The sequence below is a fragment of the Sanguibacter sp. Z1732 genome (genome assembly GCF_051020515.1).
Classification (GTDB): Bacteria; Actinomycetota; Actinomycetes; order Actinomycetales; family Beutenbergiaceae; genus CALKWS01.
In genome coordinates, this window is sequence record NZ_CP194857.1 from 112181 (window position 1) to 167457 (window position 55277).

General features: G+C 69.6%; 56 protein-coding genes, 2 tRNA genes and 6 pseudogenes (2 of these 64 running past the window's edge). 25 read left to right on the forward strand and 39 right to left on the reverse strand.

Annotated elements, in window-relative coordinates; translation table 11 throughout:
* The 5 genes and pseudogenes from ACRRRO_RS00795 to ACRRRO_RS00815 all read left to right on the forward strand — a co-directional run.
* Nucleotides 1-1067: the 3' portion of a tyrosine-type recombinase/integrase gene (locus tag ACRRRO_RS00795; protein ID WP_434080717.1), read on the forward strand. It extends 208 nt beyond the left edge of the window; only the last 1067 of its 1275 coding nucleotides appear in the window; its start codon lies beyond the left edge, outside the window; the stop codon is at nt 1065-1067.
* On the forward strand, nt 1064-2020 hold the full coding sequence (locus tag ACRRRO_RS00800) for a tyrosine-type recombinase/integrase (protein WP_424798259.1): 957 nt from the start codon (nt 1064-1066) through the stop codon (nt 2018-2020). Before ACRRRO_RS00795 ends, ACRRRO_RS00800 begins: the two co-directional genes overlap by 4 nt.
* Nucleotides 2017-2412, forward strand: coding sequence for a phage integrase SAM-like domain-containing protein (locus ACRRRO_RS00805; RefSeq protein ID WP_434080908.1), 396 nt, complete (start codon nt 2017-2019; stop codon nt 2410-2412). The genes ACRRRO_RS00800 and ACRRRO_RS00805 overlap by 4 nt, the downstream gene beginning before the upstream one ends.
* Nucleotides 2373-3005, forward strand: a complete 633-nt coding sequence (locus ACRRRO_RS00810; RefSeq protein WP_434080909.1) for a tyrosine-type recombinase/integrase — start codon at nt 2373-2375, stop codon at nt 3003-3005. The genes ACRRRO_RS00805 and ACRRRO_RS00810 overlap by 40 nt, the downstream gene beginning before the upstream one ends.
* A gap of 83 nt (nt 3006-3088) precedes the next feature.
* A pseudogene (locus ACRRRO_RS00815) lies at nt 3089-4066 on the forward strand (IS1634 family transposase); the annotation flags it as partial.
* 258 nt (nt 4067-4324) lie between these two features.
* Here the strand turns inward: ACRRRO_RS00815 and ACRRRO_RS00820 are convergent.
* Nucleotides 4325-4397: transfer RNA gene (locus ACRRRO_RS00820), tRNA-Lys, on the reverse strand.
* Between the two features lie 147 nt (nt 4398-4544).
* Here ACRRRO_RS00820 and bcp point away from each other — a divergent pair.
* Both bcp and ACRRRO_RS00830 read left to right on the forward strand, forming a co-directional pair.
* Nucleotides 4545-5021 (forward strand): thioredoxin-dependent thiol peroxidase, encoded by a 477-nt coding sequence (gene bcp / locus ACRRRO_RS00825; RefSeq protein ID WP_424797484.1) that lies wholly within the window; start codon nt 4545-4547, stop codon nt 5019-5021.
* A 29-nt stretch (nt 5022-5050) separates the two neighbouring features.
* Nucleotides 5051-5132, forward strand: a tRNA-Leu gene (locus ACRRRO_RS00830).
* Here the strand turns inward: ACRRRO_RS00830 and ACRRRO_RS00835 are convergent.
* Together ACRRRO_RS00835 and ACRRRO_RS00840 are read right to left on the reverse strand one after the other, a co-directional pair.
* Nucleotides 5084-6268, reverse strand: coding sequence for an MFS transporter (locus tag ACRRRO_RS00835; protein ID WP_434081618.1), 1185 nt, complete (start codon nt 6266-6268; stop codon nt 5084-5086). The genes ACRRRO_RS00830 and ACRRRO_RS00835 overlap by 49 nt on opposite strands.
* Entirely contained in the window at nt 6265-6390 is a 126-nt protein-coding gene (locus ACRRRO_RS00840; protein WP_434080910.1) for a hypothetical protein, read from the reverse strand. Before ACRRRO_RS00840 ends, ACRRRO_RS00835 begins: the two co-directional genes overlap by 4 nt.
* A gap of 57 nt (nt 6391-6447) precedes the next feature.
* On the opposite strand from ACRRRO_RS00840, the gene ACRRRO_RS00845 reads away from it, so the two are divergent.
* Entirely contained in the window at nt 6448-6822 is a 375-nt protein-coding gene (locus tag ACRRRO_RS00845; protein ID WP_424797485.1) for a MerR family transcriptional regulator, read from the forward strand.
* Nucleotides 6823-6866: 44 nt separating this feature from the next.
* On the opposite strand, the gene ACRRRO_RS00850 is transcribed toward ACRRRO_RS00845, so the two are convergent.
* Nucleotides 6867-8084, reverse strand: coding sequence for a hypothetical protein (locus tag ACRRRO_RS00850; protein WP_424797486.1), 1218 nt, complete (start codon nt 8082-8084; stop codon nt 6867-6869).
* A 185-nt stretch (nt 8085-8269) separates the two neighbouring features.
* Between ACRRRO_RS00850 and ACRRRO_RS00855 the strand changes: the two genes are divergently transcribed.
* A complete protein-coding gene (locus ACRRRO_RS00855; RefSeq protein WP_424797487.1) occupies nt 8270-8707 on the forward strand; it encodes a fluoride efflux transporter FluC in 438 nt (145 codons plus the stop codon).
* Entirely contained in the window at nt 8704-9069 is a 366-nt protein-coding gene (locus ACRRRO_RS00860; protein ID WP_424797488.1) for a fluoride efflux transporter FluC, read from the forward strand. Before ACRRRO_RS00855 ends, ACRRRO_RS00860 begins: the two co-directional genes overlap by 4 nt.
* Nucleotides 9070-9189: 120 nt before the next feature.
* On the opposite strand, the gene ACRRRO_RS00865 is transcribed toward ACRRRO_RS00860, so the two are convergent.
* The gene (locus tag ACRRRO_RS00865) at nt 9190-10335 is read right to left on the reverse strand and encodes a cytochrome P450 (protein ID WP_424797489.1); all 1146 of its coding nucleotides are present in this window, start codon (nt 10333-10335) and stop codon (nt 9190-9192) included.
* 342 nt (nt 10336-10677) lie between these two features.
* Between ACRRRO_RS00865 and ACRRRO_RS00870 the strand changes: the two genes are divergently transcribed.
* Nucleotides 10678-12102, forward strand: coding sequence for a DEAD/DEAH box helicase (locus tag ACRRRO_RS00870; protein ID WP_424797490.1), 1425 nt, complete (start codon nt 10678-10680; stop codon nt 12100-12102).
* A gap of 153 nt (nt 12103-12255) precedes the next feature.
* A complete protein-coding gene (locus tag ACRRRO_RS00875) occupies nt 12256-13776 on the forward strand; it encodes an FAD-dependent oxidoreductase (RefSeq protein WP_424797491.1) in 1521 nt (506 codons plus the stop codon).
* A gap of 43 nt (nt 13777-13819) precedes the next feature.
* Here ACRRRO_RS00875 and ACRRRO_RS00880 read toward each other — a convergent pair whose 3' ends face one another.
* Nucleotides 13820-14716, reverse strand: a complete 897-nt coding sequence (locus tag ACRRRO_RS00880) for an SDR family oxidoreductase (RefSeq protein ID WP_424797492.1) — start codon at nt 14714-14716, stop codon at nt 13820-13822.
* 66 nt (nt 14717-14782) lie between these two features.
* Complete coding sequence (locus tag ACRRRO_RS00885) at nt 14783-15976, reverse strand: zinc-dependent alcohol dehydrogenase (RefSeq protein WP_424797493.1); 1194 nt, start codon at nt 15974-15976, stop codon at nt 14783-14785.
* A gap of 189 nt (nt 15977-16165) precedes the next feature.
* On the opposite strand from ACRRRO_RS00885, the gene ACRRRO_RS00890 reads away from it, so the two are divergent.
* Nucleotides 16166-16399: a hypothetical protein gene (locus ACRRRO_RS00890; RefSeq protein WP_424788230.1), complete on the forward strand. Its 234-nt coding sequence runs from the start codon at nt 16166-16168 to the stop codon at nt 16397-16399.
* Between the two features lie 98 nt (nt 16400-16497).
* Here the strand turns inward: ACRRRO_RS00890 and ACRRRO_RS00895 are convergent, their stop codons facing one another.
* The 6 genes and pseudogenes from ACRRRO_RS00895 to ACRRRO_RS00920 all read right to left on the reverse strand — a co-directional run bounded on the left by ACRRRO_RS00895 (nt 16498) and on the right by ACRRRO_RS00920 (nt 20422).
* Nucleotides 16498-17211 (reverse strand): zinc-dependent alcohol dehydrogenase, encoded by a 714-nt coding sequence (locus tag ACRRRO_RS00895; protein WP_434080911.1) that lies wholly within the window; start codon nt 17209-17211, stop codon nt 16498-16500.
* 148 nt (nt 17212-17359) lie between these two features.
* A pseudogene (locus ACRRRO_RS00900) lies at nt 17360-17689 on the reverse strand (alcohol dehydrogenase catalytic domain-containing protein); the annotation flags it as partial.
* Nucleotides 17619-17810, reverse strand: a complete 192-nt coding sequence (locus ACRRRO_RS00905; protein WP_434080912.1) for a hypothetical protein — start codon at nt 17808-17810, stop codon at nt 17619-17621. The pseudogene ACRRRO_RS00900 and the gene ACRRRO_RS00905, both read right to left, overlap by 71 nt.
* Nucleotides 17810-19243 carry an NAD-dependent epimerase/dehydratase family protein gene (locus ACRRRO_RS00910; protein WP_434080913.1) on the reverse strand — a complete coding sequence of 478 codons (1434 nt, stop codon included), beginning with the start codon at nt 19241-19243 and terminating at the stop codon, nt 17810-17812. The genes ACRRRO_RS00905 and ACRRRO_RS00910 overlap by 1 nt, the downstream gene beginning before the upstream one ends.
* A gap of 43 nt (nt 19244-19286) precedes the next feature.
* Nucleotides 19287-19598 (reverse strand): AzlD domain-containing protein, encoded by a 312-nt coding sequence (locus ACRRRO_RS00915; RefSeq protein ID WP_424788233.1) that lies wholly within the window; start codon nt 19596-19598, stop codon nt 19287-19289.
* Entirely contained in the window at nt 19595-20422 is an 828-nt protein-coding gene (locus ACRRRO_RS00920; protein WP_424797496.1) for an AzlC family ABC transporter permease, read from the reverse strand. The genes ACRRRO_RS00915 and ACRRRO_RS00920 overlap by 4 nt, the downstream gene beginning before the upstream one ends.
* Before the next feature lie 117 nt (nt 20423-20539).
* On the opposite strand from ACRRRO_RS00920, the gene ACRRRO_RS00925 reads away from it, so the two are divergent.
* Entirely contained in the window at nt 20540-21079 is a 540-nt protein-coding gene (locus tag ACRRRO_RS00925) for an NUDIX hydrolase family protein (RefSeq protein ID WP_424797497.1), read from the forward strand.
* 42 nt (nt 21080-21121) lie between these two features.
* Here the strand turns inward: ACRRRO_RS00925 and rdgB are convergent, their stop codons facing one another.
* Together rdgB and rph are read right to left on the reverse strand one after the other, a co-directional pair.
* On the reverse strand, nt 21122-21706 hold the full coding sequence (gene rdgB, locus ACRRRO_RS00930; protein WP_424797594.1) for an RdgB/HAM1 family non-canonical purine NTP pyrophosphatase: 585 nt from the start codon (nt 21704-21706) through the stop codon (nt 21122-21124).
* A gap of 17 nt (nt 21707-21723) precedes the next feature.
* Complete coding sequence (gene rph / locus ACRRRO_RS00935) at nt 21724-22494, reverse strand: ribonuclease PH (protein ID WP_424797498.1); 771 nt, start codon at nt 22492-22494, stop codon at nt 21724-21726.
* 71 nt (nt 22495-22565) lie between these two features.
* Between rph and ACRRRO_RS00940 the strand changes: the two genes are divergently transcribed.
* A complete protein-coding gene (locus ACRRRO_RS00940) occupies nt 22566-23636 on the forward strand; it encodes an alcohol dehydrogenase catalytic domain-containing protein (RefSeq protein ID WP_424797499.1) in 1071 nt (356 codons plus the stop codon).
* Nucleotides 23637-23750: 114 nt separating this feature from the next.
* Here the strand turns inward: ACRRRO_RS00940 and ACRRRO_RS00945 are convergent, their stop codons facing one another.
* The 5 genes from ACRRRO_RS00945 to clpS all read right to left on the reverse strand — a co-directional run bounded on the left by ACRRRO_RS00945 (nt 23751) and on the right by clpS (nt 29433).
* A complete protein-coding gene (locus tag ACRRRO_RS00945; protein ID WP_434081619.1) occupies nt 23751-26381 on the reverse strand; it encodes a phosphoenolpyruvate carboxylase in 2631 nt (876 codons plus the stop codon).
* Between the two features lie 276 nt (nt 26382-26657).
* Complete coding sequence (locus ACRRRO_RS00950) at nt 26658-27431, reverse strand: MBL fold metallo-hydrolase (RefSeq protein WP_424797500.1); 774 nt, start codon at nt 27429-27431, stop codon at nt 26658-26660.
* On the reverse strand, nt 27428-28327 hold the full coding sequence (gene murI, locus ACRRRO_RS00955; protein WP_424797501.1) for a glutamate racemase: 900 nt from the start codon (nt 28325-28327) through the stop codon (nt 27428-27430). The genes ACRRRO_RS00950 and murI overlap by 4 nt, the downstream gene beginning before the upstream one ends.
* Before the next feature lie 39 nt (nt 28328-28366).
* A complete protein-coding gene (locus ACRRRO_RS00960; RefSeq protein ID WP_424797502.1) occupies nt 28367-29140 on the reverse strand; it encodes a DUF2017 domain-containing protein in 774 nt (257 codons plus the stop codon).
* Complete coding sequence (gene clpS, locus ACRRRO_RS00965) at nt 29140-29433, reverse strand: ATP-dependent Clp protease adapter ClpS (protein WP_424797503.1); 294 nt, start codon at nt 29431-29433, stop codon at nt 29140-29142. Before clpS ends, ACRRRO_RS00960 begins: the two co-directional genes overlap by 1 nt.
* Nucleotides 29434-29547: 114 nt before the next feature.
* Here clpS and ACRRRO_RS00970 point away from each other — a divergent pair.
* From ACRRRO_RS00970 to ACRRRO_RS00980, 3 genes and pseudogenes are all read left to right on the forward strand, one after another.
* A pseudogene (locus ACRRRO_RS00970) lies at nt 29548-30875 on the forward strand (nicotinate phosphoribosyltransferase).
* A gap of 129 nt (nt 30876-31004) precedes the next feature.
* Nucleotides 31005-31475: an FUSC family protein gene (locus tag ACRRRO_RS00975; RefSeq protein ID WP_434080914.1), complete on the forward strand. Its 471-nt coding sequence runs from the start codon at nt 31005-31007 to the stop codon at nt 31473-31475.
* On the forward strand, nt 31358-32137 hold the full coding sequence (locus ACRRRO_RS00980) for a hypothetical protein (protein WP_434080915.1): 780 nt from the start codon (nt 31358-31360) through the stop codon (nt 32135-32137). The genes ACRRRO_RS00975 and ACRRRO_RS00980 overlap by 118 nt, the downstream gene beginning before the upstream one ends.
* Nucleotides 32138-32179: 42 nt before the next feature.
* Here ACRRRO_RS00980 and ACRRRO_RS00985 read toward each other — a convergent pair.
* From ACRRRO_RS00985 to ACRRRO_RS01070, 18 genes and pseudogenes are all read right to left on the reverse strand, one after another.
* Nucleotides 32180-33945: pseudogene (locus tag ACRRRO_RS00985) on the reverse strand (DEAD/DEAH box helicase).
* Between the two features lie 77 nt (nt 33946-34022).
* Nucleotides 34023-34373 carry a DUF3039 domain-containing protein gene (locus ACRRRO_RS00990; protein ID WP_424791661.1) on the reverse strand — a complete coding sequence of 117 codons (351 nt, stop codon included), beginning with the start codon at nt 34371-34373 and terminating at the stop codon, nt 34023-34025.
* Between the two features lie 132 nt (nt 34374-34505).
* Nucleotides 34506-34763, reverse strand: a complete 258-nt coding sequence (locus ACRRRO_RS00995; RefSeq protein ID WP_434080916.1) for a winged helix-turn-helix domain-containing protein — start codon at nt 34761-34763, stop codon at nt 34506-34508.
* Nucleotides 34690-35277 carry a hypothetical protein gene (locus ACRRRO_RS01000; protein ID WP_434081628.1) on the reverse strand — a complete coding sequence of 196 codons (588 nt, stop codon included), beginning with the start codon at nt 35275-35277 and terminating at the stop codon, nt 34690-34692. The genes ACRRRO_RS00995 and ACRRRO_RS01000 overlap by 74 nt, the downstream gene beginning before the upstream one ends.
* Complete coding sequence (pstA, locus tag ACRRRO_RS01005; protein ID WP_424788247.1) at nt 35277-36206, reverse strand: phosphate ABC transporter permease PstA; 930 nt, start codon at nt 36204-36206, stop codon at nt 35277-35279. Before pstA ends, ACRRRO_RS01000 begins: the two co-directional genes overlap by 1 nt.
* Nucleotides 36203-37195: a phosphate ABC transporter permease subunit PstC gene (pstC, locus tag ACRRRO_RS01010; protein WP_424797508.1), complete on the reverse strand. Its 993-nt coding sequence runs from the start codon at nt 37193-37195 to the stop codon at nt 36203-36205. Before pstC ends, pstA begins: the two co-directional genes overlap by 4 nt.
* Before the next feature lie 90 nt (nt 37196-37285).
* A complete protein-coding gene (locus ACRRRO_RS01015) occupies nt 37286-37657 on the reverse strand; it encodes a hypothetical protein (RefSeq protein ID WP_434080917.1) in 372 nt (123 codons plus the stop codon).
* A complete protein-coding gene (locus tag ACRRRO_RS01020) occupies nt 37654-38448 on the reverse strand; it encodes a phosphate ABC transporter substrate-binding protein PstS (RefSeq protein WP_434080918.1) in 795 nt (264 codons plus the stop codon). The genes ACRRRO_RS01015 and ACRRRO_RS01020 overlap by 4 nt, the downstream gene beginning before the upstream one ends.
* 55 nt (nt 38449-38503) lie before the next feature.
* Entirely contained in the window at nt 38504-39265 is a 762-nt protein-coding gene (pstB, locus tag ACRRRO_RS01025; RefSeq protein WP_434081620.1) for a phosphate ABC transporter ATP-binding protein PstB, read from the reverse strand.
* Between the two features lie 277 nt (nt 39266-39542).
* A complete protein-coding gene (locus tag ACRRRO_RS01030) occupies nt 39543-40463 on the reverse strand; it encodes a three-helix bundle dimerization domain-containing protein (protein ID WP_424797511.1) in 921 nt (306 codons plus the stop codon).
* Nucleotides 40464-40485: 22 nt separating this feature from the next.
* Nucleotides 40486-40830, reverse strand: coding sequence for an ArsR/SmtB family transcription factor (locus ACRRRO_RS01035; RefSeq protein ID WP_434080919.1), 345 nt, complete (start codon nt 40828-40830; stop codon nt 40486-40488).
* Nucleotides 40831-40896: 66 nt separating this feature from the next.
* On the reverse strand, nt 40897-41619 hold the full coding sequence (locus ACRRRO_RS01040; RefSeq protein WP_424797513.1) for an arsenate reductase ArsC: 723 nt from the start codon (nt 41617-41619) through the stop codon (nt 40897-40899).
* Nucleotides 41616-42034, reverse strand: a pseudogene (locus ACRRRO_RS01045) (arsenate reductase ArsC). The gene ACRRRO_RS01040 and the pseudogene ACRRRO_RS01045 overlap by 4 nt, the downstream one beginning before the upstream one ends.
* A 14-nt stretch (nt 42035-42048) precedes the next feature.
* A complete protein-coding gene (locus ACRRRO_RS01050) occupies nt 42049-42417 on the reverse strand; it encodes a low molecular weight phosphatase family protein (protein WP_434080920.1) in 369 nt (122 codons plus the stop codon).
* A gap of 173 nt (nt 42418-42590) precedes the next feature.
* Nucleotides 42591-42722 (reverse strand): annotated as a pseudogene (locus ACRRRO_RS01055) (ArsR family transcriptional regulator); the annotation flags it as partial.
* Between the two features lie 93 nt (nt 42723-42815).
* A complete protein-coding gene (locus ACRRRO_RS01060; RefSeq protein ID WP_424797516.1) occupies nt 42816-44315 on the reverse strand; it encodes an arsenic transporter in 1500 nt (499 codons plus the stop codon).
* Between the two features lie 258 nt (nt 44316-44573).
* A complete protein-coding gene (locus ACRRRO_RS01065) occupies nt 44574-44855 on the reverse strand; it encodes an HU family DNA-binding protein (protein WP_424788257.1) in 282 nt (93 codons plus the stop codon).
* 166 nt (nt 44856-45021) lie between these two features.
* On the reverse strand, nt 45022-47052 hold the full coding sequence (locus ACRRRO_RS01070) for a cytochrome c oxidase assembly protein (RefSeq protein WP_424797517.1): 2031 nt from the start codon (nt 47050-47052) through the stop codon (nt 45022-45024).
* 424 nt (nt 47053-47476) lie between these two features.
* Here ACRRRO_RS01070 and ACRRRO_RS01075 point away from each other — a divergent pair, with 424 nt between their 5' ends.
* Together ACRRRO_RS01075 and ACRRRO_RS01080 are read left to right on the forward strand one after the other, a co-directional pair.
* On the forward strand, nt 47477-48619 hold the full coding sequence (locus ACRRRO_RS01075; RefSeq protein WP_424797518.1) for an acyl-CoA dehydrogenase family protein: 1143 nt from the start codon (nt 47477-47479) through the stop codon (nt 48617-48619).
* A gap of 218 nt (nt 48620-48837) precedes the next feature.
* Nucleotides 48838-49467: an ATP-binding cassette domain-containing protein gene (locus ACRRRO_RS01080; protein ID WP_434080921.1), complete on the forward strand. Its 630-nt coding sequence runs from the start codon at nt 48838-48840 to the stop codon at nt 49465-49467.
* Between the two features lie 2 nt (nt 49468-49469).
* On the opposite strand, the gene ACRRRO_RS01085 is transcribed toward ACRRRO_RS01080, so the two are convergent.
* A complete protein-coding gene (locus ACRRRO_RS01085; protein ID WP_424797520.1) occupies nt 49470-50057 on the reverse strand; it encodes a TetR/AcrR family transcriptional regulator in 588 nt (195 codons plus the stop codon).
* A 196-nt stretch (nt 50058-50253) separates the two neighbouring features.
* Between ACRRRO_RS01085 and ACRRRO_RS01090 the strand changes: the two genes are divergently transcribed.
* From ACRRRO_RS01090 to ACRRRO_RS01110, 5 genes are all read left to right on the forward strand, one after another.
* Nucleotides 50254-51396 carry a serine hydrolase domain-containing protein gene (locus ACRRRO_RS01090; RefSeq protein ID WP_434080922.1) on the forward strand — a complete coding sequence of 381 codons (1143 nt, stop codon included), beginning with the start codon at nt 50254-50256 and terminating at the stop codon, nt 51394-51396.
* Nucleotides 51393-51674, forward strand: a complete 282-nt coding sequence (locus ACRRRO_RS01095) for a hypothetical protein (protein WP_434080923.1) — start codon at nt 51393-51395, stop codon at nt 51672-51674. The genes ACRRRO_RS01090 and ACRRRO_RS01095 overlap by 4 nt, the downstream gene beginning before the upstream one ends.
* Nucleotides 51675-51869: 195 nt before the next feature.
* Complete coding sequence (locus ACRRRO_RS01100) at nt 51870-53483, forward strand: ABC transporter substrate-binding protein (RefSeq protein ID WP_434080924.1); 1614 nt, start codon at nt 51870-51872, stop codon at nt 53481-53483.
* Between the two features lie 4 nt (nt 53484-53487).
* Nucleotides 53488-54486: an ABC transporter permease gene (locus ACRRRO_RS01105; protein WP_424797523.1), complete on the forward strand. Its 999-nt coding sequence runs from the start codon at nt 53488-53490 to the stop codon at nt 54484-54486.
* On the forward strand, nt 54483-55277 hold the 5' portion of the coding sequence (locus tag ACRRRO_RS01110) for an ABC transporter permease (RefSeq protein WP_424797524.1). The gene runs 63 nt beyond the window's last position; the window shows 795 of its 858 coding nt (coding positions 1-795); the start codon lies at nt 54483-54485; its stop codon lies off the right edge, out of view. Before ACRRRO_RS01105 ends, ACRRRO_RS01110 begins: the two co-directional genes overlap by 4 nt.

A 55277-nucleotide genomic window follows, 5' to 3' on the forward strand; every position in this document is an offset into this window, starting at 1 on the left:
TTGATGTGCTTGAGGCGTTCCAGGCCAAGTATGCCCCCGGTGTCCCGGGACATGTGATCGTCAAGGTGAGGTCCCCGGCCGTGCGCCGGTTCCTCGTCGAGTGTGGGTACCTGCCCGGTGAGGAGTTGGTACGTAAGCGAGTTCGTGGCCCGAGCGCGAGGGAGGCGCCGCCGTTGGGGTCAGCCGCTGTGGGCGAGTTGGATGCGTGGGGCCGTTGGCAGCGCGAGGCTCGCGGGATCAGCCAGGCATGTATCCATCATCGTCGGGGCTGGGTTGGCGCACTGGTCGACTCACTGCCCGTTGCCGATGAAGTGATCAACTGGAGCGCGTGTGACGTCACGGTCGTGAACGCGTTCATCGTCGACCGTGCGGAAGGCCTCGCGTCGGCTTCGCGTGCCGCGATCGTGGATGCGATGCGGTCGCTGCTGCGGTGGGCGCTGGCGACCGGTCGAATCGAGCGCGACCTGACTGGCGGGATCCTGCGTGCCCGGGCCACACGGGCCATGCTGCCCCGGGGATTGTCGCCCGGGCAGGTCGAAGGTCTGCTGAGCGCGTGCGACCTGGACACGATTGTCGGCCTTCGAGACCGGGCGGTGATCACCACACTGTGGCGGCTCGGGCTACGCGCCGGAGAGGCCGCGACCCTGGGACTCGACGACGTCGATTGGGCCGTCGGACGGGTCAGCGTGATCGGCAAAGGACCGCGGCGGTTGACGCTGCCAGTACCGGTCGATGTCGGCCAGGCGCTGATCGCCTGGCTGCAAGCGCGCCCTGACGCACTGGATCGGGCACTGTTCGTGCGGGTCCGGCCACCGATCCGCGCGTTGAGCAGCGCCGGGATCTCCGACATCGTCAAGCACCGCGCCGAAGCGGCAGGGCTCGGAGTGGTGCATGCGCACCGGCTGCGGCACACCGCAGCGATGAACGTCATCGCAACCGGTGGAAGCCTGATCGAGGCTCAAGAGCTCCTCGGCCACTCCAACGCCGCCAGCACAAGCGTGTACGCCCGGGTCGACCTGGCCTCGCTACGGACACTGACCGTGCCGTTCGGGCAGGTGCCACGATGAGCAGCGATCCGTCCACTCTGTGCCTTCACGACGAGCTCGACACCTACCTTGCTCAGCGTCGCGGGCTGGGGTTCCAGCTCAAGACCAGCGAGTACCTGCTGCGACAGTTCCTCAACTGGCTCCAAGAGCGCGGCAAGAGCGAGACGTTCACGATCGAGGACGCCGTGCAGTGGGCCCGTGAACCTGCTGATGCTGCGCCCGTGTGGTGGTCACAACGGTTGACTGCGGTGCGCCCGTTCGCGGCCTGGCTGAACGCGCGCGGAGCCGACGTCCCGCGAATCCCGCCAGGGCTACTCCCGGCCAGGACGACCAGGCCGGCACCGTTCATCTACTCCCAGGCCGACCTGGACCACCTGCTGACGGCGTGCCCGCTGTTCTTCCCCGACGTGCGGGTGGCGACGACGATGTCCACGATCATCGGCCTGCTCGCTGCCACCGGGCTGCGCATCGGGGAGGCTCTCCGGTTGAGAGTCAACGACCTCGAGGTGGCCGAGAACCTGTTGCAGGTTCATGGCACCAAGACCCCGCTGGACCGGCTCATCCCGCTGCACCCGTCAACGACAGCAGCGCTGGTCGAGTACTTGAGCATGCCCGAGCGCCTGGCCACCGGTCCGTCACCGACCGGGCCGATCTTCGTCAACAACCGTGGCAGCGGCTTCGTCCTCGAAACGATCGAGCAGCACTTTGGTGCTCTGGTCGACGCCCTCGAGCTGGTCCCGACCGGACAGCGCCGTCCTCGCCTGCACGACCTCCGCCACACCTTCGCCACCGGGCACATGATCGCCGCGTACACCCACAGCACCAACCCCGCCCGAACCCTCGGGCTGCTCTCAACCTGGCTCGGGCACACCGGCCCGGAACACACCTACTGGTACCTCAGCGCCGTCCCGGACCTGCTCGCCGCCGCAGCCGGACGCCTCGAGGCGACCAGCCCGAAAGGAGACCTGTCATGAACGCCCTGGCCATCGAGCTGCAAACGTACTTCACCACCTTCGCCCACGCCCAACGGAACCTGTCCGGGCACACCATCAGCACCTACCGGGACACCTGGCGGATGCTCATCACCTTCCTCGCCGCCAGGACTGGCACCAGAATCGAGCGCATCGACATCGGTGACATCGACGCCGAGAACGTCACCGCGTTCCTTGACTACCTCGAGGATGAGCGCGGCAACAGCACTGCCACCCGCAACACCCGCCTGTCCGGGATCCGGGCCGTGCTCGCCCACGCCCTACCCCTCACCTCGAGCACGCTGGCACGATCACCCGCGTGCTGGCGATCCCACCCAAACGCCATCCCAAACCGATGCTCGAGTTCCTCACTCCCGCAGAGTCCGACGCCCTGATCGCCGCGCCCGACCGCACCCGGTGGACCGGCCGGCGCGACCATGCCCTGCTGGTCCTGGCGATCCAAACCGGGCTACGCATCAGCGAACTGACCTCGCTGACCTACGCCGACATCAGGCTCGGTGTCGGCGCGAATGTCACCTGCACCGGCAAGGGCCGGCGCACCCGATCGACGCCGCTGACCTCGACCACCGTCGCGGTCATGACCGGCTACCTCGCCGAACGGCGCGCCCGCCCCGGTGAGGCGCTCTTCTGTGGACCCCGCGGCCAGCACCTCTCACCCGATGCCCTCGAACACCGCCTCAAGATCCACGTCGCGACAGCAGCCGCCGAGTGCGTCAGCATCGCGGACAAGCACGTCACGATGCACACCCTGCGGCACACCGCCGCGATGACCCTGCTCACCCACGGCGTCGACATCTCCGTGATCGCTCTCTGGCTCGGACACCAACACACCCAGTCCACCGACGCCTACCTGCACGCCGACATGGCCATCAAGCAAGCCGCGATCGACCGCACCCGCCCGCCGAACACCGACCCCGGCACCTACCAGCCCGAACCCGACATCCTCGCCTGGCTCGCGACCCTATGAATATGCCGACCTTTCAGGCCACCGACAAGGCCCTGACCTGGGCCGATACCCCAAACATCGGCATAACCAGAAGGTCGGCATAAACGCTTTACTTCGAGGCCGATGAAGCCGACGGGTTTCGCGAACCAGGCTATTCCAAGGAGCGTCGCATAGACCCGCAAATCCTCATCGGACTACTCACCGATGCCAGCGGGTTCCCGCTGATGGTCAACTCCTTCAAGGGCAACGAGGGTGAGACCAAAACAATCCTGCCGGTGCTCGAGGCGTTCAAGGTCGCACACGAGTTATCCGATGTCACGGTCGTGGCCGATGCGGGCATGCTCAGCCACGACAACCGCAAAGCCATCGACGCAGCAGGCCTGTCCTACATCATCGGCCAGCGCATCCCCGAGATCCCCTACGTGATCGCCAAGTGGATGGAGAACCACCCCGACCAGGGGCCTGAGGATGGGCAGGTCTTCACCGCCAAAACCTTCTCCGGTCCGGCCGGAGCGCGCCGGGAAGGGCGCATCTACTACCAGTACCGCGCCAGGCGGGCCCGGCGGACGCTGCGCGGGATCGATGAGCAGGTCGCGAAAGCTGAACGGGCCGCGGCCGGGCGGGCTCAGGTCAAGCGGAACCGGTTCTTGACCCTCATCGATGAGGATCGCTACGTCAACCGGGAACTGGAGGCCAAGGCCCGCGCCCTGGCAGGCTATAAGGGCTACGTCACCAACCTGCTACCCGAGCGCGCCAGCGCGGAGTTCATCATTAGTGCCTACCATCGGCTCTGGCACATCGAGAAGTCCTTCCGGATGTCCAAACACGACCTGCCCGCCCGCCCGATATACCACCGGCTGCACGACTCGATCGAGGCGCACCTGACCGTGGTCTTCGCCGCCCTGGCCGTCGCACGTCGCCTGGAACACCTCACCGGCTGGTCACTGAAGAAGTTCATCACCACCGCCCGGCGCTACAAGACCGTCACCATCCGCGCAGGCGGCCAGGACATAACCGCCGCTGACCCCCTCCCCGAGGACCTCGCCGCCGCGCTCAAGGCGGTCCATCAAGGGGCACACTAAATTGAGCCAAGTCAGGTTTCCATGTGTCCATCTCGGACCCCAGTCTGTGTGTCGGTACTTCGGGATTCGTGGCCCCGTGGGCCAGATGACCATCGGTGCGGTCTCGTAGCACGAGAGTCGCACAGCTCTCACCATCGCGCATGTGGAAGGCGAAGCGCGTGGGAACTGCGGCACGAGAGGTGCTCACCGGCCTGAGGCAGTACCCGCGAAGAGGGGCCCGCTGGAACTCATCCGGCTGGGTTCGGTAACGTAACGAAGTACGCCCCCCGGGACTCGAACCCGGAACCCAGTGATTAAGAGTCACTTGCTCTGCCAATTGAGCTAGAGGCGCGCGTAAGTAGCGGGTAGTGATGCTAGCAGCAGCCGGACCGGTGCGGCGAACCCGAACGGCTGCTCGTGACCAGTCCCACACCCCTGCCCACGCCAGCCACCGCGCGTAGGCTGGCGAGATCGAGATCCCTGACGCAAGGAGCCTTTTGTGAATCGCCTCTCCCCCGGAGACGAAGCCCCCGACTTCACCCTGACCGCAGCCGATGGCTCGTCCTGGTCGCTGGCCGACCATCTCGCCGAGGCGACGAACGGCGTCATCGTCTACTTCTACCCTGCTGCCGGTACCCCCGGGTGCACCAAGCAGGCGTGCGACTTCCGGGACAACCTCGCGAGCCTGACCTCCCACGGTTACGCCGTCGTCGGGGTCTCCCCCGACTCAGAGGAGGCGCTCGCCGGATTCGTGGAGAAGGAGTCGCTGACGTTCCCCCTGCTCAGTGACCCCGAGCACGCCACCCTGGAGGTCTACGGTGCCTGGGGTGAGAAGAAGAACTACGGCCGCACCTACACCGGTGTGATCCGCTCCACCGTGGTGATCGCCCCGGAGGGCTCGGTGGCCCTGGCCCAGTACAACGTCAAAGCCAGCGGGCACGTCGCCAAGTTGCGCCGGGACCTCGGTATCGACTGAGGCCGTGGCGGACGTAGGCTTGTCCGCGAGCGCGAGTGGCGTAATTGGCAGCCGCGCAGGATTTAGGTTCCTGTGCCTTCGGGCGTGTGGGTTCGAGTCCCACCTCGCGCACCCGTCGCCCCGAGCCCGCCGTGGCGGGCGTGCCGGGCCAGCAGTAGGAAACCCGTGGCTGCGGCAAGGAGCGGGACCAGCGCCAGCACCGGCAGTGTCTGCGGCGACCACAGGTCGACCGCCGCACTGCCCGCTGCCGCGCCGAGGGCGATGCCCAGATTCATCGCGATCGGCATCAGGGATCCCGCCGTGGCCCGGTGCCGGCTGCCGGCCATGCTCATCACCCTGCCCTGCACCGCCGGGCCCACCCCGCCCAGCACCACGCCCCACATTGCGACCAGAACCACGTCCAGCACGGCGTGGCGGCCGAGGCCGACCAAGCCCCACACGCCGGCAGCCATCGCCAGTGAGACCACCACGGGCACGATCGTCGGGTAACGGTCACCGGTCAGACCCACCAGCACCAGGCCGCCGACCCCGACCGCGCCGAAGACCACGAGCAACAGCGGCGTCGGAACCGCACTGGGCGCCAGCACCTCAGCCACGAAGGTGAAGACCATGAAGTGCGCGGACAGCACGAGTCCGCCGAGCCCGGCGGTGGCCAGCACCGGCCACAACCGCACCGGCGCGGCCGTGCGCTGTATGCCGGTCACGACGACGGCGGTGTGCACACGATGCCGGGGCAGTACCACACCCACCGCCACGGCCGCTGCCAGCGCCGCAACCGCGAGGACGAGGAACGGCACCCGCCACCCGACGACCTGGGCGATGGCGTTACCGGCCGGGATCGCAACGACAGTACCCATGGTGCCGCCGAACAGCACGATCGCCGCTGCCCGGGCGATGTGGCGTTGCGGCACGATAGCGGCCGCGTGGGCGTTGATCAGCGACCAGAGCAGACCGGTGGCGCCCGCAGCGACCAGCCGTGAGGCCATTGCGGTGCCGTACGTATCGGCCGAGGCCGTCACCACCGTTGCGAGCGCCACCACCACCAGCGCCGCCGCGATCACCCTGGGACGCTCGAGCCGCGCGGTCAGGCGCGCCAGCGGCAGGCTCGCCACCACCACCGTGGCAGCCCAGGCCGAGACCAGCAGGCCCGCTTGCGCCAGGGAGACACCAAGCCCGTCGGCCATGTCCGGAAGCACCGCGGCCGGCATCATCTCGGCGCTGACGACGACGAAGGTCGTCAGTGTCATGGTGACCAAGGCCAGCCACGGAAGCCGATCGTCACTCCGGCGGTCGTCCGCACGGGTACCACGCCTACGTCGCCGCGCTCGGAGGTCTCCTCGGTTCGGGCGTCCATGATCTCTCGGTTCATGCGCCCGATGCTAAAGTTTGACATTAATGTCAATGTCAAGGCGTGAGGGGTTTGTCGATGCGAATCGGGGAACTGGCCCGGCGCACGGGAGTGGCCCCCCGGCTGCTGCGCTACTACGAACAGCAGGGCCTGATCAGTGCCGAGCGGGCCGATAACGGCTACCGCACCTACCGCGATGCGGATGTGGCGAAGGTAGAACGGGTGGCCGGCCTCATCCGAGCCGGCCTACCCACCCGGCTCGTCCGGGCGATCCTGGACCTGGAGGCGCTGCCGTGCGAGGAGCTGGTGGCAACCTGCAGCCGGGACGTCGCGGAGAAACTGGCACGGGAACTAGCCGAGATCGAGGGCAGGATCGACTGCCTGTCCAGGAGTCGGGACACGATCCGGGGATTCCTCGGGCAGACCCGGTACGCCGTCCTCACCGAAGCCTGAGGGACTGTCCCGGCCCTCGGCGCTACCCGTTCGGTCCAGCGGTTTCAGTCCCGCTGGTTTGCGACCGGCTCCGTGCGTCGCTCCGTGGGATCGGTCGCCGCACTGAACGCCTGCCCCTTGCGGGTGATGATCAGGTAGCCACCACGCACCAGCAGCGGGATACCGAACACCGCGATCATGGCGTAGGCCATCGCGGTATAACCCACCGCGATCAGGTCGATGATGCCCACCTGGGCCAGGAGGAGCGCCAGCACCAGGGTGCCGACGGCGATGAAGCCGCCGGTACGGCGGTTCATCGGCCGGCGTTTGGCGTCCACCAGGTTCTGGTCCACTCGGGCGACCAGGGCGTAGATCATGCCCGTTGCGGTCTCGATCAGCGTCCAACCCACCACGATCCCGAACAGCACGACCACCCAGACCGCCTCCGGTCCCAGCATCACCAGCCAGGGCACGGTGGCATCGAAGACCTCCGCACTGGGGTAGAAGCCCATCAGGGCCATATAGGTGAGGAACCACGGCAGGGTCATGAACAATCCGGCCACGACTCCGGAGACCAGGGCGTGCCGCAGCCGGGTCTGCCGGCGGGCGGTGAACAGTGCGGCCGGGTAGACGGCGAGGTTGTATCCGACATAGAGGACTCCCGCCCACAGCACCGCCATCCACGAGATGTCCGGGTGCAGGGAGTGATCCACGGTGCGGAAGGTCTCGACAACCTGATCCCAGTTGCGGTTGATCACCAGGATCGCGAACATGATGTATCCCAGGTACAGCGCGGTGGTGCCCACGCTCTTGGTCTTCTCGATCAGGCCCTCGCCGTAGTAGATCAGCAGCCAGACCACCACGATCATGAAGATCACGCCGACCCAGTAATTGAACCCCATGGTCTGCTGCACGATCTCACCGGTGGCCGCAGCCATGATCGCGATGATCAGGATCGCGAGCATGATGTAGACGATGTCGAAGAGCCAGTACAGCGGCCCGATCAGGACGCGCAACAGCCGCCGGTAGTCGAACACCTGGAAGCGGCGCGCGATCTCGAACATCAGGAACGCCATCAGCCCGAAGCCGATGATGATCGCCACGCCGGCGATCCAACCCATGGCGCCGTAGGTCGCGCCGAACTCCACGATCTCCCGGCCGGTGGCATAACCACCGCCGATGAGCACCGACTGCAGGATCACCCCGGGCAGGATCAATCGCCCGTACCGACCCCCGAAGAACTTGCTGACCGTGGACTCTGCTGCGGGTGCGGACTCGGTCATAGTGCCACCTCCTCCTCGAGATCGAACCAGGTTATCGATGAACGCCGTCCGATGCCATGACCGGGCACCTGAGGCAGCAACACCCGGATTGGTAGTCTGCCGAGCGGTTCGCCGACGGGCGCAGGCACGTCCCGTTCACGTACGTCCCAAAACGGCGCCGGGCGCCGGAGGTCGAGAGGTTCACCATGAGCACCCCACGGTCGACAGCGCCCAGGGGTAGCGCCGCGCCGGTGCTGCGCGACGCGTTGATCGTGGCGTCGGGCGGGTCACTCGGAACTCCCGCGCGCTACGCCATCGACGCACTGCTCGGTAGCCCGGCCGGCTTCCCGGTGGCAACCCTGGCGGTCAACCTCACCGGTGCCTTCCTGCTGGGTGTGCTCGTGCAGCGGCTTGCCATGAGCTCTCACCTCGGCCGCACCCGCCGGCGACTGCACCTGCTGCTCGGCGCCGGGCTCCTCGGCGGCTACACCACCTACAGCCTGCTCGCCACTGACATCGCCCAGTTCCTGGTAGCGCAGCGCTACGCCGAGGCGATCGGATACGGCGGCGCCACCCTCCTGCTCGGTCTCGGGGCGAGCTGGGCCGGTCTACGGGTCGCAGACCCGCGGGCAGGGCGGCGATGAGTGGGCTCGGCACGGCCCTCGTCGTCGCGCTCGCCGGCGGGGTGGGTTCGGCGCTGCGATTCCTCGCCGATCGCGCCGTGCCCACCCGCGCGCGGGACCGGTATCCCTGGGGCACGATGATCGTCAACCTCACAGGTTCGCTGGCGCTCGGTGTGCTCACCGGGATGCTGCTCGACCACACGTGGGCCCCGGTACTCACCGTCGGCCTGTTGGGCGGCTACACCACGTTCAGCACGGCGAGTCTGGAGTGCCTGGAACTTCTCCGGCAGGAACGCCGCGCCGCGGCGCTGCTCCACGGCCCGGGCATGATCGTGGCCTGCACCGCCGTGGCGATCGGCGGAATCCTGCTGACCGCCACATGAGCGCGGCGGGCCCGAACGTGTTCTCGCCCGCGGACGGACCTGATCCCGACCTCGGGGCTACGCGGGCCGTCGGCCATCGGCTCGGGGCGGCCTCCCCGCCCCTCGAACGGCCGAGGAGCCTCAGTGCAGCACCACCGGCACCCGGGCCCAGCCGCCCACCGGAGGGATCTCGCGCACGGCCGGTTCATGGGCGTCCAGTTCGATCCAGGTGGTCTCCTGGAGCAGGACCTCGGTGAGCACCCGCAGTTCCATCAACGTCAGCCCGCGAGCGGGGCACACGTGCGGGCCGATCCCGAACACCAGGTTCGCCTCGGCGTGACCAGCCGGGTCGTACTCATCGGGGTCATCGAACACACGCGGATCCCGGTTCGCGGCGGTCCAGTTCAAGAGCACCTGGGTGTCCGCGTCCAGGGTGGTTCCACCCACCTGCACCTGTCTGGTGAGGCGTCGGCGGTTGGAGACGAACGGGTCATCGATGCGCAGGATCTCGTTAAGCGCGTCCTCGAACTCGGCCGGGGATGCGGTACTCAACTGCTCGCGCAGCCAACGCTGGATCTCGGAGTGGCAGGCCAGGTAGTGCACGATCACGCCCGCCGAGGTGGCCAGCGAGCCCAAGTCTCCGGCGGTGAAGTTGCGCAGGATGGAGACGACCTCGGCGTCGGTCAACGTACGTCCATCCACCTGCTCACGCATCAGCGCGCCGGTCACGTCGGTAACCGGGCCGGTCCGGCGCTCCGCGAGCAGGGAGCGGATCATGTCGTCGAACTCCTCGGCGACCGCCGCGGTGCGGGCCCGCTCCCCCGATCTGGTCGCAGCGTGGTTCCTGGCCATCCAGGCCACCAGGTCCGCTTCCAACTCGCTGGGCCAGCCCAACCACGCCGACATGGTGCGCACCGCGTAGGGAACGCCGATGTCGGTGATGGTCCTGACCAGCTCGCCGCGGGGCAGGTCCCGCACGATCGCGGTGGCCGTCGCGCGGCACTGACCCTCCTGGTCGGCCACCTCCTCCGGGCCGAGGTAGGAGTCCACGATCGCCCGGTAGTGCGCATGTTCGGGACCGTCGAGCCCGTTGGGGATCACCCGTCGGGTGGAGACCGTGCTGGAGAACGTCGCAGGGTCGGTAGCCGCGGCGACGACGTCGGCGTGTCGCAGGAGCATCACGTTCCCGTCCGTGTGAGCCACCGGGCACTGCTCCCGCATCTCATCGAGGATGACCCGCTGGTCCGTCCACGTGTGCTCCGCGTCGATCTCGACCGGGTCTCCCACTCCTGCCTCCTGGCTCGATGGCGAATGTCTCCGTCGCGACTTTACGCGGCTGCCTGCGGTGGTGCCGCTGGACGCCTGACCGGCCCGGGCACCACCGTGGCACGCCGGATGAACCGGGGCTTCGACGTCGTCGCCTCGTTTAGGTGCTAGTCTCGAAGACACCGAGCGGCGGATCACCGCCTCTCCTGCGTCGCAGAACGCTCCCTCATCACGCTGGGCGAAGCAACACCGGCCCGCGAGTGACTTTCTTCGGCGAACGGATGTGGCCACTGCCACCTTCGCCACCGGGCCCCCGGGCCCTCACCGGCATGACGCCGGCCCAAAGCATTGAGAGACGAACACTTGTCCCAGAACGACTTCGGCGCGCTCGGCGTGCCCTCCCCCCTGGTCGAGCGGCTCGCCGCCACCGGGATCACTTCAGCCTTCCCCATCCAGGTCGCCACCCTGCCCGACACGCTCGCCGGCCGGGATGTGCTCGGCCGCGGCAAGACCGGGTCCGGAAAGACCCTGGCCTTCGCGCTGCCGCTGGTGACGCGCCTGGCCCAGGCGAGCCGGCAACCGGCCGGGGGTCGGGGCCACGGCTCCGGTCGCACCCGTCCGGGCCATCCCCGCGGCCTGGTGCTGGCTCCCACCCGCGAACTCGCCACCCAGATCGCCGCGGTGTTCGAACCCCTGGCCGGTGCCTATGACCTGACCGTCACGACCATCTTCGGTGGTGTCAGCCAGAACCGTCAGGTCAGCGCGCTGCGCGCCGGTGTGGACATCGTGATCGCCTGCCCGGGCCGCCTCGAGGACCTGATGAACCAGGGCCACGCCAACCTCGGGGACGTGAGCATCACCGTCCTGGACGAGGCCGACCACATGGCCGACCTCGGCTTCCTACCGGTGGTCACCCGGATCATGAACCGCACCCCGTCGGGGGGCCAACGGATGCTCTTCAGCGCCACCCTGGACAACGGTGTGGACGCACTCGTGCGCCGCTACCTGAAGGACGAACTGCGTCACTCGGTGGACAGCGCCAACTCCCCGGTGTCGGCGATGACGCACCGGGTGTTCGAGGTGGCCGACGTGACCACCAAACGCGACGTGGTCCAGGCGCTGGCCTCGGGCACCGGGCGACGGATCCTGTTCATGCGCACCAAGCACCAGGCCAAGAAGCTCGCCCGCCAACTGACCGCCGCGGGCATCCCCAGCGTGGACCTGCACGGCAACCTCTCCCAGAACCAGCGCGACCGGAACCTCAAGGCCTTCACAGACGGCACCTCATCGGTTCTGGTGGCCACCGATGTGGCCGCCCGCGGTGTGCACGTGGACGATGTGGAACTGGTGGTGCACGTGGACCCGCCGGCGGAACACAAGTCCTACCTGCACCGCAGCGGACGCACTGCCCGGGCCGGGTCCGAGGGCAGTGTGCTCACCCTCGTGTTACCCGAACAGCGCCGGGACACCCATCAACTGATGCGCAAGGCCAAGATTTCGGTCAAGCCCGAATCGGTCACGGCCACCTCGGGCGCGGTGACCGCCCTCGTGGGTGAGGTCGCCGCCTATGTGGAGCCACCGGCACCGGCGCAGCCACAGCAGCGCGCCAACGCAGGGCGTGGTCGCTCCGGTGGCCGTGGTCGTGGTGGGGCCCCTCACGGCGGGTCCAGTTCGGGCGCCGGTGGCTCCTCCGGGCCGGGCCGGCGGCGTAGGTCCCGCGGGCACAGTCGCTCCGGGGCGCCCCGTGGCCGGGCAGGTGGCTCCCAGACGAGGTCGGCTTCGGTCTAGGTTCGACCGCCCGGCGCGGCTCAGTCGGCCGCGGAGGTCCCGTCGGATCGACGTCCCCGGGGTGCCCTCGGAGGGTTCGCGGCCACCGGTTGCGCCTGTTCGTCCCACCCATACGCTGAGAGTTCTTGCCGCCGGGCCACGGAAGGACCCGCTATGACCCAGCTCTGGTTCGCCGAACGCACCCTCCCCACCTTCGACGATCCCGACCTGTCGGCCCACTACGAGGTGGCCGTGGTAGGCGCCGGGATCACCGGTCTGGCCACAGCCGTGCTGCTGGCGGAGTTGGGGCATCGGGTGATCGTCCTGGAGGCGCGCACCATCGGCGCCGGCACCACGGGGGCTTCGAATGCGAAGATCTCGCTGGTGCAGGGCACCCGGTTCTCCTCCATCGCGGGCAAGCATCCGGCCGAGACGCTGGGCCAGTACGTCAGCGGCAACCGGTTCGGGATGGACTGGTTGCTGCGGTTCTGTGCCGAGCACGAGGTGGCGGTACAACACCCGGCGGGCATCACCTACGCCGCCGACGCCGGTGGGCTGGGCCAGGTGGAACGCGAGCACGAGTTGCTCACCGAGCACGGCCTGGACCCGTTCTGGCGCGATGAGGACGACGTGCCGTTCCCGTTCGCCGGCGGCACCGGATTGCCCGATCAGGCCCAGGTGAACCCGGTGGAGTTGCTGGCGGCACTGACCTCGGCTGCCGAGGCCGCCGGCATCACCCTGGCCACCGGGCACCGGGTGGTTTCGGTGGGCAGCGACCGCGACCCGACGTTGGCCACCACCAAGGGAGAGGTGAACGCCGATCGGGTGGTGTTGGCCACCGGCATCCCGATCGCCGACCGCGGCGGCTTCTTCGCGCGGGTGGTGCCGCAGCGCTCCTACCTGACGGCGGCGCACCTGCCGTCGGCAGGGCAGATGGACATGTACCTGGCGGTCGACACCGTTGGCTGGTCGGTGCGCACCGCACCGGCGGAGACGGGCCAGTGGGTGCTGGCCGGGGGGTACGCCCACGAGGTGGGTCATGCCGAGTCCGAGGCCGCCCGGCTGGAGGACCTGACCGGCTGGGCCCGCTCTCACTTCGGTGCGGACCCGGCGCACCGGTGGTCCGCCCAGGACTACCACCCGGTGGATGAGTTGCCCTACGTGGGGCCCTTGACCCCGACCGGCCGGCGGGTGCTGGTGGCCAGCGGGTTCGCCAAGTGGGGGTTGACGAACGCCCCGGCCGCGGCCGCGGTTATCGCCGGCCACCTGGGCGGCGCGGTGCCGGAGTGGGCGGATGCGTACCGGAGCTGGCACACCCACGAACTCTCCGGTGCCCGCTCCGGGGTGACTCACAACGTCAAGGTGGCGGGCACCCTGGCCGCCGACCGGCTCGCGTTCCTGCGCTCCCGGCAGGAGGACCCCTCCGAGGGCGCCGGGTGCGTGGCCCGCCAGGGGATGCAGGCGGTGGCCACCTCGACGGTGCAGGGCCGCACCCGCAGTGTCTCGGCGACCTGCCCGCACATGAGCGGCCTGGTCCGCTGGAACGACGCCGAGCAGAGCTGGGACTGCCCGTTGCACGGGTCCCGGTTCACCGCCGCGGGCGACCTGATCGAAGGTCCGGCCACGTCCGGCCTGGAGCCGGTCGACGACGAAACCGGGCCGGCCGGGAACGGGCCGGCCGAGAACCGCACCTGAGGTCCGCGGCCGACCCGGGCTGCGCGCGTGTGGCTCGGTCCGGCTAGGGGGTGGGTTGGCCACCGTTGACGTGGATGGTGGCCCCGAGCACGTAACTGGACTCGGAGGAGGCCAGGAACACATACGCGGGCGCCAGTTCCGTGGGCTGCCCGGCCCGGCCCAGCCCGACGTCCTTGCCGAAGTCGGGCAGTTTCTCGATCGGCTGGCCATCACTCGGTTGGATGGCCGTCCAGATCGGCCCGGGCGCCACGGCATTGACCCGGATGCCCTTCGGGGCGAGTTCCTCGGCCAGACCCTTGGAGAAGTTGTTGATCGCGGCCTTGGTGGCGGCGTAGTCCAGCAGCGTGGGCGAGGGCTGGTAGGCCTGGATCGAGGTGGTGTTGATGATGCTGGAACCCGGCTGCAGGTGCGGGAGTGCTGCCCTGGTCAGGCGGAACATGGACAGGATGTTGGCGGTGAAGGTCTCCTCGAGCTGGTCATCGGACAGGTCCGCCAGGCCCTCGATCGCCACCTGCTTGGCGGCATTGTTGACCAGGATGTCGAGTCCGCCCAACTCACGAACGGCCTCCTCCACCACCCGGCTGGGGTACTCGGGGTCCATCAAGTCGCCGGGGATCTGCACCACCCGCTGACCTGACTCGGTGATGATGCGTGCCACGTTGGCCGCGTCGGTCTCCTCCGCTGGGAGGTAGGCGATCGCCACGTCCGCTCCCTCACGGGCGAACGCCACGGCGGTGGCGGCCCCGATCCCGGAGTCGCCGCCGGTGATCAAGGCCTTGCGCCCCTTGAGCCGACCGGTGCCGCGGTAGGTGTGCTCGCCGATGTCGGGCACCGGGTCCATTTCCGCTTCCAGTCCCGGTTCGGGTTGGCGCTGCTCGGGCGGGCTGATCGAGGCGAATCGTTCGACCGGGTTGGTGAACTCGAGCTGGTCGGTGGCCATGTGTTCCTCCGTGTTCGTCGTCGGGGTTTCCTACTGCTTGTCCCGGTCGTTGGACCGCGAGTGCGCTCAGGCCATCGGATCCAGGACGACCTTGATGCAGCCGTGGAGCTTCTTCTGGAACATCTCGTAGGCGTGCGGTGCCTCTGCCAGAGGCAGCCGATGGGTGCGCAGGTCCAGCACACCCAGGGGGTCGGCCGGGTCGGTGACCAGCGGCATCAGGTCATCCACCCATCGGCGTACGTTCGCCTGGCCCATCCGCACGGTGAGCTGCTTGTCGAATGCGGTGAGCATCGGGATCGGGTCGGCCGTGCCGCCGTACACGCCCGAGAGGGAGATCGTTCCTCCACGACGCACGGTGTGGATCGCGCTGTACAGGGCGGCGAGCCGGTCCAGGCCGGCGGTCTTCAGCAGAGGCGCCGCCACGGCGTCGGGCAACAACCCGACCACTTTCTGCGCGGCCCCGGCGACCGGTGACCCGTGCGCCTCCATCCCGACGGCGTCGATCACCGAATCCGGTCCGCGCCCCTGGGTGAGGTCACGCACCACGGCACCGAGGTCGTCGATGTCGCGCAGGTCCAGGACGTGCGCCCCGTGCCGCTGGGCCATCGCCAGCCGTTCCGGCACCAGGTCCGCGGCCAGGACTGTCTCGGCCCCGAGGTGGCGGGCGATCCGGGCCGACATCTGCCCGATCGGTCCCAGCCCCAGCACCAGCACGCTGCCGCCGGCGGGGATGTGCGCGTACTGCACCGCCTGCCATGCGGTGGGAAGCACATCGGAGAGGTACAGGTACCGCTCGTCGGGTTCGTCGTCGTCGGGCACCTTGATCGGCCCGAAGTCGGCGTGCGGCACCCTCAGGTACTCGGCCTGCCCCCCTGGCACCTGGCCGTACAGCGCGCTGTAGCCGAACAGCGCGGCACCGGTGCCGTGCTCGCGTACCTGCGTGGTCTCGCACTGGGTGTGCAGCCCGTTGTCACACATCCAGCAGTGACCACAGGCGATCTGGAACGGGATCACCACCCGGTCCCCCGGTTTGATGTGCTCCACCTGCGCGCCCACCTCGGTGACCACGCCCATCGCCTCATGGCCGATCACATCACCCTGCGTCATGAACGGGCCCAGCACCGCGTACAGGTGCAGGTCCGAGCCGCACACGGCGGTGGAGGTCACCTGCACGATCGCATCGGTGGGCTCCCGTAGCCGCGGCGTCGGCACCTCATCGACGCCGACCTTCTCCTTGCCTTGCCAGACGACTGCGCGCATCGAAGGATCACGACCTTCCCTGGGTCAGAGGTGCTACGGGTGGGCCCCGCCCCGGATCCGCTGGCATCGGGGGTTGTCAACGTAGGTCAGGTCCACCACGGCTGCACGTCGGAGCGACTCGGGTCGCGCCGGGCCGGTTGCTGGGTGATCCTGAAACGGACCGACATCGGCAACATAAGGGAGCGCATCATGGCTACCTGCGACACCTGCGGCAACAGTTACGACAAGACGATGACGATCACCCGCGACGACTCTTCGGGGGTGTTCGACAGTTTCGAGTGCGCCATCCACGCCATGGCACCCACCTGCGCACACTGCGGTGTGCGGATCCTGGGCCACGGGGTGGAGGCCGACGACGTGATCTACTGCTGCGCGCACTGCGCCCGTGGGAGCGGGGAGGACCAGGTGCAGGACCGCGCCTGAGGAGGGCACGTTCCCGGGCTCGGGCCCGACCGTCGGCGGTCAGGGATCGCCGCCGGCTTGCGTCATCGCCGCCTACGGCCTGCAGTCGCGCGCGATTCTCAGACGGCGTCGCGGCCCATCCGGAGCAGCACCTTGCCCGGGTCCATCTGCCCGGCTGCCATCTCGGCGAAGACCTCAGGTGCCTGGGCGAGCGGGACCTCCCTGCTGATCAGTTTGCCCGCGTCCATGCCCGCCTGGCCGAGGAGGTCCACCGCGTGGGCGAACACCTCCCGGCTGTAGCAGAAACTCCCCACCAGGTGGCGCTGGCCGGTGCTGATCGCGAACGCCGGGATGCTCACTCGCGGGGTACCCATGCCCACCAGCACCACGGTGCCCTGCGGCCCCACGGAGTGCAGGCAGTCGGCCAGGGTGGCATCCACGCCGACGGCGTCGACCGCCACCTGGGCGGGCCCGTCCAGGATCTCCAGCACCTGCTCGCTCGCCGGACCCTCGGCCGGGTCGATGGTGGTGGCGCCCAGTTGCTCGCACAACTGTCGCCGACCCTTCACCGGCTCACTGACCACCACGTGCTCGGCACCGGCGCGCAGCGCTGCCAGCACCACGGCCTGCCCGATCGGCCCACCACCGGTCACCAGCACCGTGCTACCCCCGGAGATACCGCCCTGGCGCACCGCCTGGACGCCCACCGCCAGCGGCTCGGCGAGGGCTCCGTGGGCGAGTGGGACCCCTTGCGGCAGCGGCAGCACGTTGCCGGCCGGTACGACGATCTGCTCGGCATAGGCCGAAACGATCTCCGGCGCCACCCCGATCACCTTGCCCGAAACGCAGTGCTGTTCGGCGCCCCGGGCGCACGCGGGGCACTCCCCGCAACTCAGCGCCGGGTTGAAGGTGACCGCCTGGCCGATCGCCAGCCCTGCCTGCGGCGCTGGCGGCCGGACCGGCGTCCAGGACCTGCCCGACCGCCTCGTGACCCATCACCTGCCCGGGCACGCGCCGACCGTTCTCGCCGGTATAGCCGTGCAGATCCGTGCCGCAGATCCCGGTATAGGCAAGGGCGATCACGACGTCGTCGCCGTCAACGACCCGCGGGGCGGGACGTTCGTCAATGGTCAGGTGGTGGAAATCTGTCAGGACCAGGGTTCGCATCCACCACAGCGTATTCACTCCGGCGCGGGTGCGCAGCGAATGGGACAGTTGCGGGCCCACCGGCCCAGGCCACTCAGGCCACGTGCTGCCCCTCGAGTGCGAAGGCCTGGACTCGGACCTGCTCGTGCAACCGCTCCAAATCATCGGCCTGCCGGGCGGCGAGCTCGGCCAGGTCCGTGAAGAGTTCCTCGGGCAGGCCCAGGTCGTCGGCGTAGGTGGCCAGCACCTGCCAGCCGGAGCGTTTGCCGATCACGGCACTGCGCATCAACTCAGTTCCAGCAACGGCGTCATCGGGGATGTCTGCAGGACCCGCCGGTTCATCTTCAGTCGGCCCAGCCGTTCCCCCACGGCCGCCAAGACCTTACGCGGGCTTCGTTGGTGCAGGCCCAAGGTGTCCACCACGTCGCTGAGGAAGGCGTGCTCACCCTCGATCTCGGCACTGATACGGGCCAGTTCCGGCCCGAGCCGGGTGGTGGCGTACTGGCGGGCCATCTGGCCGATCCGGTCCCGTCCGGCGGTCGCACCGGTCAGGTGGTCGGACAGGTACAGGCTCAGCAGCGGTGCGTTGATGTGGTCCGGCACACCGTCACGTCCGGCCTCCTGCGGCAATGTCGGGCGCGGCCGGGAGGGTGTCATCGTGGTCGCCGCCGCTTCCTCCATGTGCCCGAAACTTCGCACGCCGGGCACCATGACCGGGGTGGGGGTGCCCTCCGATCCGGCCAAGCCGCGCAACATCTCGGTCAACGTCTCCTCGGCGCCATGGCGTGGTTGCCAACCCAGGCCGCGCAGCCGGGAGGAGTCCATCATCGGCAACTCCCGCGCCATATCCACCCACCCCTCATCGGCAGCGGCCAGTCGCGCCTTGTGGCCCAGCGCAAGCAGCGGCCGCACCAGACCCCACGGCACCTCCACGGTGCGTCCGCGGCCCACCAGGCGGCCCAAGGCGGCCACGTCCAGCACCGGCTCGGCGGCGGCGTTGAACGCTCCGCGCTCTCCGGCACGCAACACGGTCAGGTAGGCCTCGGCGGCGTCCTCGGCGTGGATCACCTGCACCTGCAGTCCCTGCGGGAGCGGCACCACCGGCAACGTGCGCGGGGACAACACCTGCGGGGGGATGAACGGGCCGATGAAGTACCGCGTGATCGCGGCCCCGGCCTCGCGCTGGAACACCAGGGCGGTGCGCATCCGCGCCACGGCAACCTGGGGATGGGTTGCTTCGAAGTCATCCAGAACGCGCTCCTGGGCGGCCTTGTCCACGCTGTAGTGGGAGGAGCGCACCCCACCGGCGGACCAGGTCTCATCACGCCGTTGCTTGTCCGGGTCCGGGCTGTAGACGGCCCAGGAGGAGGCCACCAGCAACTGGCCCACCCCGGCCCGCCCGGCCGCCTCGGCCACCCGCCGGGTGCCATCCACATTCACCTCACGCAACTGGTCCCGACGGGTGTTCGGTTGGATCTGCCAGGCGAGGTGGATCACCGCATCGGCGCCGGTGAACAACTCGGTGAGTTCGTCCACGACGTGCTCGCCCTCGGCGATGTCGACGGCGGCCCACTCCACCTGCCCGTACGGCTCGGCGTCGGTGACCGGTGGACGGCGTGCGATGCCGAGCACGGAACCGATCTCATGGTCGCTGTTCAGGGCCCGCAGCACGGCGGTTCCCACGTTGCCACTGGCTCCTACGACGACGACTCGGCTCATCCGTCCACGCTAAGCCCATCGGATGGACGCGCAACTCGGCCCCTCAGGTGACCAGGCGCAACAGCGCGGTGACGATGATCGCCACCGCGAAGGCCACCAGGAACCCGAACCGCAGCAACAGTGCGATCATGGCGGCGCCCACACCGGCGAGCACCCGCCAGTCCACGTCGAAGGAGCGGTCCCCGGCGGCGAGTTCGGTGACGATCAGGGCCGAGAGCATCGCAACCGGCAGGTACCGTGAGATCGCCTGCACCAGCGGGTGCTCCAGCACCGTCTCCGGCATCGCGGTCCCGGCCAGTTTCAACAGGTAGCACCCCACCGCGGCCACGATCGTCGCGATCCACAAGGCGCTCATCGCCGGCCTCCCCCGGACTCCGTGCCGGGTTCCTCACCCGTGCTCGCCGGAGCGGCACCCTCACCATGGTGTGCCTTGTCCTTGCGCACCTCAGCCAAGCCGGCCAGCACTGCGATCGCGACCGCGGCGAGCACCGGCACCCCCGGCGGTACCAAGGGGATCAGGACCAGGGCCAGCGCCACCGACCCGGCCGCCACCCAACGCGCCCGCGCGGTTCGCAGCGCAGGCCACAGCAGCGCCAGGAATGCCGCCGGGGCCGCCGCGTCCAGACCGAACGTGGCGGTGTCCAGCACGCTGCCCAGCAGCGCCCCGGCGGCACTGCCGGCGTTCCACAGCAGGAACATCGCCGCGCCACTTGCCCAGAAGGCGAACCGTTTGGCCCGTGGGCTGCGCTGGGCGATCGTCATCGCGGCGGTCTCGTCGATCGACAGGTGCCCGGACAGGAACCGGCGCCACCCCTTCGGACGCAGGATCTGGGCGATCGTGACGCCGTAGAAGGTGTTGCGCACCCCGAGCAACAGGGCCGCCGGGATCGCTGCGAAGGGAGAACCGGAGGCCACCACACCGACGAAGGCGAATTGGGAAGCCCCGGAGAACAGCACCGCCGATAACAGCATCGTCTGCGCCACGCTCAGTCCCGAAGCCACCGATACGGCACCGAAAGACAACCCGAAGGCGGCAGCGTAGATGGCCAGGGCGATGGCGGCCCGGACGATCTCGGCTCGCTCGACCAGCGGCTCGCGGGGGTCGAGTTGCCCGGCTGCTCCGCCGAGCCCGGCGGATTCGGCCCGGGCCCCCGGCCCGTGGGTCTGAGATTCGTGCACATCTGGATTCTCACACCTGTGCCGACCGGAACGGAACCGGCGTCCACCAGCCGGCCGCCGGGGCGCTAGCGTGGTCGCAGCACAAGTACGCAGCAGAAGCCCAAGGCGGAGGACGTGATGAGCGAGATCGCATCGGATGACATCAACACCTGGTTCGCGCCCGATGAACTGGCGAGGATCAGGCGTCGGTTGCCGATCGTGTACGTCGACGCGGTGCCGGTGCGGGTGGACGCCGACGGCACCATCCAGCAGGTGGCGCTGCTACTGCGTACCCCGCGCGATGAGACCATCCAGCGATCACTGGTCTCGGGGCGGGTGATGTATCACGAGCGGCTGCGCGATGCGCTGTCGCGACACCTGGACAAGGACCTGGGGCCGATGGCACTGCCCCGGCTGCCGGTGTCCCTGGTGCCCTTCACCGTGGCCGAGTACTTCCCCACCCCGGGGATCACGCCGTACCACGACCCGCGCCAGCACGCCGTATCGCTGGCTTACATCGTGCCGGTCGACGGCGACTGCGCGCCCCAGCAGGACGTGCTCGACATCACCTGGCTCAGCCCGGAGGAGGCGCTGAATCCCGGCATCCAGGCCGAGATGGTCGACGGGCACGGGGCGCTGGTCCGCCAGGCCCTGTCCCACGCCGGCCGGATCGTCTGAGGTCGCGCTCGGGCCCTGCGACGCGATCAGGGCGGGCTGGGCTCAGCCCAGCAACGGGCCCAGGTGGGTGGCCAGGGCCCGGAATGCCTGCCCCCGGTGGGAGATCGCGTTCTTCTCCGTGGGGCTCAGTTCCGCGCAGGAGAGGTCCTGCCCATCCGGGACCAGGATCGGGTCATATCCGAACCCTCCGCTGCCCCGCGGTTCGGTGAGAAGGACCCCGGGCAGGTAGCCGTGCTCGACCACGTCGGTGCCCTCGGGGGTGGCCAGAGCCGCGGCGCAGACGAACCGGGCGCGGCGGTGCTCCGGGGCGATGTCGGCCAGTTGATCCAGCAGCAGGTTCAGGTTCGCGGTGTCGTCACCGTGGCGACCGGCCCAGCGCGCGGAGAAGATACCCGGGGCCCCGCCGAGGATGTCCACAGCCAGGCCCGAGTCGTCCGCCACGGCGATCAGGCCGGTGTGCGCGGCGACGGCACGGGCCTTCAGCAGTGCGTTCTGGGCGAAGGTGACCCCGGTCTCGGCGACGTCCGGGGCGCCAGCCTCACCGGCCCCGATCACATCGCCGGCCTCGAGCAGCCCGGACAGGATCTGCCGGAGTTCACCGACCTTGTGCTGGTTGTGCGTGGCCATCACCACGCGGGGCCGGCTCACCGGCCCAGGACGCCCGGGATCGATCGAGGGGCCACGTCAGCGGACAGCGCCTGGCGCTGGCGGTCGGTCAGGTCGGCACAGCCCAACGCGGCCAGATCCAGTAGTTCCTCGAGCTGGGTACGGCTGAACGGCTCCCGCTCCGCGGTGCCCTGCACCTCCACGAACCCGCCGGACCCGGTCACCACCACGTTCATGTCGGTGTCCGCCCGCGCGTCCTCGGGGTAGTCCAGGTCCAACATCGCTACTCCGTCGACCAGACCCACGCTGACGGCGCAGACCGAGTCTGTCAACACCGTGGTCTTGGTGGAGATCGCCTTGTTCTGCTTGCCCCAGGCGACCGCGTCGGCCAATGCCACGTAGGCGCCGGTGATCGCCGCGGTCCGGGTGCCGCCGTCGGCCTGCAACACGTCACAGTCCAGCATGATGGTGTTCTCCCCGAGCGCGCCAGTGTCGATGATGGCGCGCAGCGAGCGTCCGATCAGGCGGGAGATCTCGTGGGTGCGTCCCCCGATCTTGCCCCGGACCGACTCCCGGTCCGAGCGGGTGTTGGTCGATCGCGGCAGCATCGCGTACTCCGCGGTCACCCAGCCCTTCCCCGACCCCCGGCGCCACCGGGGCACACCCTCGGTGAAAGAGGCGGTGCACAACACCCGGGTGCCGCCGAACTCGACCAGGACCGAGCCCTCGGCCTGATCCGACCAGCCCCGGGTGAACCGCACCGGCCGCAACTCGGTGGTAGATCGACCTTCGGTGCGCTGGACTGTCATGGTTACCGACCCTAAAGCACGTTCGGCGGTGCCCGGTCCACAACGGACCCCGGATGGCCCACACTGTGCAGATGCGCGCTGTCGTCTACGAGGCATTCGGGCAGATGCCCGCCGTCCGGGAGGTTCCGGACCTCGAGCCCGAGCCCGACGCCGCGGTGGTCTCGGTGGAGGCGACCGGATTGTGCCGCAGCGACTGGCACGGCTGGGCCGGTCACGACCGTGACATCGCGGTGCCGCACGTGCCCGGCCACGAGTTCGTCGGGCGCGTGGTCGCTACCGGCGCAGCGGTGGCGTCGGTGCAGGTGGGTCAGCGGATCATCGCCCCGTTCGTGTGCGGGTGCGGGGTGTGCCCCCAATGCACCGATGGCCAAGCGCAGGTGTGCCCGGACCAGACCCAGCCCGGGTTCACCCACTGGGGATCCTTCGCCGAGCAGGTTCGAGTGCGGCACGCCGACTTCAACGCCGTCGTCGTCCCTGAGCGCCTGGACCCGCTCGCCCTGGTGGGGTTGGGCTGCCGGTTCGCCACCGCCTTCGCCGGCCTGCATCACCGTGCCCAGGTGCGGCCCGGTGAGCGCCTGGCGGTGATCGGCGCCGGTGGGGTGGGGCTCTCGGCGGTGATGATCGGCGCGGCCCTGGGTGCCGAGGTGATCGCGGTGGACCGGGCCCCGGCAGCGCTGACGTTGGCCCGGGCCGCCGGAGCGGCACACACGGTACTGGCCGGAACCGCTGACCCGGAGGGCCTCGCCGCGCAGGTGCGCCGGTTCGGTCCGGTGCAGGTGAGCCTGGAAGCCCTGGGCCGGGCGGAGACCACCCGTGCTGCACTGCTCAGTCTGGCTCCCCGCGGACGGCACGTGCAGATCGGTCTGTTCGCCGAGGAACCATCGCTTCCGGTGGGCGCGATCATCGCGCGGGAACTGGCGTTCCTGGGTTCCCACGGAATGGCCGCCGCCCAGTACGGGCCGATGCTGGGCCTGGTCGTCGCCGGGACGTTGCGCCCGGCGGACCTGGTCACCCGCCAGATCACGCTGGACGAGGTTCCCCGGGCGCTGGCACGGATGGACCGGGACCCGGCTCCGGGGATCACGGTGGTCCGGCCCACCCCTACCGGCGACGGCGACGGCAGCAGCACGCTCACGGCATGACGAGCCGTGCTGCGGGTCTCGAGGGCGAGCCTGCGCGCTCAGGGCGATACCCGCAGGGCTCGCCGTCGGTAGGCACGCTCGCCGTCGGTAGGCACGCTCGGCGGCGGCGGGCACTCAGCCGGTGTTCTGCAGGCCTGCGGCCACTCCGTTCACCGACAACAACATGACCCGGCGCAGTTGGTCGTCCACGTCCTCCCCCTCATCGGCGCGTAGCGCCCGCAACGCACGGAGCTGGATCAGCGAGAGCGCGTCGACGTAGGGGCTGCGCAGCTGCACCGCCCGGCCCAGCACGCTGTGGCCGGCGAGCAACCGGTCCTGCTCGGTGATGTCCACCACCCACTGGCGGGTCAGGACCATCTCCTCCATCACCAACTCGCTCAGGTCCTCCCGGTCGCCCAGATCCAAGTAGCGGCGGGCGATCCGCTCGTCGGTCTTGGCCAGGGACATCTCCACGTTGTCGATCATGGTGGTGAACAGCGGCCAGCGCCGGTAGGCCTCCCGCAGCCGCTGCAGGTCCCCCACCGCGGCCAGCGCCGAGCCGAGCCCGAACCAGCCGGTCAGGTTGATCCGGGCCTGGGTCCAGGCGAACACCCACGGGATCGCGCGCAGGTCCTCCAGCGACTCCACGCTGAGGCCGCGCCGGGCCGGGCGCGAACCCAGTGCCAGCCAGCCGACCCCCTCCTGCGGGGTCACCTCGGCGAACCAGCCCGGGAAACCCTCGGCGTGCACCAGCTGGAAGAACCGGTCCCGGGACACCCGGTCCATGGTGGCGGCGACGTCGGCGAAGTCCTCGGCCGCGGTGGCGTTGCGCTGCTCGATGTGCGGGGTGGAGGCCAGCAGCGTGGCCGCCGCCACCTGTTCGATGTGCCGGGCCGCGATCACCGGGTCCCCGTAGCGGGCGAAGATCACCTCGCCCTGTTCGGTGAGCTTGAACCGGCCGTCCACCGACCCGGGCGGCTGGGACATCAGGGCCCGGTTGGCCGGTCCGCCACCGCGGCCCAGGGCGCCCCCACGACCGTGGAACAGGGTGAGGGTGATGTCGTTGTCCTTGGCCCACCGGGTGATCCGCGACTGCGCCTCATACAGCGCCAGGGTGGCCGCGACCGGGCCGACGTCCTTGGAGGAGTCCGAGTACCCGAGCATGACCTCCAAGCGTCTACCGGTGGCCTCCAGGCGGGCGCGCACCTGGGGCAGCTCGATCATCTCGTCCAGTACCTCGGTGCTGTTCTTCAGGTCCTGGTGCGTCTCGAACAGGGGGATCACGTCCAACACCGGCGCCTCCTGCTCCGAGCCCAGTGCGGCCACCGCCAGCCGGAACACGTTCGCCAGGTCGGTGGCCGAGGTGGTGAAGGAGACGATGTAGCGCCGGGCGGCCAACTCCCCGTAGCGGTCCTGGATCGCCCCGATGGAGCGGAAGGTCTCCAGCACCTCCTCGCTCATCTCGCTGAGTTCCTCATCGGCGTCGATCTGGGCCAGGGTCGCCGAGTGCACCTTGGCGTGCTGGCGGACCTCCAGTTCAGCCAGGTGGAACCCGAAGGTCTGCACCTGCCAGATCAGTTCCTGGATCTCGCCGTAGGCCTTGCGCTTCTCTCCCACCTGGGCCAGGGAGGTCTGCACCACCTCGAGGTCGGCGAGCAACTCATCGGCGTCGCCGTAGGCCAGATCGGCGTCGCGCTGCCGGGTGGCCGCGATGCGCTCGGCGATCATCAGCACCACCCGGCGGTAGGGCTCGTCCGGGGACCGGGTTGCGATGTCGGAGGTCAGTTCCGCGGCGAGGCGGCGCTGACGGTTCCACAGCGCTTCCAACTCCGCGGTGGTCGGGGGGGTGGTGTGGGAGTCCAGAGTCAGACCGCGTCCGATCCGCTGCGCCACCCGCTCCAACCCGAGCAGCACGTGCTCGTTGGCGATCGCGGCGGCGGCTCGGGTGATGCCGGAGGTGACGTTGGGGTTACCGTCCCGGTCCGCCCCGATCCAGGAACCCAGGCGCACGAACGCGCGCGATCGAGGTTCACGGCTCACCGCGTGGTCCCCGTCGAGCAGATCGTCCAGCCGCCGGTACATCTGCGGCAACACGCTGAACAGAGTCTGGTCGAACACACCCATCGCGGTGCGGACCTCATCCAGCGGGGTGGGCTTGTCCGCCCGCAGCGGGGAGGTGCGCCACAGGGTGTCCACCTCCGACAGCAGCGCGCGCTGCACGTCCCCGCGTTCGCGGGCACTCAGCCGCTGGTCATCCCACTGCCCGACGAGTTCGCTGATCCGCCGGATGCACGAGGACACGGCGCGCCGCCGGGCCTCGGTGGGGTGGGCGGTCAGCACCGGGCGGAACTCCAGCGCCTCGACTCGGGCGAAGGCCTCCTCCCGGCCCACCTGGTCGGTGAGGAACTCCAGCGCCTGGGCCATCGAGTCCTCCGGCGGACGGCCGCTGGCCGTGGGCGAGCCTCCCACCTGGTCGCGTTCGCGGAGCACCCGGACCCGGTGGAACTCCTCGGCCAGGTTCACCAGGTGGAAGTAGGCGCTGAACGCCCGGGCCACGTCCTCGGCCCGCTCCAGCGTGAAGGAGTCAACCAGTTCCTCAGCCTGGGTGAAGGCGTCCGAGCCGGGTTCGGAGTAGGCGGTGATGGTCAGTTCACGCAGCCGCTCGACGTCATCGAGCAGATCCTGCCCACCGGATTCGGCCAGCACGGTGCCGAGCATGCCGCCCAGCATCCGCACGTCGTTTCGCAGTGCCTCGGGCACCTCCATCGCCGCTCCGGTCCGGGAGCCGGACGCCAGGTGCTCGGCCGGCGTGGCTGCGCTCTCGGCGTCCTGGGCCGACGTGCTGACGTCCGTGGCTGGTGTCTCGGGTCTGATCGACATGATCGAAAGCGTAACGAGTTCTTGGGCCTTCCTTGTACGCCGTCTCATGAACGGTTACCCAATGGCATGGAAATCACCCAGAACGCGTGACGCCGATCACCCCGACCGGTCAGGAACGCACAGTTCATCACCGGCCACCCCGCCAGACAACCGATGCGCCGGTCAGATCAACCAGGTAGCACCGGGTTCGGCGACCTCGATCGGTCCGGCGTAGGTGCCGGTCGCCTCGGTGCGTACGGTGGCGGCGCACGTCCAGGGCGGGATGTGGGTGAGAATCAGGCGCCCGGCGCGCGCCTCGGTGGCCAGCTGTCCGGCGCGCAGCCCGGTCAGGTGGATCCCGCGCACCTGGTCGCGCTCCTCCTGGAAGGCGGCCTCGGACAGCAGCACGTGGGCGTCGCGGGCGGCCAGGGTCACGCCGGCGCAATGGTCGGTGTCCCCGGTGTACGTGAGCACCCGGGGCCCAGCGCCCTCGGCGGACGGTCCGGTGATCCGCATGGCGTAGGCGGGGACGGGATGCTCCACCTCGAATGGTTCGATCACGAACGGACCCAGGTGCACCGGTGTGCCGGGCTGCCAGGTGGTGACGGTGAAGGCGTGATCGGGATTGCCGGACTCCCCGCACAACTGGGCGATCCGAGCGCGGGTACCTGCCGGGCCATAGACCGGCACCGGGGGGCGCGGGGCGCCCGGGCCGTAGCGGATCAGTACCTCCAGCCCGGCCAGGTCGGCGATGTGGTCGGCATGCAGGTGCGAGACCAGCACCGCGTCCACCTGCGCGGGGTCCACGTAGCGCATCGCCTGCCCCGCCGCTCCGGGCCCCAGGTCCAGCAGCACCTGCCAGGTGCGGTCGCCGTCGTGGGCCTGCAGCAGGTAGCACGAGGCCGCCGACTCCGGCCCGGAGATCGACCCGGAACTGCCCACGACCGTCAGTTTCATCCCCGTGCCCCACTTCCCCCTCGTGTCCGTACCCCGGGCACCGGCTCCGCTCCCGGGCCCGCGGCGACGGTGATCTTCGGGATCTCACCGGTGATCTCCACCGCGCTGTGCGAGCCGACCTCCGGTCCCAGGAATCGGTGGGCCAGGTCATCGAAGGCATCGGTGTCCCCGGTGGCGAGGAACCTGTGCACCGGGGCGGCACCGTCATCACGCACCAGGTCATGGGCCAGGAGCGCCCGATAGACGTCCTTGGCGGTCTCCTCCGCGGAGGAGACCAGGGTCACGTCATCGCCCATCACGTACTGGAGCACCCCGGTCAGCAACGGATAGTGGGTACACCCCAGCACCAGGGTGTCCACCTGCGCCCGGCGCAACGGGGCAAGGTACTCCGCGGCAGCCTCCAGCACGTCACCACCGGCGGTGATCCCGCGTTCGACGAACTCCACGAAGCGAGGCGCCGCCGCCGTGGTCAGGTCCAGGTGCGTCGCTGCGGCGAAGGCGTCCTCGTAGGCCTGGGAGGTGATCGTCGCCTGCGTGGCCACCACACCCACCTTGTGGTTGCGGGTCATCGCCACCGCCCGGCGCACGGCCGGCTGGATCACCTCCACCACGGGGATGCCACGGCTGCCGGTGTAGCGCTCGCGGGCATCGCGCAGCACTGCCGCGGAGGCGGAGTTACAGGCGATCACCAACATCTTCACACCGGAGTCCACCAGATCGTCCATCACCCGCAGCGCGTGCGCACGAACCTGGGCGATCGACAGCGGGCCGTAGGGGCCGTGGGCGGTGTCGCCGACGTAGCGCACCGACTCCCCCGGCACCTGGTCGAGTACGGCGCGGGCCACGGTCAGCCCGCCCACGCCGGAGTCGAAGATCCCGATCGGTGCCTGCTTCATCGCCCCCAGCTTAGCCCGGCGACCGGGGTCGCAGGAGCGTCAGTCCTGGAGTGTAGGCAACATCACCTGGACCAGGGACTCCTGCAACCAGGTGAAAGCCGAGTACACACTCGCCAGTGCCAGCCGCAGATCCTCCTCCTCGCTGCTGCCGGGACGGCCCGATGTGGTGGACAGCGCGTAGATCTCCTCGGCGTCGGCATCGGAGCGTATCCCCAGCCGCTCGGACAGCACCAGGCGCACATCGGTCATCGCGGCCGCCCAGTCCATCGCCTCCTCCGGCGGCACGGTGAGTTTGATGCCCGGGGCACGCAGCGCCGCCCAGACCATCCGCAGCCGGGCGATCTTGTCGTTGCGCAACTCATCCTGGGTAAGGCGACGGAACTCTGCGGCCAGTTCGGGATCGTCACGGCTGGCGGCGGGCAGCAGCCGGGCCAGGGCCGGGTCGGCGGGCTCGGGCACGTCCTGGCCGAGCCGGGCCAGTTGCTCCTCCATACCCTCGGCCGCGTCGTCCTCATCCCCCGTGGCTCCGGCATCCTCCGGCCCGTTCGTGGCCGCGCCGCCGCCACCGCCGGAGACCGCTGCGGAATCCGGGTGGGACCCCTCGCCCGTTCCCGGTCCGGCACCGGCATCGGGACCGGCAGGGCCGTGGTGAGCCCCGTCGTCGGCCTCCTGCCCCGGGCCGCCGGGTGCCAGGTCCCGGGGAGGATCGCCCAGCAGCGTGGCGGTGTCGGCGATCACCCCTGCCAGGATGGAGCGTTCGGTTGGGTCGAGTTCGGCCACATAACGGCCACGACGGCGTACGAACGCGCGCATCAGGCCCCCTCCTGGTCCAGCGTCGCCCACAGGCCGTAGGAGTGCATGGCCTGCACGTGCGCCTCCATCTTCTCCCGCGCCCCGGAGGCCACGACCGCCTTGCCCTCATGGTGGACCTGGAGCATCAACTCGGTGGCCTTCTGCTCGGAATAGCCGAAGTAGGACCGGAACACGTAGGCCACGTAACTCATCAGGTTCACCGGGTCGTTCCACACGATGGTGCGCCAGACCTTGTCCGGTTCCGTGCGCGCGCCGATGCCCACCTCGGTGTCGGTGTCCGGTGCGGCGGTCATGCCACCAGGGTAGGCCCCGAGTGCCGAGCAGCCCATCCGGTGCCCGCCCGCGGCGGCCCGGCCACGGAGGCACCCGCTGTCTCTGCTGCGGTGAAGTCAGTAGGGTCGGGCGCTATGACGCAACCGCACGCCCCCAGCACGGCCCTGTTGACCGACCGGTACGAACTCACCATGGTCCAGGCCGCCCTGGCGAGCGGGACGGCGGAGCGCCGCTGCGTGTTCGAGGTGTTCACCCGCCGGCTGCCCCCCGGGCGCCGCTACGGGGTCCTGGCCGGTACCGGACGGTTCCTGGAGGCGCTGACCGATTTCCGGTTCACCGACGCCGAGCTGCAGCACCTGCGCGACGAGGGGGTCGCGAACACCCAGATGTTGGACTACCTGGCGAACTACCGCTTCACCGGGAGCATCTACGGGTACGCGGAGGGCGAGGTCTTCTTCCCCGGCTCCCCGGTACTGGTGGTGGAGTCCACCTTCGCCGAGGGGGTGCTGCTGGAGACCCTGGCGTTGTCGGTGCTCAACTACGACTCCGCTGTGGCCTCAGCGGCCTCCCGGATGACCTCGGCCGCCGGCTCGCGCCCGTGCCTGGAGATGGGATCGCGGCGCGCACACGAACAGGCCGCGGTCGCGGCCGCACGGGCCTCGGTGGTGGGCGGGTTCACCGGCACCTCCAACCTGGAGGCCGGACGGCGGTACGGGTTGGAGACGATCGGCACCGCCGCCCACTCCTTCACACTGCTGCACGACGACGAACCGGCCGCCTTCGCGGCGCAGATCGCCGCCTACGGCCCGCACACCACCCTGCTGGTGGACACTTATGACATCGCCGAGGGCGTGCGCCGGGCGATCGAGGCCGCCGGCACCGAGTTGGACGCGGTGCGGCTGGATCCGGCGATCTGGGCGTGGTGGCCCGGGAGGTCCGGGACCAACTGGACTCCCTCGGTGCGCCCGGTACCAAGATCGTGGTGTCCTCGGATCTGGATGAGCACGCGATCGCCTCACTGGCGGCGGCACCGGTCGATTCCTACGGGGTGGGCACCTCGGTGGTGACCGGCTCGGGCGCACCCACCTGCGGGATGGTGTACAAACTGGTCTCCCGTGAGGGCGCGAGCGGCCAGATGGAGTCGGTGGAGAAGGCTTCCTCGGCCAAGACCAGCGTCGGCGGACGCAAGAACGCGGCCAGGCGCCTGGACCCCGCCGGGCGGGCCGAACAGGAGGTCGTGGTGGCTGGCGCCGGGGCGCAGTGGGCCCCGGGCGAGGAGGATCTTCGCGTCCTGCAGGTGCCCTTGGTGCTCGACGGCGAAGTGCACAGGTCCTTCACCGGCACCTCGGGCGTGCATGCCGCCTCGCAACGACACCGAGCCTCACGGGCCGAGCTCTCCCCCTACGCCCGGCGGCTGTCCGCCGGCGATCCGGCCCTGGAGACGGTGCACCAGATGCTCTGAGCGCCCTCCGGTCCGATGGGGCGCCGTGTCTCAACGCGCGGGCCCGGCCGTGGGTGACATACCCTCGAGCGCGGACAAGCCTCCCAGGGCGCGCGACGGCAGGGCCCGAGCAGCAGACAGGAGGGGACCGTGAAGGGTCGAGTGTGGCGCCGCATCGTCAACAGGGTGCGCTCCCCGGAGTTCGTGACTACCGGGATCCAGGTGCTCAAGAGCACCATCGCGGCCACAGCGGCCTGGTGGTTGGCCGTGGCGGTCTTCGAGACCGAACTCCCGTTCCTGGCTCCCTGGACGGCGTTGCTCACCGTGCACGCAACCGTCTACCGGTCCCTGAGCCGGGGCCTGCAGACGATGGTCGCCTCCGCGGTCGGCATCGGGTTGTCGTTCGTGATCGGCGCCTACCTCGGAGTCACGCTCTGGACGTTCGGGCTGGCGCTGTTGGTGGGCTTGTGGCTGCCCGTCTGCGCTGGCTCAGGGACGAGGGCGTGGCCATCGCCACCACCGCCATCTTCGTGCTCGGTAGTGGCTTCGGCGAGCAGGCTCCCCTGCTCGACGATCGTCTGCTCGAGGTGGCCCTCGGGGTGGCTGTCGGCGTGGTGGTGAACCTGGTGCTCGTGCCACCGCTCTGGGAGGGGCGGGCCGCCCGGTACGTGGACAGCGTGAACCGCCGTATGGGCCAGGTGCTCATCGAGATCGCCGAGGAGCTGGAGACGTCCTGGGACACCGCGCGCGCCGACGCCTGGGTCAGCGAGACGGTCTCGATCACCGCCGAGGTCGAGCACGCCTCGCAGTGGGTCTCCTTCGCCCGGGAGAGCCGCCGCGCCAACCCGCGGTTGCTGGCCCCGGCGCGGCCCCGTGTGCGGGAGCGGCGCAAGGACCGGGCTCGAGCCGGGCAGCCAACCTCCTACGAGGAGCTCCTGGAACGGATCGGTGAGGGAGTCTCCCATCTGCGGCATCTGGCCCGGACGCTACGTGAGGCCACGATCGCGGAGAGCCGCTGGGATGACATGTTCCGGCAGGCCTGGGTGGCGATCGTGCGTGATGCCGGCCGGTCAATCCAGGATCCCGACGCCCAGGTGGAACCGGTGCACGACCGGCTCCGGGCACTGGCCGGGCGGCTGACCGAGGGTGGGCAGCTGCCCGGGGCCGACTGGCCCGTGTACGGCTCGTTGATCACCAGCATGGAGCACATCGCGGTGATCGTCGACGACGTCGCCTCGGCCAGGGAGGCCAGGCAGGCCGACCGCCCGAATCCGCGGGTCTGATCGAGACGGTGCCGTGGGTGCGTCCGTTGCCGCGGCACCCGGTCAGCGCCGGCCGACGAACCAGGCGCGCACCTTGGCGATGCGTGCCTGCAGGTGCTCGGCGCTTGCGCGGGCCACCTCCCCGCCGCCGGTGTGCTCACGCAGCCGGGTGTGCACCACTCCGTGCGGAGTGCCGCTGCGCCGCGCGCCCAGGCGCTGACCAGCGCGTTGAGTTCCTTGCGCAACTCGGTCAGCCGGCGATGGTCGACCACGTCGGTAGCCGATGCGCCGGCGCGCGGGGCCTTGTGCCGGCCGAGCTGCTCGGCCTGGCGGCTGCGCAACAACGTGGCCACCTGATCGGCATCCAACAGCCCCGGCAGTCCGAGGAAGTCCTGCTCCTCATCCGATCCCAGGTCCCCGCCGGTGCCGAACTCACCGCCGTCGAAGAGCACCTTGTCGAAGGAGGCCTGGGCGTCCAGGGCGGCGAAGCCGGGCAGCATCTGCTCATCGGAGGCCTGCTCCGTGCGGTTCGCTCCGGCGAGCGCGTCGTCGTCGAGCCAGACCTCCTCACCCTGGGCCACCGGCCGGTCCAGGGCATGGTCGCGCTCGGTCTCCAGTTCACCCGCCAACGCCAGCAGCACCGGGACCGAGGGCAGGAAGATCGAAGCGGTCTCCCCGCGCCGCCGGGCCCGCACGAAGCGGCCCCCGCCTGGGCGAAGAACAGCGGGGTCGCGGTGGCAGTGGCGTAGACCCCCACGGCCAGGCGGGGCACGTCCACTCCTTCGGACACCATCCGCACCGCCACCATCCACCGCTGGTCGCCGGTGGCGTACTCCTCGATCCGACCCGATGCCCCGGCGTCGTCGGAGAGCACCACCACCGGCTTCTCGCCGGCGATCTGACGCAACTGCTCCGCATAGGCGCGGGCCTTGGTCTGGTCGGTGGCGATGACCAGCCCGCCGGCGTCCGGGACGTGCCGGCGCACTTCGGTCAGGCGCCGGTCCGCAGCGGCCAGCACCGCAGGGATCCATTCCCCTTGCTCATCCAGGGCGGTCCGCCAGGCCTGGGCGGTGATGTCCTTGGTGGCGGCCTCCCCGAGCCGGGCGCTGACTTCCTCTCCGGTGCGGGTGCGCCAGCGCATCTGCCCGGAGTAGGACAGGAACAGCACCGGGCGCACCACACCGTCGCGCAGCGCGTCGCCGTAGCCGTAGGTGTGATCGGCCCGGGAGCGTCGAATGCCGTCGGGTCCGGGTTCGTAGTCCACGAACGGGATGGCTGCGGTGTCGGAGCGGAACGGGGTGCCGGTCAGCGACAAGCGCCGGGTGGCAGGCTCAAACGCCTCCCGCATCGCCTCGCCCCAGGACAACGCGTCCCCGCCGTGGTGGACCTCATCCAGTATCACCAGCGTGCTCGCCGCCTCGGTGCGGGCCCGGTGCAGAGCGGCGTTCGCGGCCACCTGGGCGTAGGTCAGGGCCACCCCGTCGAACTGGGCGCCGTGACGGCCCTGCGCGTTACGGAAGGTGGGGTCCAGGGCGATGCCGACCCGCCTGGCAGCATCGGCCCACTGGGTCTTCAGGTGTTCGGTGGGAGCGACCACCGCGATCCGGCGCACCACGCGCTGCTGCAGCAACTCAGTGGCCACACGCAGCGCGAAGGTGGTCTTACCGGCCCCGGGCGTGGCCACGGCGAGGAAGTCGCGAGGGCTGATCACGCAGGTAGGTATCCAACGCCGCGGCCTGCCACGCACGCAGCCGCTCCGCTGTCCCCCACGCAGCGCGGTCGGGGTAGGCCGGAGGCAGGTGGGAGGCGGCCGCAGTCGACCCCGGCACGTCGGCCGACCCGGTGCGAACGGGACCCGCGTCGTGCTGTGGATGGTGAGGAGGGGCGGCCTGGTGATGCCCGCCGGTCACTTCTTGGAGCCGAAGCCGAAGAAGCCCCGGCCCTTGCCCGAACCCGAATCGTCCCCGTCGCCCCCGGCGCCCATCGTCTCGTAGATCTCCTTGCACGCTGGGCAGATCGGGTACTTCTTCGGATCCCTGCTGGGGGTCCAGACCTTCCCGCACAGCGCCACGACCGGCCCACCGGAGACGGCCGAGGCGGTCACCTTGTCCTTACGTACGTAATGGGAGTACCGCTCGGAATCACCGGCGTCGGTCTTGTCCCGGACCTCCTCGCGCTCCAGCACGTCTGTCGAGGTAGCGCCACCGGAGAGGCGTTCGGTCTCCTGTGGCTGCGTCGGCGGATTCTGCTCGGTCATGCCCCCAGTGTACGAGCCCGCTCAACCGGGCTCCACCACCCCGCACTCCCGTCGTGGCCGATGCCTGCCTCTTCGTCCTCTCCGCATCGCACCCGAAGCGTCCGCCCCGCGCCTGACCCGGTGTCCAGCGGTTCAGGGCGCAGACGACAGCCGTGCTACGGCCAGCCGGTAACCGAGCCCTCGGACGTTCTCCACCGGGTCGACACCCGCGCGCACCAGCTTCTCACGCACCCGCTTCACCATCGGGGTGAGCGCCACCGGGACGCCGCCACGCCCCGGCCCCACGATGCTGATCAGGTCCGCGGTGCCGATCACCTCATCGGCACGGCCCGCGAGGGCGTACAGCAGCCTGAACTCCCTCAGGCTGAGGCGGACCACGCGGCCGTGCACCTGGGCCTCGATCGCGGCCGGGTCGAGCCACAGGGGGCCGAGTTCGAGGGGCCGTGGTCCGTGTGCTCCCCTCGATCCCGGCGAGTGCGGTCAGAACCGAGTCGAGCCGGTAGGGGTGCTCCAGGATGGGTCTGGCGCCGGCGAAGATGATGGGCGAGGCGGCCTCGGTCTCATCCGTCCCGAGTGCGAGCAGTACCGGTGTGCCCAGTTCGTCCCGGATCGCGCTCACCGCACCGATCGCCTCTGCCGTGGGCACGGCCGTGGAGAGCACCAGGACGTCGGGTTGGTCACGGCCGCAGGCGAGCAGCGCTCGGTGCGGTTCGGTGTGCACCGCGACCGCGAGGCCGATTCCGCGCAGATCCTTGATGATCGGTGCCTCGCAGTCGAGCCCGGGGTCGAGGAACGACACCGAGTTGACCTGCCCATGCCGCTGCCAGGTGCGCAGAGTGTCCAGGTAGCGCACCTCGGTAGCTCGGTCGGTCGCCGGGTCCGGGGCAACGTGGGCAGCGACCATCACACGCGGTGGGCTTTCGAGGCGCGTGCTCCGACGTACCGGGCGACGACGGTGAGCACCAGGACCACCACCAGCAGGGCCAGCGCCCCACCCCAGGCCCGTTCGATCCCCGGATCGAACGGTTGCCGGGCGCCGTTGTAGATCTGCAACGGCACGGCGCTGATCGCCACGTTGTAGGCGGCGTAGACGATGTTGACGTTGCCGAATGCGGTGAGGATGAGCGGGGCGGTCTCCCCCGCGCCGCGGGCGATGGCGAGCATCACGCTGGTGGTCAGGCCCGGGGCGGCAGCCGGCAGGACCACACGGGTGGTGGTCTGCCACTTGCGCGCACCCAGCGCAAAGGATCCGCGGCGGATGTCCGCTGAGACGGTCTTGAGCACCTCCTCGCAGGAGCGCACCACGATGGGCAGCATCACGATCGCGATCGCGACCGCGCCGGTGAACGCCCCGAATCCGACCACCTGTCCGGTACCCAGCACCAGGATCGCGTAGACGGCCAACCCGATGAACACCGACGGGATACCTGTCATGACGTCGGTGACGAAACGGATCAGGGTGGCGAACGACCCTGTGCCGTAGTCGACCAGATAGACCGCAGCGGCCAGGCCGAGCGGTACCGAGATGCCGATCGCCATCAGCATGATGATCCCGGTGCCGATGAAGCCGGCGGCGTACCCGCCGCCCTCCCGTGCCGGCGGGTGCTCCCGTTCGGTGAAGAACTCCCAGGAGATCACCCCGGCCCCCATCCGAACCACCTCGATGATGATGAGTAGCAGGGGGATCGCGGCCAACACCATCAGGAACGTCAACACGACCCGGGTAGCCGCATCGAAACGCTTGCGGCGTCTGCCGTTGCCGGTCCGGGACGTGAGAGGTGCGGGGGCAGAGGGCCCGGACTTCTCGTTCGGACGGGTCAGGGTGTGCGTCACAGGGCATCTCCAGCAGAAGCGGTCCGGGCGAATCGCCACACGATCAGACGTGCAAGGACGTTCACGACCATGGTCAACAGGAACAGCACGACGCCGATCCCCATCAACGCCGTCAGCGTCTCGGGTGAGGCGTCCTGGAACGTCGCAGCGATGTGGGCGGCAAGAGAGTCCCCGGGAAAGAACAGCCTGGACCCGGCTTGTTGTGAACCTCCGATGAGCATCAGCACCGCGATCGTCTCCCCCAGTGCGCGGCCCAGACCCAGCATCGTCGCTCCGACGATGCCTCCGAAGGATCGGGGCAGCACGATCCTTCCGAGCACCTCGCTCTTGGTCGCCCCGAGCCCGTAGGCGGCGTGGACCTCCTCCGGTGGGGTGGCGGCCATCACCTCGCGGGTGATCGCGGTGATGATCGGCAGGATCATGATCGCCAGCACGACCCCGGCGTGGAAGTAGTTGGTGTTCGGTACCGAACCGCCGACGAAGGGGAACACCGAGCCGAGAGTGGTGTTGATCGCCCGGGAGATCGGGTGCAACACGTTCGGCACGAACCAGAGCAGGCCCCACAGGCCGAAGATGATCGAGGGCACCGCGGCGAGGATCTCCACGCTGTAGGACAGCAGGGTGCGGAACCTCCTGCTGGCGTAGAAGGTGATGAACAGTGACACGCAGATCGCCAGCGGAAGTGCGATCGCGACCGCGATCGCCGAGGTGTACAACGTGCCGAGGATGAACGGCATCGCACCGTAGGTCCCGGTGAACTCGTGACGCGCGAACCCGGCGTGCCACTCCGGCCCGAGGACGAACTCGAAGAAGCCCTGGTAGACGAAGACCGGGTAGGCGTCGAAGACAGTGCGCAGCAGCATCGCCCCGAGCACGAGCAGCACACTGGCGCCGGCAAGCGCCAGGAACGCGGTGAAGATCCGGTCGGAGTACCGCCCGGCCCCGTGGCTGTGCAGTGCACTACGCCCGGGTGGCTTGGTCACAGTCATTGGTGGCCGATCTGCTCATCAGGAACTGAGGGTCGGTGGTGAAGATCGGGGGCAGGGCGGGCGTGGCTGCGGCCCGCCCTGCGACCCGGTCTACTCCTGGCTGTTGATGAGGTCGATGGCCTCCTGCACCCGGGGGCGCAGTCCGTCGCCGAGCGGCGCGTAGGCGAGGTCCCGGGCCAGGTCGATGGCCACCTGGTCCTGGGTGGCCCAGGTCCAGTAGTGCTTGAGCATCTCGGCGGTGTCGTCGTCATACCCGCATTCCCAGGCAAAGATCCAGTTGGCGCCGACGATGGGGAAGCCTTCTCCCCCGACTCCAAGGATGTCGAACTGGAAGCTGTCCGGGATCTCCAGCACCTCGAGGGCCTCAGTGGTGGCCTCCAGGGTGGCCTGAACCGCATGTCCGTCTTCGTTCACCACCGCCGCTGTAGCGAGGTCGTTGACGATGGCGTAAGCCTGGTTCACGTAGCCGATACCACCGGGGTTCTGCTCGATTCCTGCGGTGACGCCCTCGTTGCCCTGGCCGCCGAGGGTCTCGGCCGGCCACTGCACCTCGGTGCCCGAACCGAGCGTCCAGTTCGGTGCGGCGTCCTCGAGGTAGGTGGTGAACACCGAGGTGGTCCGGAGCCGTCGGAACGGTGTACCGGGATGATCTCGGTGTTCGGCAGATCGCGGTCGGGGTTGAGCTCGGCGATCTCCGGGGCGTCGTAGTGGGTGATCTCCCGCTGGAAGATGCCCGCGATCGTCTCTGCGTCCAGGACCAGGCCCTCCATCTCGTCGTCGCCGAATGCGAGCGTCACCGCACCGAAGAGCACCGGAAACTGAATGGCCGCGCAGCCACGTGCCGCGGCCCCGGCCTCGAGGTCCTCGTCGCGCAGGTAGCGCTCGGAGGAACCGAAGTCGATGGTCTGCTGCAGGAACTGTTCGATCCCACCGCCCGAGCCGATCGACTGGTAGTTGATCTGCACCCCGGTCTCGACCTCGCTGGAGTACTCGAAGGCCCAGTCCTGGAAGACCGGGTTGGGGAAACTCGCACCGGCTCCTTCCAGTTCGCCGCTCAGGCCGGCGCTCGCCGAGTCGTCGTCGGCGTCGTCGGGGTCGTCGGCGCTGATCTCCTCGGCCGGCTCTGCGTCGTCGTCGCCCGGGGCGGCGTCGGCCGGGCCCTGGCTACCTGCGCAGGATGCGAGCACGAGCGCGAGTGCGGTAATGGCTGCCGCGGAGGCCGCCCGTGGCTTGGTGAGGGTGGTGCTGGTCATGGTGTCTTCCGTCTCCTTGGGGGTGGGTGTGGGTCGGTGCGGGAAGTGGACTCGGTCAGCCGAAGCGGCCGGTGATGTAGTCCTCGGTCCGTTGGTCGGACGCGTTGGCGAAGATCGTGCTGGTCAGGTCGTACTCGACGAGCGCGCCGCTCCGCTCGCCGGCCTCGTCGTCGATGTCGACCGTGAGGAATGCGGTGCGGTCCGAGACCCGGGCCGCCTGCTGCATGTTGTGCGTGACGATGACGATCGTGTACTCGTCGCGCATCTGGCGCATGAGGTCTTCGATGCGCAGGGTGGCGATCGGGTCGAGCGCCGAACAGGGCTCGTCCATCAGGATGACGTCGGGGCTCACCGCGATCGCGCGGGCGATGCACAGCCGTTGTTGCTGCCCCCCGGACAGGGAGAACCCGGAGTCCTTGAGCTTGTCCTTCACCTCATCCCACAGGAACGCCTTGCGCAACGCTTCCTCGACGAGGTCGTCCATCCTGCCCCGGTGACCGTTCAGGCGTGGCCCGAAGGCGACGTTGTCGTAGATCGACTTCGGGAACGGATTCGGCTTCTGGAAGACCATCCCGATCCGCCGGCGCACCTCCACCGGGTCGACGCCGGGGGCGTAGATGTCCTCGCCGTTGTAGCGGAAGGATCCACCGATGCCGGCGCCGGGGATGAGGTCGTTCATCCGGTTCAATGAGCGCAGCAGGGTGGATTTCCCGCAGCCGCTGGGCCCGATCAGCGCGGTGATCTCGCGCCGCGGGATGGTCATACTGACGTCTTTGATGGCCGCGAAAGACCCGTAACTGACCGAGGCATCATCCAGTTCGAAGACAGGAGCCTCGAACTCTTCTGGCGGTGTGTTCCCACGACTCGACTCGCCGGGTGTGATCACGGCCGAACTCGATCTGGATCTCAGGCCGCTGGTCGATCTCAGGGCGCTGGTCGGTCGGGGTCGGCGCTGGCCGGTGCGCCATAGGGTCTCCGTTCGTCTCGAGGTGAGTGGCCGCGGGCTGCAACCACGGCGTCGAGACACATAGAAGCCCCTCTATATGAATCCCGGGTGAACGAGGGCCGACTTCCGGCACAACATCGACGTACCTCTATGCTTTGCCGCGCGTGCCCGCCGTTGCCGCGGGTCCGGACAGGGTGCGCAGCAGGCCTTCGACACGGTGCGTGACCTCGTCGATGATCGCCTCGACGACCGACTCCTGCTGGCCGGATGGATCAAGCACCTGCCAGTCCAGGTAGGTCGGCCCTGGGTGCAGCGGACAGGCGTCTCCGCACCCCATCGTGATGACGTAGTCGGAGGCGCGGACCACCTCCTCGGTCAGCGGCTTGGGGAACTCATTGACGGTGGCGTGACCACGACGTTCCAGCAGCGTGGCGACGTGCGGGTTGATCCGGGCCCCGGGCAATGAGCCGGCGGTCCGCACCCGCACGTGCGGTCCGGCGCGGCTGCGCAGGATGGCTGCGGCGATCTGGGACCGTCCGGCATTGCGCACGCAGACGAACAGGACGTCGGTGCTCGTGCGCAGAGTGCGCCCTTCTGCCCGGGCCAGTGCGGCCAGACGATCGGCCGCGAACCGGGCAGTCAGGACCGGAAGGTGGGCCCGGACGCTGGCCCGGGCGGCCAGGAGTGCGTGACTGTCCACCACGAACTGCTCGATCGTTTCCCTGGCGAAGACCCCCTGGAAGTCCCGCGCGAGGGCCTCGACCAGCCCGGTAGGGCGTGGCACCGGGCGTGCCCTCCGGTCCTCCCGCCGGTCCAGTACCTGCCCGCCGAACATGGCCAGGGCATCGGCAGTCGGCGCGTAGGAACGCTCCCCTTCGTGGAGCCGACGAGGCTCCAGCAGCCCGACGTCGGCCATCGCGTCCAGATGAGCCTGCACCGCGGCGACGTCCATCTGACGGCCGGCCAACGTCAGCGCCGTGACGTCCCACCGGTGCAGGATGAGGTCGAGCAATTGCACACGTGCCGGGTCGGCCATGACCGCGAGCCGACGTGCGCGCAGCCGGGTCACCCATTGCTCCCGAGGGAGCCGACTACCTCAGCAGGTCCCCGATGGCGGCCAACCGCTCCGGGACGATCGAGCACCAGACGCGCCGGCCGCGGGGAGTGCGTGTGATGATCCCGGCCTCGGCGAGGACCTTGAGGTGGTAGGTGATCGTCGGCTGCCGGAAGTTCAGAGCCGCGGCGAGGTCGGTGACGCACGCTTCGCCGGTTGGGCTGTGGTGGATCAGGCTCAGCAGTTGCAACCGGGTCGGAGTGGAGACGACCTTCAGCAGGCCGGCCGTGCTCTCCGCCTCCTCGCGGCTCATCGCCGGCTGCAACGCCGCAGGTGCCGGCTCGGCATCCGCGGGGCGCCGAGCCGGGGCGGGGGGGGTCATGGCACGCCATCCTAGCCCCGGCGCCGCGCCGGATCGGCGGGGGCACATCGGCGGGGCCGCAGGCCATCAGGGCTCCAGGAGCAGTTCGGTCATGAGTCGGCGCACGTGGGCGTCGACCACGTCCCGGATCCGCCGGGCCTCCTCGACCGTGGCCTCCGCCGGGTCTTCCAGGGGCCAGTGCTCGTATCGCTTGCCCGGATAGACCGGGCAGGCATCTCCGCAGCCCATCGCGATCACGACGTCGGCGGCTCGCACCACCTCGTCGGTCAGCGGCTTGGGGAACTCCGCGGTGAGGTCGACGCCCACCTCGGCCATCGCGGCCACCACGCTCGGGTGGATCGCTTCCTCCGGTGCGGAACCCGCTGAACGCACGCGCACCCGGCCGGCCGCACGCCGGTTGAGCAGACCGGCCGCCATCTGGGAACGCCCGGCGTTCTGGACGCAGACGAACAGCACCTCGGGCACATCGCGCGGCACCACTGCCTCGGCCCGGGCCAGGGCGTGCAACCGGTCCGCGGCGAACCGTGCCGTCAGGGCCGGCAGGTGGGTGGGGACCCTCGACGTCCGCGCTAGTGCGGCATGAGACTCCACCACGTAACGGTCGACCGTCTCGGGACTGAACACACTGGCGAACCGTTCCGCGAGGTCTTGCGCGATCCGGTCCAGGACCCGGTCGGGGCGGAGCAGTCCCGACAACCCCCCGCCCTCGCTCCGCACCGCCGGGACGGCTGTGTCGTCCCGGGGGTGAGCCTCATGCGGGGCGCGGCCGTCGACGCCCGCGGAGGTCATCGCGCTGCCGCCGCGGGCAGCAACTCCGTCAGTAGTTTCTGGACCCGGACCTGGATGTCGTCACGTACCCGGCGGACGGTCTCGATGTCCTTGCCCGCAGGGTCCTCCAGCTCCCAGTCCTCGTACCGAACCCCCGGGAAGTAGGGGCAGGCATCCCCGCAGCCCATCGTGACCACCACGTCGGAGGACTGCACCGCATCCGGGGTGTGAGAATCTTGGGCTCATTGGCGGAGATGTCGATGCCGAGCTCCTTCATCGCCTCCACGGCAACGGGGTTGATCTGGTCCTTCGGCGCCGAACCGGCCGACCGCACCTCCACCCGCCCTGCGGATAGGGCGGTGAGTAGACCCGCGGCCATCTGGGAACGACCGGCATTGTGGACGCAGACGAACAGGACGCTGGGAGGGTGAGCCATCTGGTGATCTCCTTCTAGGGCATCGGGGACAGTCGGGGCGCGAGAGTCTGGACCCTGCGCGTGAGTTCATCGAGCGCTTCGTCGAACGCGCCGTCGTCCCCGCGGGTGACGGGGTCGGGAACCGACCAGTGGATGTCGATGGGCAAGGCCAGTTCCTCGTGGGCCCGGTCGCAGACGCTGATGAGCAGGTCACCCTCCGCCAGCACGTCGCTGAGGTGCCGGGGCCGCACCAGGGGCAGGTCCAGGCCGTGACGGCGGGCGACCTCGATGGCCCCGCGGGAGATCCGGTCAGCGGGTGGGTACCGGCCGAGATCACCGGAACCTGGCTCGCGACGCGCCACAGTGCGGCGGCGAGGTGGGAGCGAGCGGAGTTTCGGGTGCACACGAACACCACCCGCACGACCCGGCGATGGTCCCAGGGCGTGAGTTCGTCCAACGACCCGGGCACGATCTGGACGTAACTGCGTCGTCGATCGGCCTCGGACTTCTTCCGGCTCAGCACCCCTTCACGCTCCAGCACACCGAGATGGTGGGCCACGAGGTTCGACGGCGCACCCAGGGTCTCAGCGAGTTCGGAGGGCGAGGCATCGCCCAGGGCCAACACGTCGAGGATCCGCAGCCGTGCTGGGTCGGCGAGGGCGGCGTGCAACCGGGCTCGCCGCTCGATCGAACTTCCCTCATCACTCATTGAGTCAATAGTGATTGAGTAATGCGACGGTGTCAACCCGCGCCACCCCGGGAGGCCTCGCTGCCGGATGGCCAGGCCCTACCGTCAGGGGTCTCAGGCGCCGAGGATCGTCAACCACCCGGCAAGTGCGAGCAGCGTGACGGCCAGTACCGGGATCGTGAGCACGATCCCGATCTTGAAGTAGGTTCCCCATCCGATGTGCATGCCCTTGCGATCAAGGACCGACAACCACAGCAGCGTCGCCAGGGATCCGATCGGGGTGATCTTCGGCCCCAGATCCGCCCCGATCACGGCCGCGTAGACCATCATCTGTTCGGTCAGCCCGGTAGCCCCGGCTGATTCGATGCCCAGGGCGGCGATCAAGGTGGTGGGCATGTTGTTCATCACCGACGACATCCCGGCCACCAGGAAACCGGTACCGGTGGCCGTGGCCAGGTCGCCATGCTGGGCTATCGCCGCCAACAACTCCCCCAGGTGGTCGGTGAGGCCTTGATTGCGCAGCCCATAGACCACCAGGTACATCCCCAGGCTGAACAGCACGATCTGCCACGGGGCGCCCCGCACCACCGACCACACCGCGATCGCAGGTTCGGCCGAGGTGAGCGGCGCCGTCCGGCTCAGTCCGGCCCCGCCCTGACCGAACCGGGCAAGGTCCGTCACGGCCGGCGCCGCCCCCTCCTGCCGCTCGTCCCCGGCGTCCGGCACGTGGGCATCGGTCGCCGGGAGTGCGGCGAGGTCCTCGTCCTGACCCGACGGGCGTGCCCGGGCACCGACCCGGCGGAACAACGCCCGTGGCCGGCGGGCTGCGATCAGCGCAAGCACCAACGCGCCGGGCCCGGCCACGGCGGCAACCGGCATGCCGACGGCATCGGCAGCGAAGTAGCCGATCAGCACGATCACCAGCACGACGACGCCGGCTCGGAACGTCGTCGGATCGCCCACCGCCTCGGCCGGACGCCGCAACGCGCTGGGGTCATACCGACCCGGAATGTCCTTGCGGAAGAACAACCGCAGCATCCCCAGGCTCGCGGCGACCGAGACGAGCGCCACCGGCACCATGACCAGGGCGTACCGAGCGAAGCCGATTCCGAAGTAGTCGGCAATCACGATGTTGACCAGGTTGGACACGACGAAGGGCAGACTGGCGGTGTCGGCGATGAAGCCGGTGGCGATCACCAGCCCGAAGGCGACCTTCGGCGAGAACTTCAACGCCATGATCATCCCGAACACGATCGGGGTCAGGGTCAGGGCGGCGCCGTCGTTGGCGAACACCGCCGCGACCGCCGCGCCGAGTACGACGATGAGGTTGAACAACGCACTACCGCTGCCCCGTGCCCAGCGGGCCACGTGCAGGGCAGACCACTCGAAGAAGCCCGCCTCGTCCAGGATCGAGCAGATGATGATGATGGCGACGAAGGTCAACGTGGCGTTCCACACGATGCCCCACACCACGGAGACGTCACTGAGATGGACCACCCCGGCCAGAAGTGCCACCACGGCGCCGCCCAGGGCGCTCCACCCGATGCCCAACCCTCTCGGCTGCCAGATCACCAGGACAAGGGTGACGGCGAAGATGACCAGCGCGAGCAGCACGCCTCACACCTGCCCGTGCAGGTTCGTCGTCGTGGACATGACGCGTCGAGCCCTTCTTGTCAGCGCACGGTCGCCTTCACATTGACGACCATCGATCAAACACCGCGCAGCATGGCACGACCCATCGATAGGCGTCAATCTGTAGCGTGCACCCTCGCCCCCGGTACCGATTCCGGCCGACAAAGAAGGGGCGCGAAGACCGCATCCGGTCTTCGCGCCCCTTCGTAGCCCGCTCGGGTCAGACCCGAGCGGAGTGGGTCACTTGGCGACGGCCTTCTTCAGGACCGAGCCGGCAGAGACCTTCACGCCGTATCCGGCGGGGATCTCGATCTCTTCACCGGTGCGGGGGTTACGGCCGGTGCGGGCAGCGCGCTCGACGCGCTCCACGCTCAGCAGGCCGGTGACCTTGACGGGCTCACCCTTGCCCAGGGACTCCACCAGAACCTCCTGGAAGGCACCCAGGGCGGCGTCAGCCTGGGACTTGTTCAGTCCAGACTTCTCGGCAATTGCAGCTACGAGGTCAGTGCGGTTGACGGACACGTAAGTTCCCTCTCATCGATCTTGATCGCAACCCGTCTGGGTAGCGCCGTGACGACACTACGACTCCGATGGGGCAATCGGCACCAACACGCTCGTTTTCAGCGAGATTTCGCCGATTCTTTCGAGTTCAATCTCCACATCAATCACATTACTCACATGTGTCACATCAGTAACGACCCTTGGCACCGTCCGCGGCTCCGGGCGGCGAATCGCCTCCCAGGGCGGTGGCAGTGCCAGAACCTGCCGCGGAACCTGCTTCGTCCTGGGCGTGCAATCGGCGCAGGTAGTCGTTGTAGTCGTGCAATTCCCGGTCGCCGTCGCGCACGGCTCGCTCATCCAGTCGGCGGGCCTGACGCTCATCCGAGCGCAGCCACTGTGCGGCCAGGACCAGGGCGGCGATGATCACCGGGAACTCACCGGCGCCCCAGGCGATCGCCCCACCGACGGATTGGTCGGCCAGCAGCGCCTCCGTGTCGGTGAAGCCCAGCTGGTTCCACCAGTCCTCGGCGAGGACGTAACTGAGGGCCATCACCGAGATGCCGAAGAAGGCGTGGAAGACCATCGTCACCAACAGCACCAGCAGCCGGACCAGATGCGGCGGTTTCCGTGGACCGGGGTCCACGCCGATCAGCACCCAGAAGAAGACGTACCCGGTCAGCAGGAAGTGCGCCTGCATCACCACGTGACCGCCGTGATCGCGCAGCGCCCACTCGAACCAGCCGGTGAAGTAGAAGGCGATCAGGCTCCCGGCGAAGATCACTCCCGCGACCACCGGCCGGGTGATGAAGTGGCCGTACCGGGACTGCAGTATCACCAACAGCCACTCGCGCACGCCCCGGGAGCCGTCGCGCCGCACCGGCAACGCCCGCAGCGCCAGCAGCACCGGCGCCCCGAGTACCAACAGCAACGGGATCACCATCATCAGGCTCATGTGCTGGAGCATGTGGGTGCTGAACTGCAGCCGCCCGTACACGCCCAGCCCGCCGCTGGTGGAGAAGACCAGCAGCACCATCGCCAGGAGCCAGCAGATCGTGCGGTGGATCGGCCAGGTCACCGAGCGTCGCGTCAGGATGCGCACCCCCCGCAGGTACAGGATCGAGGCGAGCAGCACCGCGGCGATCAGCATCCAGTCCGGTTGCACCTGGGTGAGAAGGTTCACCGGCGAGACCGGCGGGGGCGGGGCGAAGCCCAGCAGCGCATGCTGGACGTCGTAGGTGACCCGCTCCTGGGGCACCGGCGGGGCACTTGCCGACAGTGCCACGGAGACCCCCACCGTCAGGGCCATCACCACGATCTCACCGGCCGCCAGACGCACGAACCGGCGCGTGCCCGTGGGCCCGTCCAGGGAGGGGAGGATCCGTTGCCGCTGCACCCAGCCGGCCGTGCCGAGCACAGCCAGCGCCGCGATCTTGACCAGCAGCAGCCGGCCGTAGGGATGGGCGAACAGATCCTCCGGGCCCTGCAGCCGCAGCAGTCCGTTGACCACACCGGAGAGCGCAACCGCGGCGAACGCCACCAGGGCCAGCCGGGAGTAACGCAGCGTCACCGGGCGCAGGTGCCTGCCAAGGCGCGGCGCCAGCACGCACAGCGCAAGCAACCCTCCGACCCATATGGTCACCCCGATGAGGTGTACGCCGAGACTGTTGACGGCGTTGGCATGTTCATCGGCGCCGGCGGCGTGCCCGGAAAGCGCCAGCGGGAGCAATGCCGCGATGCTCAGCCCGCCGGCCCACCCCAACCGGCCGATGCGGCTGGGGAAGGCCAGCAACACCACCGTCACCAGCACCAGGGCCACCGATAGCACCCGGGTTCGACCGGCCTGCAGCTCGGTGGCGAAGAAGACCACCTGGCCGAACAGCCCCGGGTCGGTCAGGGGCATACCGATGGTGTGGGCGGTGGTGAGAACGAGGAGACCCAATCCGGCCAGTGCCCAGCACCCGGCGGCCAGGGCGCCCCAGCGGGCCAGGCGCCACTGGTGGATGCCGGAGACGCCGCGGTGGTCCGGATTCCCGGGCAGGGCGAAGGCGGCCAGCACCGCGGTACCGACCGTCGCCGCGGCGGCGATGTCATGGACGGCCCGGGAGACCGGGAGCCCGTACCGCACGCCGGCCCCGGGGTCCAGCAGCGCCTGGGCAACCAACTCACCGGTCGTGGTCAGGGCGAGCAGACTCACGGCCACCGCTACCACCAATGCCACGCCGATCAAGGCGAGGTAGCCACGCCGGCCGCCTAGCCGTCGCCGACCCTGCGTGGCCGGTGACCCGGTTCGCGTGGCGTCAGAAACCGCTGGCACCTGTGTTCACCTCGGACTGCTCTGGTAGGAAGGCTGTGGGGCCGGGCCGAACGACCCGGTCCCTGGCACGGACGGAACGCCCGTCCAGCCGGGGCTGGATCGCCCGAGTTCGACGGCGCATCCCCCGGGCGGCGCGCAGCGCCGTCGTCGGATCGAGGGACCTCGCCGGGTTCGCCGGGTTGGTCCCTAGTGTACGACCGGCCGGCCGGGTCCCGAGTTGGTGGGTCCCGTGGGCCACAGCGGAGGGCCGGTCCGTCGGCCCGCAGGGGGCGGCACGACAGGTCGGTGATTAGGCTCGACGCGAGGCGAACCCAACCGGAGGTGGACGATGAGCGTGTTGACCGAGGAGTTGTTGGAGCGGATCCGCGAGCGCGCCGCCGGGTACGACGAACGCAACGAGTTCCCCATCGAGGACTTCGACGAGCTCGCCGGTGCCGGCTACTTACGCTCCCTGGTGCCGGTGGACCTGGGCGGCTCGGGCCTCTCCCTGGCCCAGATGGTCGGCGAACAGATGCGCCTGGCCGGGGCCTCGGGCGCCACCGCGTTGGCCGTGAACATGCACCACGTCTGGCTCGCGGTGGCCCGGGTGATGGCCGACCGCGGCGACGACGCGCTGGAGTTCGTGGTGCGGGAGGCCGCCGAGGGGGAGGTGCTCGCCTTCGGTATCTCCGAGCCTGGCAATGACCTGGTGCTGTTCGGTTCGCGCACCGAGGCACGGCCCGACGGCGAAGGCGGCTACACCTTTCATGGCACCAAGATCTTCACCTCCCTGGCGCCGGTGTGGACCCGGCTGGGCACCTTCGGCAGCGATCACACCTCCCCCGATGCGCCCAAGAGCGTCTACGCCTTCATCACCCGTTCGGGCGTAGCGACCAAGGACGACTGGGACACCATGGGTATGCGCGCCACCCAGTCCCACACCACCGTGCTCGACGGGGCCCGCGCCGCAGCAGATCGGGTGGTGCGCCGCCTGGACCCCGGGCCCAACCCCGACCCGTTGATCTTCGGGATCTTCTCCTCGTTCGAGATCCTCACCTCCTCGGTGTACGTCGGGATCGCCCAGCGCGCCCTGGACCTGGCGATCGAAGCCGTGCGCGCCCGTACCTCGATGCAGCACGACGGCACGACGCTCGCGCACCTGCCCGACCCGCGGCGCCGGATCGCGGCGGCCGGAATCGCCCTGGAGGGTGCCAGGACGCAACTACTGGCGCTGGCCAGGGATGTGGACGAGCAGGTCGAGCACGGTCCGGCGTGGTTCGCCAAACTCTCCTCGTTGAAGGTGCGGACCACGCAGGCCGCCAAGGACGTGGTGGAACACGCCGTGCGGGCCGCCGGCGGCGCCTCCTACTTCCGCCGCCACGAGTTGTCCCGGCTGTACCGCGACGTGCTGGCCGGCATCTTCCATCCCTCCTCGGAAGACTCGGCCCACCAGACGATGGCCACCCACCTGCTCGGTCCCGTCCCGGACTGAGCGCACCACCTCGGGCGCGCCGGCCGCGCCGGATACGATGCGGAAGGAAACGTTCACCACCCAAGGAGTCCACCCGAAGTGTCCGCAACCCTGCACGCCACCGGCCTGAACGTCAGTTACCCCGGAGTGCCGGTCCTGAACGGGGTCGATCTGACACTCGAGCCGGGACTTCCCCCGCTGGGAGTGGTCGGCCCGTCCGGAGTGGGAAGACCACCCTGGTGCAGACCTTGCTGGGCGCGCTGAGACCCGACGCCGGGCAGGTCACCTGGGACGGTCGCAACGTGCACCGCCTGTCCCGCAAGGACAAGAAGCGGTTCAACGGTGCGGTGCGGGCGGTGTCGCAGTACTCGATGACCATCTCCGACCCCAAGATCACCGCCGGCCGGGTACTCAAGGGGGCCCTGGCAGAGGCACGCAAGGCCGGGCGCACGCACGCCACCTCGGTGGAGGAGTTGCTCGCCACGGTCGGCCTGCCGAACAGGTTCGAGAGCCGCTCGATGATCACCCTCTCCGGCGGGGAACGTCAGCGGGTGGCCCTGGCCAAGGCGCTGGCCACCCGTCCGGAGATCCTGTTCCTGGACGAACCCCTCACCGCTGTGCACCCGGCGGCCCGCCTGGAGATGGCCGCGCAGATCGGCGAGTTGGTCACCGAACTGCGCACCGGGGTGTTGCTGCTCTCACACGACTTGGAACTGGTGGAGCGGATGTGCCCGAACGTGCTCATCCTGGCCGAGGGCTCGTTCGTGGCGTTCGGCCCGTTACGCGAGGTGCTGGCCACCTCCGACCACCCGGCAGTACGGGACCTGGCCGAGGCTGCGCCGCTGGCGAACCAGCCGTTCCGGCCCTGAGATCAGGCCGACCTGAGCAGTCCCACCAGTGGCTCCCAGGCCTCGGTGAGGATCTCCGGCAGTGAGTGCCGGGAGGCACCCGCCCTGGACCACGCCCCGATCGCCGCGATGAGTGCTCCGGCGTAGGCGGTCCCGGCAACCTCTGCGCGGACTCCTTCCACCCCGGCCTCCACGGCATGCCTGCGAATCACCGAACCGACCGTTCCCACCCGCAAGGACGCGGCGTGGCGCAGTTCCTCATCCAGTCCCATCGGCTCGGCCTGACCGTACGCCAGCGCCACGTTCTCCGGAGGAAGCTCCGCAGCGAGTTCGAGCAGGGCGTGCCGGACCACGTCATCCAAGTCCGCGCCGCGGGTGCGCACCAGCGCATCCGCCAGTTCCCCGAAGGTTGAGTCGAAGGCGGTCCAGAGCAGGTCGGACTTGGTGGTGAAGTAGTTGAAGAAGGTGTTCCGGGAGACCCCGGCCCGGCGCGTGATGTCCACCACGGAGGTGCGCGCGTAGCCTCGCTCCAGGAACAATTCCCCGGCGGCCTCCTCGAGCACGGCCCAGGAGGAAGCCCTGGGCCGACCGGAGCGGCGCGGCGGGGTCATAGAACCATCGTACGAAGAAGTCCCGGGACGGCAACCCGCGTCCGCGCGCGCTCACTGCGCGAGACGGAGGCGCGGGCGGTGCGAGCCTGCCCGTTCGACCTCGCTGTCGGTGCGCCGAGGCCCGCGCGGCTCCGGGTCAGGGACGACTGGGGACGATAGCGTCGGCACCGAAATCCATTACCGGCGAAGGAGTCCGATGCACGCCCGAACCGAGACGATCCGAGCCCTGGCCCACTATCTCGAGCAGTGGCTGGCCTTCCAGGGCGCCCACGCCCGGATACCCGGGATCCAGGCGGCGGTGCGCGTCGGGGAGGAGCTCGTGCTCAACACCGCATGGGGAGTGGCCGACACCAGCACCGGGGAGGAACTGACCACTGGTCACCTGTTCCGGATCGCCTCCCATTCCAAGACCTTCACCGCCACCGCGATCATGCAGTTGGTCGAGGCCGGGCGGTTGCGGTTGGACGACCCGCTGGGCGAGCACATCCCCGAACTCGCCGACGCCCCGATCGCAGTGGTCACGGTCCGGGAGGCGCTCGGCCACCAGGGCGGGATCATCCGCGACGGCAGGGACAAGGGATTCTGGCAGCGACTCACCCCCTTCCCCGACCGCGCCGGACTGTTGCGGTTGGCCACCGATGAGGCCCTGACCTACCAGCGCAACGAACACTTCAAGTACTCCAACGTCTCCTACTCCCTGCTCGGATTGGTGATCGAGGCCGCCTCCGGGACCGGCTACGCCGACTACGTCCGCGAACACGTGATCGATCGGCTCGGGTTGGCCGACACCGGCCCGGAGTTCGATCCGGCTCGGGCGGCGGACTTCGTCCACGGCCACACCGCGCTGCTGCACGGGTCGGATCAGCGCGAGCCGATCACCCACGTGGACTCCCGTGCCTTCGGTCCGGCAACCGGCTTCTACTCCACGGCCGCGGATGTGACCACCTACGGCGCAGCCCACTTCCTGGGCTCGGACGCGCTCCTGACCGATGCCTCCAAACGCGTGATGCAGCGCCTGGAGTCGGTGATCGAGGGCCCGGGCACTCCTACCGCCCGGTACGGGGTGGGTATGAGCCTGCGCCGGCTGGGCGATCGGGACCTGGCCGGCCACGCCGGTGGCTACCCGGGTCAGATCACCCGCACCTACATCGACGCGACCGATCAGATCGTGGTCAGCGTGCTCACCAACGCCATCGACGGACCGGCCGACGCGCTGGCCACCGGCATCGTGCGGCTGATCGAGTTGGCCCTGAACCCCCCGCCCGCACCGCGTCCGCCCCCGGCCCGGAGGTGGACCTGGACCGCTACGTCGGACGGTTCGCCAGTCTGTGGGGCGTGACCGACGTGGCCCGCGCCGGCGACCAGTTGTACCTGCTCACTCCGAGCAACCCCGACCCCACCGAAGCCTACCTGCAGGTCACCCCCACCGGTGCGAACTCCCTGCAGATCGAGAGCGCCTCCGGGTTCGGTCCCGTGGGCGAACAGGTGCGCTACGAGCGGGACGACGACGACCAGATCACCTCGGTGTGGATCGGCGGCGCCCAAGCATGGCCGACGCAGGCGTTCCTGGCCCGCCGCTCCGACCTGGCTCGCGGTCCGCTGCCGGGTGGCGCGTGAGCGCACCTGCTACGGCACGAGGGGCGCGGTGGCCGTGAGGTTCATCACGGCCGGGCAGTGGCAGTACCCGAGAGCCATAGACTTGTTGGACTCCGTCCAGCAAGTCGGGTCGCCTCCTGCGGCCGCGCCCACCCGGTGAAGGAACTCATCCCTACCCTCCCCCGCCCCGTTCGCGGCCGGCCGGCCCTGACCGCGGTGAGCCTCGCCGTCGTCCTCACCATCGCTGCCTGCACCACCGAGCCCGAGGACGGGGCCGGCCCGGACCCGGCCACACCCGAGGATGCCGCCGGCGGCGGCACCCTGATCTATGCCACCGGGGACGCCGAGCCCACCTGCCTGGACCCCCACGTGGGCGGCAACTACCCCCAGGCCCTGATCAGTACCCAGTACCTGGAGCCGCTGCTGGGCCGGGACGCCGACGGCACCATCCTGCCCTGGCTGGCCACCGACTGGGAGGTCAGCGACGACGGCCTCACCTGGGACTTCACCCTCGCCGAGGGTGTGACCTTCACTGACGACACCCCCTTCGATGCCGAGGCGGTCCGGATCAACGTCGAGCACGTACAGGACCCCGACACGGCCTCTTCCACCGGCTACCTGGCGATGGAGAAGGTCGAGCGGGTGGAGGCGGTGGATGACCATCACGCCCGCTTCCACCTGGCCGAGCCCGACTCGGCGTTGCTGGAGTCCCTGACCCAGCCGTGGAACGCGATGCAATCCCCGGCCGGGATCGATCGCGGGATGGACGCCAACTGCGCCGCGCCGGTCGGTACCGGCCCATTCGTGGTGCAGGAGTGGGTGCCCCAGCAGCACGTCACCCTGGTACGCAACCCCGACTACACCTCCGGGGTGCCTCGGGCCGAAAACGACGGCGTGGCACACCTGGACCAGATCACGTGGCGGTTCATCCCGGACCCGGCCACACGTTACGCAGCGTTGCAGTCCGGGGAAGTGCACGTGATCGACAACCCCGAACCGGAAGCGATCGCCGGGGCGGGCGAGGACATCGAGTACATCGACGCGCCCCGTCCGGGCTCGGTGAACCGACTCGAACTCAACGGCGGACAGGCCCCCTTCGACGACGAGCGGGTTCGGGAGGCATTCATCCGCGCCGCCGACGTCGGCCCGGGCATCGACACGCTGTACGCCGGTGTGGCCGAGCAGGCGTTCTCCCCGCTGTCCTCGATCGAGCCCTACGCCTACGCCGACGAGTCCTTGTTCAGCACCGACCCCCAGGCCGCCGAACGGCTGCTGGACGAGGCCGGGTGGAGCGAGTTCGACGACGACGGCTACCGGGTCCGCGACGGCCGGCGCCTGAGCGTGCGCATCCCGGTCTCCACCAACCAGTCGGTGGCCGCCGAACAGTCGTTGCTGGAACAGGTGCAGGCCAACACCCGCGCAGTGGGCTTCGAGGTGATCCTGAACCCGGTGGACCTGTCCACCTGGTACGGCGACCTGGCCGCCCACGACTACGAGGCGGTAACCGCGCCCTACACCAAGGTCGGCCCGGACGTGCTGCGGATCCTGTACCACTCCGACTCCCTGGTCCCGGCACCCTCGGGCTACTTCGCGAACCTGGCCCAGGTCGATGATCCGGAACTGGACGCACTCCTGGAGCGGGCCGTGGCCACCGACGACGAGACCGAGCGTGAGGAGTTGTACACCCAGGCCCAGGCCCGGGTCCTGGAGGGATTCCACATCCTGCCGTTGTATGACCAGCAGAACCACTTCCTGGTGAACGGAGCCTCGGGGGTGTGGACGCTGGACACCGTGGCCACACCCACCTTCATCGACGCCCGCCTGGACTGAGGTGATGCTCGCGCTGCGCTGGATCGCCGGGCGTCTGGGAGCGGCCGCGCTGGTGGCCTGGGTGGTGGCGACCGTGGTCTTCTTCGCGCTTCGCGGGGCCGGCGGCGACCCCACAGAGGCCATCCTGGGTGGGCCCGGTTCACAGGCCGGCCCGGAGGCCGTGGCCGCGGTGCGGACCGAGTACGGCCTGGATGAGCCCGTGCTCGTGCAGTACCTGTTCCAGTTGTGGCGGGTGGCCACCTTCCAACTCGGAGACTCCTACGCCCGGCGCCAGCCGGTGTCGGATCTGATCGGCGGGCAGCTGCCGGCCACGTTGATCCTGGCCGGTGCCGCGCTGGCGCTGGCGTGGGTACTGGCGCTGCTCATCGCTACCGCGGCGGTCAGCGCCCGAGGGCGGGTGGGCCGGCTGGCGGTCAGCGTGCTGCGCGGGGTGGAGATCGCGGCCTCGGTGCTGCCGCACTTCTGGTTCGGTGCGGTCCTGATCGCCCTCTTCGCGGTCTCGTTGGGCTGGCTGCCGGCCACCAGCACCTCCTCGGCACCCAGTGCGCTGGTACTGCCCACCATCACCTTGGCCGTTCCCGTCGCGGGTTTCCTGGGGCAGGTGATGCGAGACGGGCTGGCCGAGGCCCATACCGCCCCGTTCGCCACCACGTCCCGCGCCCGGGGCGCCTCGGAGCAGTGGGTGCTGGTCCGCCACTCCCTGCGCCACGCCGCCCTCCCGGCGATCGCACTGTCCGGGTGGGCCTTCGGGTCGCTGCTGTCCGGGGCGGTGGTCGTGGAGACGTTGTTCGGGCGGCCCGGGTTGGGCCGGTTGCTGATGGAGGCGACCACCGGCCAGGACGTACCGCTGGTGATCGGCTCGGTGCTGGTGGTGGCGCTGGGATACGTGGTGGTGATGACCCTGGCCGACCTGGCCGAGTGGGTTCTGGACCCGCGGCTGCGAGCAGGCTCGGCCTCCCGGCGTGCGCGCACGCCGCAGACGGATACGGCGGTGGGCGGATGAGCGTGTCCGGTGTGTCCCGGCCGAGGTCGCGCGTGCTCCCGGGGCGTGGTGCCCTGTCCCGGCTCGGCCTGCCCGGGCTGATCGCGGCGGTGGTGGTGGCCGTCGTCGGCCTGGCCACCTTCTGGCCGCAGGTGCTCACCGGTGTCGACCCGAACGCGATCGCCCCGGCGGATGCGCTGTCCCCGCCCGGCGCGGGGTACTGGTTCGGCACCGACACCTCCGGGCGGGACGTGTTCGCCCGGGTGGTGCACGGCGCCTCGCAGTCGGTGGGCATCGGGCTCGCCGCCACCGGGATCGGCGTCGGTCTGGGGGTGGTGATCGGGTTCGCCTCCGGCCTGGGACCGGTCTGGCTGGATGCGGGCCTGCGCCGGGTGATCGAGGTACTGTTCGCGCTGCCCACCCTGGTGCTGGCACTGCTGCTGGTGGCGGTGATGGGCCCGGGGGTGCGGGCCTCGGTGATCGCGGTGGGCCTGGCTACCGCACCGGGATACGCCCGGATTCTGCGCGCCCGGGTCCGCACGGTGGCCCGGGCCGGGTACGTCGAGGCGGCACGCCTGGAGGGGGCCGGCCCGTTCGAGGTGCTGCTTCGCCATGTTGTGCCCAACTCCCTGTGGCCGCTGCTGGCGATGATCACCCTGGGTATCGGGCAGGCGATCGTCTGGGTGGCCGCACTGAGTTTCCTGGGGCTGGGCGCACTGCCACCATCCCCGGAGTGGGGGGCGATGGTCAACGGCGGACGGTTGCACATCACCAGCGCCTGGTGGCTCGCTGTCTGCCCGGGCCTGGCCATC

Excerpts from the sequence above, each read along its gene's own strand:
- ACRRRO_RS00890 (WP_424788230.1), top strand. The coding sequence starts at position 16,166 with ATGGCTACCTGCGACACCTGCGGCAACAGTTACGACAAGACGATGACG.
- rdgB (WP_424797594.1), bottom strand. The coding sequence starts at position 21,706 with ATGGCCACGCACAACCAGCACAAGGTCGGTGAACTCCGGCAGATCCTG.
- ACRRRO_RS00880 (WP_424797492.1), bottom strand. The coding sequence starts at position 14,716 with ATGGCCACCGACCAGCTCGAGTTCACCAACCCGGTCGAACGATTCGCC.
- ACRRRO_RS01075 (WP_424797518.1), top strand. The coding sequence starts at position 47,477 with ATGAGCGTGTTGACCGAGGAGTTGTTGGAGCGGATCCGCGAGCGCGCC.
- ACRRRO_RS01085 (WP_424797520.1), bottom strand. The coding sequence starts at position 50,057 with ATGACCCCGCCGCGCCGCTCCGGTCGGCCCAGGGCTTCCTCCTGGGCC.
- ACRRRO_RS00860 (WP_424797488.1), top strand. The coding sequence starts at position 8,704 with ATGAGTGGGCTCGGCACGGCCCTCGTCGTCGCGCTCGCCGGCGGGGTG.
- ACRRRO_RS01040 (WP_424797513.1), bottom strand. The coding sequence starts at position 41,619 with ATGACCTCCGCGGGCGTCGACGGCCGCGCCCCGCATGAGGCTCACCCC.
- ACRRRO_RS00915 (WP_424788233.1), bottom strand. The coding sequence starts at position 19,598 with ATGAGCGCCTTGTGGATCGCGACGATCGTGGCCGCGGTGGGGTGCTAC.
- ACRRRO_RS00910 (WP_434080913.1), bottom strand. The coding sequence starts at position 19,243 with ATGAGCCGAGTCGTCGTCGTAGGAGCCAGTGGCAACGTGGGAACCGCC.
- rph (WP_424797498.1), bottom strand. The coding sequence starts at position 22,494 with ATGACAGTCCAGCGCACCGAAGGTCGATCTACCACCGAGTTGCGGCCG.
- ACRRRO_RS00950 (WP_424797500.1), bottom strand. The coding sequence starts at position 27,431 with ATGAAACTGACGGTCGTGGGCAGTTCCGGGTCGATCTCCGGGCCGGAG.
- murI (WP_424797501.1), bottom strand. The coding sequence starts at position 28,327 with ATGAAGCAGGCACCGATCGGGATCTTCGACTCCGGCGTGGGCGGGCTG.
- ACRRRO_RS00875 (WP_424797491.1), top strand. The coding sequence starts at position 12,256 with ATGACCCAGCTCTGGTTCGCCGAACGCACCCTCCCCACCTTCGACGAT.
- ACRRRO_RS00855 (WP_424797487.1), top strand. The coding sequence starts at position 8,270 with ATGAGCACCCCACGGTCGACAGCGCCCAGGGGTAGCGCCGCGCCGGTG.
- ACRRRO_RS00905 (WP_434080912.1), bottom strand. The coding sequence starts at position 17,810 with ATGCGCAGTGCCGTGATCGGCAAACGCTCCGGCTGGCAGGTGCTGGCC.
- ACRRRO_RS00940 (WP_424797499.1), top strand. The coding sequence starts at position 22,566 with ATGCGCGCTGTCGTCTACGAGGCATTCGGGCAGATGCCCGCCGTCCGG.
- ACRRRO_RS00840 (WP_434080910.1), bottom strand. The coding sequence starts at position 6,390 with ATGAACCGAGAGATCATGGACGCCCGAACCGAGGAGACCTCCGAGCGC.
- ACRRRO_RS00850 (WP_424797486.1), bottom strand. The coding sequence starts at position 8,084 with ATGACCGAGTCCGCACCCGCAGCAGAGTCCACGGTCAGCAAGTTCTTC.
- ACRRRO_RS01000 (WP_434081628.1), bottom strand. The coding sequence starts at position 35,277 with ATGGTCGCTGCCCACGTTGCCCCGGACCCGGCGACCGACCGAGCTACC.
- pstC (WP_424797508.1), bottom strand. The coding sequence starts at position 37,195 with ATGACTGTGACCAAGCCACCCGGGCGTAGTGCACTGCACAGCCACGGG.
- ACRRRO_RS01105 (WP_424797523.1), top strand. The coding sequence starts at position 53,488 with ATGCTCGCGCTGCGCTGGATCGCCGGGCGTCTGGGAGCGGCCGCGCTG.
- ACRRRO_RS00835 (WP_434081618.1), bottom strand. The coding sequence starts at position 6,268 with ATGACACTGACGACCTTCGTCGTCGTCAGCGCCGAGATGATGCCGGCC.
- ACRRRO_RS00990 (WP_424791661.1), bottom strand. The coding sequence starts at position 34,373 with ATGACCGAGCAGAATCCGCCGACGCAGCCACAGGAGACCGAACGCCTC.
- ACRRRO_RS00845 (WP_424797485.1), top strand. The coding sequence starts at position 6,448 with ATGCGAATCGGGGAACTGGCCCGGCGCACGGGAGTGGCCCCCCGGCTG.
- ACRRRO_RS00800 (WP_424798259.1), top strand. The coding sequence starts at position 1,064 with ATGAGCAGCGATCCGTCCACTCTGTGCCTTCACGACGAGCTCGACACC.
- clpS (WP_424797503.1), bottom strand. The coding sequence starts at position 29,433 with ATGACCGCCGCACCGGACACCGACACCGAGGTGGGCATCGGCGCGCGC.
- ACRRRO_RS01020 (WP_434080918.1), bottom strand. The coding sequence starts at position 38,448 with ATGACCAGCACCACCCTCACCAAGCCACGGGCGGCCTCCGCGGCAGCC.
- ACRRRO_RS00945 (WP_434081619.1), bottom strand. The coding sequence starts at position 26,381 with ATGGAGGTGCCCGAGGCACTGCGAAACGACGTGCGGATGCTGGGCGGC.
- ACRRRO_RS01090 (WP_434080922.1), top strand. The coding sequence starts at position 50,254 with ATGCACGCCCGAACCGAGACGATCCGAGCCCTGGCCCACTATCTCGAG.
- ACRRRO_RS00805 (WP_434080908.1), top strand. The coding sequence starts at position 2,017 with ATGAACGCCCTGGCCATCGAGCTGCAAACGTACTTCACCACCTTCGCC.
- ACRRRO_RS00885 (WP_424797493.1), bottom strand. The coding sequence starts at position 15,976 with ATGCGCGCAGTCGTCTGGCAAGGCAAGGAGAAGGTCGGCGTCGATGAG.
- ACRRRO_RS00925 (WP_424797497.1), top strand. The coding sequence starts at position 20,540 with ATGAGCGAGATCGCATCGGATGACATCAACACCTGGTTCGCGCCCGAT.
- ACRRRO_RS00960 (WP_424797502.1), bottom strand. The coding sequence starts at position 29,140 with ATGCGCGCGTTCGTACGCCGTCGTGGCCGTTATGTGGCCGAACTCGAC.
- ACRRRO_RS00810 (WP_434080909.1), top strand. The coding sequence starts at position 2,373 with ATGCTCGAGTTCCTCACTCCCGCAGAGTCCGACGCCCTGATCGCCGCG.
- ACRRRO_RS01035 (WP_434080919.1), bottom strand. The coding sequence starts at position 40,830 with ATGACCCCCCCCGCCCCGGCTCGGCGCCCCGCGGATGCCGAGCCGGCA.